The organism is Haloarcula onubensis, assembly GCF_031624605.1.
Lineage (GTDB): Archaea > Halobacteriota > Halobacteria > Halobacteriales > Haloarculaceae > Haloarcula > Haloarcula onubensis.
Window position 1 is genome coordinate 222,305 of record NZ_JAMQOS010000003.1, and the last position, 54,008, is coordinate 276,312.

60 protein-coding genes and 1 tRNA gene (2 of these 61 running past the window's edge) are annotated in these 54,008 nt (G+C 66.7%); 37 read left to right on the plus strand and 24 right to left on the minus strand.

Going from position 1 to position 54,008, the window contains the following annotated elements; all coding sequences use genetic code 11:
- Together serA and NDI86_RS10565 are read right to left on the minus strand one after the other, a co-directional pair.
- On the minus strand, positions 1–615 hold the 5' end (the start) of the coding sequence (gene serA, locus NDI86_RS10560) for a phosphoglycerate dehydrogenase (RefSeq protein WP_310900387.1). It extends 972 nt beyond the left edge of the window; only the first 615 of its 1,587 coding nucleotides appear in the window; it begins with the start codon at positions 613–615; its stop codon lies beyond the left edge, outside the window.
- 93 nt (positions 616–708) lie between these two features.
- A complete protein-coding gene (locus tag NDI86_RS10565) occupies positions 709–876 on the minus strand; it encodes a DUF7556 family protein (RefSeq protein WP_310900388.1) in 168 nt (55 codons plus the stop codon).
- Positions 877–1,257: 381 nt separating this feature from the next.
- Between NDI86_RS10565 and NDI86_RS10570 the strand changes: the two genes are divergently transcribed.
- The 3 genes from NDI86_RS10570 to NDI86_RS10580 are packed head-to-tail and all read left to right on the plus strand — an operon-like array spanning position 1,258 to position 4,455.
- The gene (locus NDI86_RS10570) at positions 1,258–2,103 is read left to right on the plus strand and encodes a CBS domain-containing protein (RefSeq protein ID WP_310900389.1); all 846 of its coding nucleotides are present in this window, start codon (positions 1,258–1,260) and stop codon (positions 2,101–2,103) included.
- Complete coding sequence (glyS, locus tag NDI86_RS10575; RefSeq protein WP_310900390.1) at positions 2,100–3,872, plus strand: glycine--tRNA ligase; 1,773 nt, start codon at positions 2,100–2,102, stop codon at positions 3,870–3,872. Before NDI86_RS10570 ends, glyS begins: the two co-directional genes overlap by 4 nt.
- A 1-nt stretch (position 3,873) precedes the next feature.
- Positions 3,874–4,455 (plus strand): dolichol kinase, encoded by a 582-nt coding sequence (locus NDI86_RS10580; protein WP_310900391.1) that lies wholly within the window; start codon positions 3,874–3,876, stop codon positions 4,453–4,455.
- Here the strand turns inward: NDI86_RS10580 and NDI86_RS10585 are convergent.
- The gene (locus tag NDI86_RS10585) at positions 4,452–5,327 is read right to left on the minus strand and encodes a UbiA family prenyltransferase (protein WP_310900392.1); all 876 of its coding nucleotides are present in this window, start codon (positions 5,325–5,327) and stop codon (positions 4,452–4,454) included. The two genes, NDI86_RS10580 and NDI86_RS10585, sit on opposite strands and share 4 nt — an antisense overlap.
- A 41-nt stretch (positions 5,328–5,368) precedes the next feature.
- Complete coding sequence (locus NDI86_RS10590; RefSeq protein WP_310900393.1) at positions 5,369–7,057, minus strand: histidine kinase N-terminal 7TM domain-containing protein; 1,689 nt, start codon at positions 7,055–7,057, stop codon at positions 5,369–5,371.
- A gap of 135 nt (positions 7,058–7,192) precedes the next feature.
- Here NDI86_RS10590 and NDI86_RS10595 point away from each other — a divergent pair, with 135 nt between their 5' ends.
- Positions 7,193–9,709, plus strand: a complete 2,517-nt coding sequence (locus NDI86_RS10595) for a DEAD/DEAH box helicase (RefSeq protein WP_310900394.1) — start codon at positions 7,193–7,195, stop codon at positions 9,707–9,709.
- 87 nt (positions 9,710–9,796) lie between these two features.
- A complete protein-coding gene (locus tag NDI86_RS10600; RefSeq protein WP_310900395.1) occupies positions 9,797–10,342 on the plus strand; it encodes a redoxin domain-containing protein in 546 nt (181 codons plus the stop codon).
- On the opposite strand, the gene NDI86_RS10605 is transcribed toward NDI86_RS10600, so the two are convergent.
- Positions 10,339–11,205, minus strand: a complete 867-nt coding sequence (locus NDI86_RS10605; protein WP_310900396.1) for an Sjogren's syndrome/scleroderma autoantigen 1 family protein — start codon at positions 11,203–11,205, stop codon at positions 10,339–10,341. The genes NDI86_RS10600 and NDI86_RS10605 overlap by 4 nt on opposite strands.
- Positions 11,206–11,364: 159 nt before the next feature.
- Between NDI86_RS10605 and mdh the strand changes: the two genes are divergently transcribed.
- Positions 11,365–12,279, plus strand: coding sequence for a malate dehydrogenase (mdh, locus tag NDI86_RS10610; protein ID WP_310900397.1), 915 nt, complete (start codon positions 11,365–11,367; stop codon positions 12,277–12,279).
- Positions 12,280–12,340: 61 nt separating this feature from the next.
- On the opposite strand, the gene NDI86_RS10615 is transcribed toward mdh, so the two are convergent.
- From NDI86_RS10615 to NDI86_RS10625, 3 genes are read right to left on the minus strand one after another with little or no spacing between them, the layout of a single operon-like run.
- Positions 12,341–12,961 (minus strand): OapC/ArvC family zinc-ribbon domain-containing protein, encoded by a 621-nt coding sequence (locus tag NDI86_RS10615; protein ID WP_310900398.1) that lies wholly within the window; start codon positions 12,959–12,961, stop codon positions 12,341–12,343.
- Positions 12,961–13,344 carry a DUF2073 domain-containing protein gene (locus NDI86_RS10620; protein ID WP_310900399.1) on the minus strand — a complete coding sequence of 128 codons (384 nt, stop codon included), beginning with the start codon at positions 13,342–13,344 and terminating at the stop codon, positions 12,961–12,963. The genes NDI86_RS10615 and NDI86_RS10620 overlap by 1 nt, the downstream gene beginning before the upstream one ends.
- A 4-nt stretch (positions 13,345–13,348) precedes the next feature.
- Positions 13,349–13,990 carry an Era-like GTP-binding protein gene (locus NDI86_RS10625; RefSeq protein ID WP_310900400.1) on the minus strand — a complete coding sequence of 214 codons (642 nt, stop codon included), beginning with the start codon at positions 13,988–13,990 and terminating at the stop codon, positions 13,349–13,351.
- 1,262 nt (positions 13,991–15,252) lie between these two features.
- On the opposite strand from NDI86_RS10625, the gene NDI86_RS10630 reads away from it, so the two are divergent.
- On the plus strand, positions 15,253–16,794 hold the full coding sequence (locus NDI86_RS10630; protein ID WP_310900401.1) for a Cdc6/Cdc18 family protein: 1,542 nt from the start codon (positions 15,253–15,255) through the stop codon (positions 16,792–16,794).
- An 80-nt stretch (positions 16,795–16,874) separates the two neighbouring features.
- Here NDI86_RS10630 and NDI86_RS10635 read toward each other — a convergent pair whose 3' ends face one another.
- Together NDI86_RS10635 and NDI86_RS10640 are read right to left on the minus strand one after the other, a co-directional pair.
- A complete protein-coding gene (locus NDI86_RS10635) occupies positions 16,875–18,368 on the minus strand; it encodes a M61 metallopeptidase family protein (RefSeq protein WP_310900402.1) in 1,494 nt (497 codons plus the stop codon).
- A 110-nt stretch (positions 18,369–18,478) separates the two neighbouring features.
- On the minus strand, positions 18,479–19,123 hold the full coding sequence (locus NDI86_RS10640; RefSeq protein WP_310900403.1) for a S26 family signal peptidase: 645 nt from the start codon (positions 19,121–19,123) through the stop codon (positions 18,479–18,481).
- A gap of 103 nt (positions 19,124–19,226) precedes the next feature.
- Here NDI86_RS10640 and NDI86_RS10645 point away from each other — a divergent pair, with 103 nt between their 5' ends.
- The 5 genes from NDI86_RS10645 (at position 19,227) to NDI86_RS10665 (ending at position 24,444) form a co-directional block, all read left to right on the plus strand.
- Positions 19,227–20,795 carry a DNA-directed DNA polymerase II small subunit gene (locus tag NDI86_RS10645; RefSeq protein ID WP_310900404.1) on the plus strand — a complete coding sequence of 523 codons (1,569 nt, stop codon included), beginning with the start codon at positions 19,227–19,229 and terminating at the stop codon, positions 20,793–20,795.
- A gap of 343 nt (positions 20,796–21,138) precedes the next feature.
- The gene (locus tag NDI86_RS10650) at positions 21,139–21,495 is read left to right on the plus strand and encodes a YbjQ family protein (RefSeq protein ID WP_310900405.1); all 357 of its coding nucleotides are present in this window, start codon (positions 21,139–21,141) and stop codon (positions 21,493–21,495) included.
- Positions 21,496–21,766: 271 nt separating this feature from the next.
- Entirely contained in the window at positions 21,767–22,444 is a 678-nt protein-coding gene (locus NDI86_RS10655; RefSeq protein WP_310900406.1) for a helix-turn-helix domain-containing protein, read from the plus strand.
- A gap of 175 nt (positions 22,445–22,619) precedes the next feature.
- Entirely contained in the window at positions 22,620–23,051 is a 432-nt protein-coding gene (locus NDI86_RS10660; RefSeq protein ID WP_310900407.1) for a HalOD1 output domain-containing protein, read from the plus strand.
- A gap of 100 nt (positions 23,052–23,151) precedes the next feature.
- On the plus strand, positions 23,152–24,444 hold the full coding sequence (locus NDI86_RS10665) for an O-acetylhomoserine aminocarboxypropyltransferase/cysteine synthase family protein (RefSeq protein ID WP_310900408.1): 1,293 nt from the start codon (positions 23,152–23,154) through the stop codon (positions 24,442–24,444).
- 310 nt (positions 24,445–24,754) lie between these two features.
- Here the strand turns inward: NDI86_RS10665 and serB are convergent, their stop codons facing one another.
- Positions 24,755–25,387 carry a phosphoserine phosphatase SerB gene (gene serB / locus NDI86_RS10670; protein WP_310900409.1) on the minus strand — a complete coding sequence of 211 codons (633 nt, stop codon included), beginning with the start codon at positions 25,385–25,387 and terminating at the stop codon, positions 24,755–24,757.
- A 128-nt stretch (positions 25,388–25,515) separates the two neighbouring features.
- Between serB and NDI86_RS10675 the strand changes: the two genes are divergently transcribed.
- Positions 25,516–25,995 carry a cupin domain-containing protein gene (locus tag NDI86_RS10675; RefSeq protein ID WP_310900410.1) on the plus strand — a complete coding sequence of 160 codons (480 nt, stop codon included), beginning with the start codon at positions 25,516–25,518 and terminating at the stop codon, positions 25,993–25,995.
- A 19-nt stretch (positions 25,996–26,014) separates the two neighbouring features.
- Here NDI86_RS10675 and NDI86_RS10680 read toward each other — a convergent pair whose 3' ends face one another.
- On the minus strand, positions 26,015–28,216 hold the full coding sequence (locus NDI86_RS10680) for an ATP-dependent DNA helicase (protein WP_310900411.1): 2,202 nt from the start codon (positions 28,214–28,216) through the stop codon (positions 26,015–26,017).
- Between the two features lie 199 nt (positions 28,217–28,415).
- Here NDI86_RS10680 and NDI86_RS10685 point away from each other — a divergent pair, with 199 nt between their 5' ends.
- Complete coding sequence (locus NDI86_RS10685) at positions 28,416–29,144, plus strand: hypothetical protein (RefSeq protein ID WP_310900412.1); 729 nt, start codon at positions 28,416–28,418, stop codon at positions 29,142–29,144.
- Between the two features lie 16 nt (positions 29,145–29,160).
- On the opposite strand, the gene NDI86_RS10690 is transcribed toward NDI86_RS10685, so the two are convergent.
- Positions 29,161–29,532 (minus strand): SHOCT domain-containing protein, encoded by a 372-nt coding sequence (locus tag NDI86_RS10690; protein ID WP_310900413.1) that lies wholly within the window; start codon positions 29,530–29,532, stop codon positions 29,161–29,163.
- A gap of 101 nt (positions 29,533–29,633) precedes the next feature.
- On the minus strand, positions 29,634–30,611 hold the full coding sequence (locus NDI86_RS10695; protein ID WP_310900414.1) for a cation diffusion facilitator family transporter: 978 nt from the start codon (positions 30,609–30,611) through the stop codon (positions 29,634–29,636).
- Positions 30,612–30,677: 66 nt separating this feature from the next.
- Here NDI86_RS10695 and NDI86_RS10700 point away from each other — a divergent pair, with 66 nt between their 5' ends.
- The 6 genes from NDI86_RS10700 (at position 30,678) to NDI86_RS10725 (ending at position 35,220) form a co-directional block, all read left to right on the plus strand.
- Positions 30,678–31,187 carry a metallophosphoesterase gene (locus NDI86_RS10700; RefSeq protein WP_310900415.1) on the plus strand — a complete coding sequence of 170 codons (510 nt, stop codon included), beginning with the start codon at positions 30,678–30,680 and terminating at the stop codon, positions 31,185–31,187.
- Positions 31,188–31,265: 78 nt separating this feature from the next.
- Positions 31,266–31,397 (plus strand): DUF7859 family protein, encoded by a 132-nt coding sequence (locus NDI86_RS10705; RefSeq protein ID WP_310900416.1) that lies wholly within the window; start codon positions 31,266–31,268, stop codon positions 31,395–31,397.
- Between the two features lie 71 nt (positions 31,398–31,468).
- Positions 31,469–32,548, plus strand: a complete 1,080-nt coding sequence (locus NDI86_RS10710; RefSeq protein ID WP_310900417.1) for an aminopeptidase — start codon at positions 31,469–31,471, stop codon at positions 32,546–32,548.
- A gap of 480 nt (positions 32,549–33,028) precedes the next feature.
- Positions 33,029–34,423 (plus strand): S1C family serine protease, encoded by a 1,395-nt coding sequence (locus NDI86_RS10715; protein ID WP_310900418.1) that lies wholly within the window; start codon positions 33,029–33,031, stop codon positions 34,421–34,423.
- Between the two features lie 75 nt (positions 34,424–34,498).
- Positions 34,499–34,873, plus strand: a complete 375-nt coding sequence (locus tag NDI86_RS10720) for a YccF domain-containing protein (RefSeq protein WP_310900419.1) — start codon at positions 34,499–34,501, stop codon at positions 34,871–34,873.
- 83 nt (positions 34,874–34,956) lie between these two features.
- A complete protein-coding gene (locus NDI86_RS10725) occupies positions 34,957–35,220 on the plus strand; it encodes a DUF7577 domain-containing protein (RefSeq protein WP_310900420.1) in 264 nt (87 codons plus the stop codon).
- Here NDI86_RS10725 and NDI86_RS10730 read toward each other — a convergent pair.
- Positions 35,217–36,053, minus strand: a complete 837-nt coding sequence (locus tag NDI86_RS10730; protein WP_310900421.1) for a DUF1109 domain-containing protein — start codon at positions 36,051–36,053, stop codon at positions 35,217–35,219. The genes NDI86_RS10725 and NDI86_RS10730 overlap by 4 nt on opposite strands.
- A gap of 83 nt (positions 36,054–36,136) precedes the next feature.
- Positions 36,137–37,165, minus strand: a complete 1,029-nt coding sequence (locus tag NDI86_RS10735; protein WP_310900422.1) for a radical SAM protein — start codon at positions 37,163–37,165, stop codon at positions 36,137–36,139.
- A gap of 148 nt (positions 37,166–37,313) precedes the next feature.
- Here NDI86_RS10735 and NDI86_RS10740 point away from each other — a divergent pair, with 148 nt between their 5' ends.
- From NDI86_RS10740 to NDI86_RS10770, 7 genes are all read left to right on the plus strand, one after another.
- Complete coding sequence (locus tag NDI86_RS10740; RefSeq protein WP_310900423.1) at positions 37,314–38,636, plus strand: MFS transporter; 1,323 nt, start codon at positions 37,314–37,316, stop codon at positions 38,634–38,636.
- Positions 38,637–38,673: 37 nt separating this feature from the next.
- A complete protein-coding gene (locus NDI86_RS10745; protein ID WP_310900424.1) occupies positions 38,674–39,168 on the plus strand; it encodes a phosphate-starvation-inducible PsiE family protein in 495 nt (164 codons plus the stop codon).
- Positions 39,169–39,211: 43 nt separating this feature from the next.
- Complete coding sequence (locus NDI86_RS10750) at positions 39,212–40,312, plus strand: DUF373 family protein (RefSeq protein ID WP_310900425.1); 1,101 nt, start codon at positions 39,212–39,214, stop codon at positions 40,310–40,312.
- On the plus strand, positions 40,312–40,608 hold the full coding sequence (locus tag NDI86_RS10755; protein ID WP_310900426.1) for a hypothetical protein: 297 nt from the start codon (positions 40,312–40,314) through the stop codon (positions 40,606–40,608). The genes NDI86_RS10750 and NDI86_RS10755 overlap by 1 nt, the downstream gene beginning before the upstream one ends.
- A gap of 119 nt (positions 40,609–40,727) precedes the next feature.
- On the plus strand, positions 40,728–42,494 hold the full coding sequence (locus NDI86_RS10760) for a sensor histidine kinase (RefSeq protein ID WP_310900427.1): 1,767 nt from the start codon (positions 40,728–40,730) through the stop codon (positions 42,492–42,494).
- A 253-nt stretch (positions 42,495–42,747) separates the two neighbouring features.
- A tRNA-Arg gene (locus NDI86_RS10765) sits at positions 42,748–42,822 on the plus strand.
- Between the two features lie 183 nt (positions 42,823–43,005).
- Positions 43,006–43,209 carry a hypothetical protein gene (locus NDI86_RS10770; RefSeq protein WP_310900428.1) on the plus strand — a complete coding sequence of 68 codons (204 nt, stop codon included), beginning with the start codon at positions 43,006–43,008 and terminating at the stop codon, positions 43,207–43,209.
- Between the two features lie 13 nt (positions 43,210–43,222).
- Here NDI86_RS10770 and NDI86_RS10775 read toward each other — a convergent pair whose 3' ends face one another.
- From NDI86_RS10775 to NDI86_RS10785, 3 genes are all read right to left on the minus strand, one after another.
- Positions 43,223–43,474, minus strand: a complete 252-nt coding sequence (locus NDI86_RS10775; protein ID WP_310900429.1) for a type II toxin-antitoxin system RelE family toxin — start codon at positions 43,472–43,474, stop codon at positions 43,223–43,225.
- Positions 43,464–43,661, minus strand: a complete 198-nt coding sequence (locus tag NDI86_RS10780) for a hypothetical protein (RefSeq protein WP_310900430.1) — start codon at positions 43,659–43,661, stop codon at positions 43,464–43,466. The genes NDI86_RS10775 and NDI86_RS10780 overlap by 11 nt, the downstream gene beginning before the upstream one ends.
- Before the next feature lie 66 nt (positions 43,662–43,727).
- A complete protein-coding gene (locus NDI86_RS10785) occupies positions 43,728–45,290 on the minus strand; it encodes a globin-coupled sensor protein (RefSeq protein WP_310900431.1) in 1,563 nt (520 codons plus the stop codon).
- Between the two features lie 182 nt (positions 45,291–45,472).
- Here NDI86_RS10785 and NDI86_RS10790 point away from each other — a divergent pair, with 182 nt between their 5' ends.
- Together NDI86_RS10790 and NDI86_RS10795 are read left to right on the plus strand one after the other, a co-directional pair.
- Positions 45,473–45,913 carry a TRAM domain-containing protein gene (locus tag NDI86_RS10790; RefSeq protein ID WP_310900432.1) on the plus strand — a complete coding sequence of 147 codons (441 nt, stop codon included), beginning with the start codon at positions 45,473–45,475 and terminating at the stop codon, positions 45,911–45,913.
- Between the two features lie 39 nt (positions 45,914–45,952).
- Positions 45,953–46,735: an SDR family oxidoreductase gene (locus NDI86_RS10795; protein WP_310900433.1), complete on the plus strand. Its 783-nt coding sequence runs from the start codon at positions 45,953–45,955 to the stop codon at positions 46,733–46,735.
- 214 nt (positions 46,736–46,949) lie between these two features.
- On the opposite strand, the gene NDI86_RS10800 is transcribed toward NDI86_RS10795, so the two are convergent.
- Both NDI86_RS10800 and NDI86_RS10805 read right to left on the minus strand, forming a co-directional pair.
- Positions 46,950–47,177, minus strand: coding sequence for a hypothetical protein (locus NDI86_RS10800; protein WP_310900434.1), 228 nt, complete (start codon positions 47,175–47,177; stop codon positions 46,950–46,952).
- Between the two features lie 48 nt (positions 47,178–47,225).
- Positions 47,226–47,513 carry a DUF7091 family protein gene (locus NDI86_RS10805; protein ID WP_310900667.1) on the minus strand — a complete coding sequence of 96 codons (288 nt, stop codon included), beginning with the start codon at positions 47,511–47,513 and terminating at the stop codon, positions 47,226–47,228.
- Between the two features lie 180 nt (positions 47,514–47,693).
- On the opposite strand from NDI86_RS10805, the gene NDI86_RS10810 reads away from it, so the two are divergent.
- The 3 genes from NDI86_RS10810 (at position 47,694) to NDI86_RS10820 (ending at position 49,571) form a co-directional block, all read left to right on the plus strand.
- On the plus strand, positions 47,694–48,638 hold the full coding sequence (locus tag NDI86_RS10810; RefSeq protein WP_310900435.1) for a replication factor A: 945 nt from the start codon (positions 47,694–47,696) through the stop codon (positions 48,636–48,638).
- The gene (locus tag NDI86_RS10815) at positions 48,639–49,247 is read left to right on the plus strand and encodes an RPA family protein (RefSeq protein ID WP_310900436.1); all 609 of its coding nucleotides are present in this window, start codon (positions 48,639–48,641) and stop codon (positions 49,245–49,247) included. It abuts the gene before it with no gap.
- Positions 49,248–49,367: 120 nt separating this feature from the next.
- Positions 49,368–49,571: a hypothetical protein gene (locus NDI86_RS10820; RefSeq protein ID WP_310900437.1), complete on the plus strand. Its 204-nt coding sequence runs from the start codon at positions 49,368–49,370 to the stop codon at positions 49,569–49,571.
- A gap of 8 nt (positions 49,572–49,579) precedes the next feature.
- Here NDI86_RS10820 and NDI86_RS10825 read toward each other — a convergent pair whose 3' ends face one another.
- The gene (locus NDI86_RS10825) at positions 49,580–49,996 is read right to left on the minus strand and encodes a VOC family protein (RefSeq protein ID WP_310900438.1); all 417 of its coding nucleotides are present in this window, start codon (positions 49,994–49,996) and stop codon (positions 49,580–49,582) included.
- A 102-nt stretch (positions 49,997–50,098) separates the two neighbouring features.
- Here NDI86_RS10825 and NDI86_RS10830 point away from each other — a divergent pair, with 102 nt between their 5' ends.
- On the plus strand, positions 50,099–50,536 hold the full coding sequence (locus NDI86_RS10830; RefSeq protein ID WP_310900439.1) for a DUF8146 domain-containing protein: 438 nt from the start codon (positions 50,099–50,101) through the stop codon (positions 50,534–50,536).
- Positions 50,537–50,558: 22 nt separating this feature from the next.
- On the opposite strand, the gene NDI86_RS10835 is transcribed toward NDI86_RS10830, so the two are convergent.
- Entirely contained in the window at positions 50,559–51,014 is a 456-nt protein-coding gene (locus tag NDI86_RS10835) for a DUF5814 domain-containing protein (RefSeq protein WP_310900440.1), read from the minus strand.
- 160 nt (positions 51,015–51,174) lie between these two features.
- Between NDI86_RS10835 and NDI86_RS10840 the strand changes: the two genes are divergently transcribed.
- Positions 51,175–51,828, plus strand: coding sequence for a hypothetical protein (locus tag NDI86_RS10840; RefSeq protein ID WP_310900441.1), 654 nt, complete (start codon positions 51,175–51,177; stop codon positions 51,826–51,828).
- A gap of 140 nt (positions 51,829–51,968) precedes the next feature.
- A complete protein-coding gene (locus NDI86_RS10845) occupies positions 51,969–53,063 on the plus strand; it encodes a saccharopine dehydrogenase family protein (RefSeq protein WP_310900442.1) in 1,095 nt (364 codons plus the stop codon).
- A 159-nt stretch (positions 53,064–53,222) separates the two neighbouring features.
- On the opposite strand, the gene NDI86_RS10850 is transcribed toward NDI86_RS10845, so the two are convergent.
- The gene (locus NDI86_RS10850; protein WP_310900443.1) at positions 53,223–53,357 is read right to left on the minus strand and encodes a hypothetical protein; all 135 of its coding nucleotides are present in this window, start codon (positions 53,355–53,357) and stop codon (positions 53,223–53,225) included.
- A gap of 62 nt (positions 53,358–53,419) precedes the next feature.
- On the opposite strand from NDI86_RS10850, the gene NDI86_RS10855 reads away from it, so the two are divergent.
- Together NDI86_RS10855 and NDI86_RS10860 are read left to right on the plus strand one after the other, a co-directional pair.
- Positions 53,420–53,581: a hypothetical protein gene (locus tag NDI86_RS10855; RefSeq protein ID WP_310900444.1), complete on the plus strand. Its 162-nt coding sequence runs from the start codon at positions 53,420–53,422 to the stop codon at positions 53,579–53,581.
- 192 nt (positions 53,582–53,773) lie between these two features.
- On the plus strand, positions 53,774–54,008 hold the 5' end (the start) of the coding sequence (locus NDI86_RS10860; protein WP_310900445.1) for a choice-of-anchor D domain-containing protein. It continues 4,832 nt past the right edge of the window; only the first 235 of its 5,067 coding nucleotides appear in the window; it begins with the start codon at positions 53,774–53,776; its stop codon lies beyond the right edge, outside the window.

Genomic DNA, 54,008 nt, shown 5'->3' on the forward strand with positions numbered 1-54,008 from the left:
GGTCAGGGGCGTGTGGATGGTGACGAAGTCGGCGGCGTCGAGACACTCCTCGAGCGTGTCGGCGAGGTCCGCGCCGAACTGCTTTGCGCGCTCCTCGCTGATGTAGGGGTCGAAGGTGACGATGTCCATCCCCAGGTTGCCGAGTCGCTTGGCGACCTGCTGGCCGACGCGGCCGAAGCCGACGACGCCCAGCGTCTTGTTGTTGACCTCGGTGCCGAGGAACTCGCCTTTGGCCCACTCGCCGTCCTTGAGGCGGTCGTGGGCCTGCGGGATGGAGCGGGCGGTGGCGAAGGCCATCGCGACGCTGTGTTCCGCGGCGGCGCGGACGTTGCCGTCCGGGGCGTTGGCGACGATGACGCCGTGTTCCGTGGCGGCGTCGATGTCGATGTTGTCGACGCCGATGCCGGCGCGGCCGACGATGATGAGGTCGGGCGCCGCCGAGAACACCTCGTCGGTGACCTCGGTGCCCGAGCGGACGATGAGCGCGTTGGCGTCAGACACCGCATCGAGCAGTGCCGCACCTTCGACGTCGTAGGCTGTGACAACCTCGTGGCCCGCCTCGCGCAACCTGTCGAGGCCGGGGTCGGCGATGGGGTCCGTGACGAGTACCTTCATACCGGACCGAACTTACCGGGACGGCATAACGCTTGTTTTCTGCAATCGGCGGTACCACCGGTGTCGGCGGGGAAACGACAGAAGACGGGCGAGCTATCGCCACTCGGGGAGCGACGCGGCGTCTACGAGCGGGAGTGTCATGTACGCGTCGTCGGTCGAGACATCCGCGATGATGAAGGTGTCCGTAGGGCCTTCTTCGACGGACGCCATGACCTCGGCGTCCGCAGCAACCGTCGCTTTGGCAACCGTATCCGGCTCCATGCATGAGAATATGTAACACCCATATATAAAAACTGCGGAATCCGTGTGTAATATATCGTTATTATCAGGGTCTTGAATCGTAGCGGGAGAAAATCAGTCGCTGAAATGGGAAGCGACCTCGATTGTACCGGCCCGTTATCGGGCCTCAGCGTCCGATGTTCCGTTCTTAGTAGTGGTATCTGGAGTCTGCTGTCGGCGTCCCCTCGGTCGGCCCGACAGGTCACGCGGTCGTCCAGAGCGAGCGGCAAGAAGCGGGCGGCGGGGCCGTGTCGCTGCCACCGGGCGTCCGAGTGTACGCCGTCGGCGTCTGGGGGACGGTGGGTCGGTGACACGCGGCCGATGTTAACTACTTAGTAGGTGCGGGGCGGACCTTGTGCCAGTATGAACGTCGCAGACGCTATGACGCCACGCTCGGCGGTCGTCACGGTCGAAATTCCGGGCACCCGTGACGACGTGCTGGAGTACCTCCAGGAGCGGGCTTTCTCCTCGGTTCCCGTCATCAAGGAGACCGACGACGGCGAACAGTTCCGCGGACTCGTCTCTCGGGACGCGCTCATCGACCAGCCCGACGAGGACCAGCTCGCGCTGCTGGTCGAGGAGGTCCCGACCATCACCGGCGACGCCACCATCGAAGCGGCGGCCGAACTGATGGTCGCCGAAGGGGAGCGGCGAATCCCGGTCGTCGACGGGCGACTGGAGGGTATCATCACGGTGACGGACGTCGTCCACGCCATCGCCAACGGGGACGCCGACGGCGACAGCGAGGTCGGTGACCTGGCCCGCAGCGACATCAACTGCCTCTACGTCGGGACGCCCCTGACGGTCGCCGAGCGGGAGCTCTCCCACGCGGAGGTGCCCTACGGCGTCGTGCTGGACGACGACGGCGACATGACGGGGATGCTCACCGTGGTCGACATCATCGAGGTCGCCCGCGTCGTCGAGGGCGAGGACGACACCGGCGAGTCCATCGCCAACGAGGACGACGACTGGGCCTGGGAGGGTATCAAGGCCGTCGGCGGGCGCTACATGCCCACGCGCAACGTCGAGATTCCGGCCGAGCCGGTCAGCGAGTTCATGACGAGCGACGTCGTCACCGTCAGCAAGCGCCGCACGGCGACGGAGGCCGCCCAGCTGATGATAGAGCACGACATCGAGCAGATTCCGCTCGTTTCGGGCGACGAGCTGGCCGGTATCGTGCGTGACGTCGACCTCCTGGAGGGGCTATGAACGAGGGCGAGCGCCTGACCGAACTGGCCAAACGTCGGGGCTTTTACTTCCCCGCGGCGGGCGCCTACGGCGGCGCCGCCGGCTTCTGGACCTACGGCCCGCAGGGCGCGGCCCTGAAGGACAACATCGAGGACGCCTGGCGGGACCGCTTCGTCGTCCAGGCCGGTCACCAGGAGATATCCGCGCCGGACGTGATGCCCGAGCCAGTCTTCGAGGCGTCGGGCCATCTGGACGGCTTCGACGACATGATAATCGAGTGCGCCGAGTGTGGCGCGACCCACCGCGCCGACCACCTCGTCGAGGACAACACCGATATCGAGGAGGCCGAATCGCTGCCGAACGAGGAGGTGATGGACATCATCGCCGAACACGACATCGAGTGTCCGTCCTGTTCGGCCTCGCTGGCCGACGAACCCGTCGACAACTTCAACCTGATGTTCGAGACGAACATCGGCCCCGGCACCTCCTCGCCGGGCTACCTGCGCCCCGAGACCGCACAGGGCATCTTCGTCGAGTTCCCACAGCTCGCCGAGTACGCCCGCAACCAGTTGCCCTTCGGCGTCGCCCAGATAGGCAAGGCGTACCGCAACGAAATCTCGCCGCGGAAATCCCTCGTGCGCGTGCGCGAGTTCACACAGGCCGAACTCGAACACTTCGTCGACCCCGAGGAAGACGAACCGCCCCTGGAGCGGGTCGCCGACGTGACGCTGCCACTCTACTCGGGCGAGTCCCAGCAGGCCGACGACGGCGGTGTCGAACACCTGACCGTCGGCGAGGCCGTCGAGACCGGCGTCGTCACCAGCGACTGGGTCGCCTACTACCTGGGTATCGCCAGGGACTGGTACGAGCGCATCGGCGTCGACATGGACCGGTTCCGCTTCCGACAGCACCTCCCCGGCGAACTCGCCCACTACGCCTCCGACTGCTGGGACGCCGAGGCCGAGATAGACGGCGACTGGATAGAGATAACCGGCTTCGCCTACCGGGGCGACTACGACCTCAAGAAACACGCCGAACACTCGGGCCAGGACTACACGGTCTTCAAGCAGTACGACGAGCCCGTCACCGTCGAACGCCCCACTGTCGACCCCGAGATGAGCTATCTCGGGCCGGAGTTCGGCGGCGACGCACAGGCCGTGGCCGAGGCGCTCGAACGGCTGGCCGAGACGGACCCCGACGCCTTCGAGAGCGACGAAGTCAGTGTGGAGGTCGACGGTGAGACCGCCACCGTTCCAGTCGAAAAGACAGGGTTCAGCGTCGAGGAGATAACCGAGAACGGCGAGCACGTCACGCCCCACGTCGTCGAGCCCTCCTTCGGCGTCGGCCGGCTCATCTACACCGTGCTCGCACACGCCTACCGCGAGGACGAGGTCGACGGCGAGGCCCGGACGTACCTCGCGCTCCCGCCCGAGCAGGCCCCGACGACGGTGGGCGTCTTCCCGCTGATGGACCGCGACGGCCTGGGCGAGTACGCCCGCGAACTGGCCGCGGCGCTCCGGCAGGCGGGCCACGCGGTCACCTACGACGACTCGGGCGCCATCGGGCGCCGGTACCGCCGACAGGACGAAATCGGTACGCCCTACTGCGTGACTGTGGACTACGAATCGTTGGGTGAGCCGGAGGGCGACGCCGACCCGGCGGACCTGCAGGCGGACACCGTGACGCTGCGCGAGCGCGACTCGACGGCACAGAAGCGGGTGCCCATCGACGGGCTGGCCGAGACGCTCGGACGACTCGTCGACGGCGAGGTCGCGTTCGACGACCTGTAGCATGACCGACGAGGTCGCCAGACGGCTGGTCCACGTCACGGGCGCAGCGGTGCCACTTTCCTATCTGCTCGGTGGCGACCTCGTGACCTGGGGGCTCGTGCAGGCGTTTCTCGCCGTCGCGCTGGTCGTCGTCGTCGTCCTGGAGTTCCTGCGGCTCTCCGTGGGACTGGACTGGGCCATCTACGACCGGCTCACCCGCGAGTACGAGCAGGACAACCCCGCCGGGTACGCGCTGTACATCGTCGGGATGGCCGTGGTGGCCGGCGCCGTCAGCGTCGGGCTGCCGATTCCGGTCGCGCTCGCGGCGATGCTGATGCTCGCCATCGGAGACCCTATCAGCGGGCTGCTCGGCTCGGCGGAGGCCAGCAGCGTCAAACAGGTGTGGGTGCTGCTAGCGATGTTCGGGGTGTGTACGCTGCTGGCGGCGCCGTTCGTCCCGACGGCGGCGGCGGTGCTTGGCGGGGTCGCCGCCACCTTCGCCGACGGCGTGAAACCCACCGTTGCCGGCTACGTCGTCGACGACAACCTCTCGATTCCGGTGCTGGGCGCGGTCGCGATGTGGGTCGGCCTCGTCGCCGCCTAGACGACCAGCGCCGCCAGCCCGAGCAGGAGGTACTCGCCGTCCTTTGCCAGACAGAACGCCTTCATCCGGCCGGTCTCACCCAGGAACCACGTCAGCCCGAGCGAGTACCCCAGGACGGGCAGGGCAGAGAGCGCGACCAGCGCGACGGACGGAACGGTCATCAGCGCGACGACCAGCGCCAGCGAGCAGCCCTCGAACAGCGCCAGCAGCTGTCTGGTCCGGGGGACGCCCAGCACCACCGGGATAGTGTCGACGCCGGTGGCGGCGTCGCCGGTGACGTCCCGCACGTTGAACACCTCGACGGAGATGAACGTGCGCAGGTAGACGAACAGGCAGACAGCGACGGCGACCGGGCCGACCGGTGCCCCGGCGACGGCCAGGGGGACGCCGGTGACGGTCACGGCCCACGCGAGCGCGACGAGCGTCGTGTTGGCGCCGAGGACGTCCTTCAGCCGCCGGCCGCCGGGCGTGACGGGGAGGCTGTACAGCAGCGAGGCCGCGAGCGGGACGCAGGCGACGGCGGCCGCGACCGTACCCCCGCCCCACCACGCGAGGGCGGCGCCGAGCGCGAACGTGCCGACGGCGAGGGCGGCGACGACCACCGGGTGGTCGGCGACGAACGACGAGTGCTCGGGGTTGTTGATGGCGTCCTCTTCGAGGTCAGCGAGGTCGTTGGCGGTGTAGACGGCAAAGGAGACCAGACCGACGACGACCGCCGGTAGCGCCGTCTCGACGCCCAGCAGCGCCATCGCGAAGGTGGTCTTGGCCGCCGCGACGACCCCCTGTACCAGACTAAACTCCTGTGTCCACCGGACGAGCGCCGCGAGTTGGTCCCAGTCCTGGCCGGTACGGTAGTCCCTGTGCGTTTCCATGACAGGTCCGGCTACGCGTCCCAGTACCGTGATACCCGGGCCTATGCGTTGGGGTCGGTCTCGAACGACGAGCGAGCCCGGTCGAGGGCGAACGCGACCACGCTGCCGCCCGCGTCGGAGCGCTCGAAGGAGAGTTCGTGGCCCGCCTGCTCGACGAAGCAGTAGACGAGCCAGAGCCCGACGCCGGCGCTGTGCCGGAGCGGGGTCTCACCGTCTTCGAGGATGCGGCGTTCGGTCTCCGGGATACCGGCGCCGTCGTCGGCGACGGAGACGTGGACCAGCGTCCCGCTGACGGTGACGGTGACGCTGACCGACGGCGAGGGGTCGGGGTTGTGCTCGATGCCGTTCTCGACGAGGTTCGAGAGCGCCGCCTGGAACCCCGTCGGGCACTGGGCGAAGACGCCGTCGGGACAGTCGGTCGTCACCGAGGCCTCGGGATAGCGGTCGGCGTATCTGTCCGCGACGGCCGCGACTGTTCGGGAGACGTCGGTCGGCCGGGCGGGTCGCCCGCCGGTGACGATGTCCTGGATGGTCCGGAGCTTCCCGCTCGTCTCGATGATGGAGGTCGCGCTGGCGTCGATGGCGTCGAGGTGGGGCTGGTCCCGGTCGTCGGCGCGTCTGTCCAGCAGTTCGACGTGGCCCATGATGGTGTTGATGCGGTTGGCCATGTTGTGCCGGAGGACCCGCGAGACGAGTTGCAGGTGGCGCTCGCGTCGCTGTTGCTCGGTGACGTCCGAGAGGACCATCGTCCAGCCCAGGTGGTGTGGGCCGTCGGTTATCGGCGAGAGCTGCACGGAGAGATAGGTCGTCTCCTCGCCGTCGGCGGCCGCGATGGTCGTCTGCGTACTGGTGTCGAAGAGATCGGCGACGTCGTCGACGACGGTGTCGACGTGGGCGCCGCGGTGGCTCGACAGCGCCGGGAGCAGGGCCGCGGCCGTCGGATTGTAGTCCCGGACGCGCCGCTTCGAGTCGAGGATGACCATCCCCTCGCTGCTCTGTTCGACCGCGGTGTCGCGGGCCACGGGGATGATGTCGAACAGGTCCAGTTGCATCGAGACGGTGGTCGCGGCGCCGAAGACGGCCAGCCCGACGGGAGTGTAGTCGAGCCCCGGTATCGGCGCCCGGTCGAACACCGAGACGAGGTTGACGAGCAGCGGGACAGACGCCCCGGTGGTGACGAGCATCATCGGCGTGGTGTTGTAGCGGCTCCGCAGGTGGAGGTTCACCAGCGCGTAGACGCCCGCCGCGAAGTGACAGTACGCCAGCCCGACGTAGAAGAAGTACAGCGGGCCGAGCCCCTCGTGGACGTAGTGGGAGAAGACGGCCGTCGAGAGCGTGATGCGCTCCCAGAACAGCCCGTGGACCGGGTTCGTCAGCAGTCCGATAGAAAGCGCCAGCAGCGAGACGACGACGTAGGCGGTAAAGGCCTGCTGGCGGTGCCAGCGCCGCCCCGTGTACTGGGAGGCAAACACCAGGAAGAGGAACGCGAAGACGACGCCCATCGGCAGTTCCAGCGCGACCAGAAACCGCTCGACGAACGGGGGCAGTGTCAGCTTCGCGACGGCGCTGAACGACCACACCGCCATCAACACGAGCAGGGAGAGAAACGAGCGGATACCACGGTTGGGCAGCTGAGAGGCCCGGAGATACAGCGCTAGTCCGGCGAGGGCGAGCCCCGAGACGAAGAAGAACGCGACGAGCGCGGCCTCGACCGGGGTTACCGAAACCATGCGAAGTACTAGTCGCATGCGGGCAAAACTCTTTCCGACCGGGCGAATGGCCGACGAGTATCCGTCGACATCGGCGGTTTTACTTCCACCGCGCTACCTGAACCCTTAACCCCGGCCGGAGTCAACGCCACGCCAATGGCGACCACCGCCGACGGCGAGTTCCTCGACCACCCGCTGGTCACCGACGGGTTCCTGGAGAACCGTCGGTATCAGGTCGAACTCGCCGACACCGCGAGCGGGGACCACGCGCTCGTCTGTCTCCCGACCGGGCTGGGCAAGACGACCGTCTCCCTGCTGGTGACCGCCCGGCGCCTGCACGAGGTGGGCGGGAAATCGCTGCTGCTCGCGCCGACCAAGCCCCTGGTCCAGCAACACGCGGAGTTCTACCGCGAGGCCCTGCGGATTCCCGACGACGAAATCGTCGTCTTCACCGGCGAAGTGCGGCCCGACGACCGCGCCGAACTGTTCGAGGACGCGACGATAGTCATCGCGACCCCGCAGGTCGTCGAGAACGACCTCGTGGGCAACCGCATCGACCTGTCGCGGGTCACCCACTGCACCTTCGACGAGTGCCACCGCGCGACCGGCGACTACGCCTACAACTACATCGCGGACCGCTACCACGCCGACGCCGCCGACCCGCTGGTGACGGCGATGAGCGCCTCCCCCGGCGACGACGAGGAGGCCATCCTGGGAGTGTGTGAGAACCTCGGGCTCTCCGAGGTGGCGGTCATGACCGAGGACGACGCCGACGTGGCCGAGTACACCCACGACACGGACGTCGACTGGAAGCGCATCGACCTCCCGGAGGTGGTCATCGAAATCCGGGACGCCATCAACGAGGTCGTCTCCGACCGGCTGGCGCAGTTGAAAGAGCTCGGCGTGACGAACAAGACCTCGCCGGACCTCTCCGAGCGCGAGATTCAGGGGATGCAAGCCGAACTGCGCAAGCTGATGAACAACGACCAGAGCGAGGGCTACCAGGGGATGAGCCTGCTCGCCGAGATTCGCAAGCTCCGCACGGCGGTGACCTACGTCGAGACCCAGAGCGTCGAGTCCCTGCGGCGGTACTTCGAGCGCCTGAAGGAGGCCGCCCGCTCCTCCGGTGCCTCGAAGGCCGACCAGCGACTGGTCAGCGAGCCCAAGATACGCGAGGCGATGCGGAAAGCCGACACGTACGACGATTTGCACCCGAAGTTCCGGCGCACCCGGATGTTGCTGGCCGAGACGCTCGGCATCGACGGCGGCGAGCGCGTCATCGTCTTCACCGAGTCCCGTGACACGGCCGAGACCCTCGTCGACTTCCTCTCGAACCACTTTACGACCCAGAAGTTCGTCGGCCAGTCAGACACCGACGGCAGCGAGGGGATGACACAGACCGAACAGCAGGAGACCCTGGAACGGTTCCGCGGCGGCGAGTTCGAGGTGCTGGTGTCGACGTCGGTCGCCGAGGAGGGGCTGGACGTCCCCGAGGTCGACCTCGTCCTCTTTTACGAGCCGGTGCCAACGGCGATTCGGGCCATCCAGCGCAAGGGCCGGACCGGCCGCCAGGCCGAGGGGCGCGTCGTCGTCCTGCTCGCGAACGACACCCGCGACGAGGCCTACTTCTGGAAGGCCCGCAACGACCAGAAGCGGATGCAAAACGAGCTGAACTCGCTCAAGAGCGTGGCTGGCGAACTCTCCGCGGAACTGGACCAGACCGGGCTGGACGACTACGAGGGCGCGGAGAGCGGCGAGAGTGACGGCGAGGGGGCGACGACGGGCGCCGGCGAACCCGAAGCCCCAGCCACCAACGGCGGTGTCAGCGACGGCGGCCAGGCCGGGCTCGACGCCTTCGCCGGGCAGGACATGGCGAGCGAGACCGACCAGCAGGCGGCCTCGGAGACGGCGAGCGGTGGCGCCGCGGGCCCGGCGGCCGACGAGGGCGATTCGGAGGGGAGCGACGACCCGACCGACGGCGAGACAGACGACGCCGTCGTCGCGAAGGCCGGCGGCGACGAGGCCGTCGAAATCGTCGCGGACCAGCGCGAACTCGATTCGACCATCGCCCGTGACCTCTCGACGCGGGCGGGCGTCGAGACCCGCCTGGAGACGCTCGCCGTGGGCGACTACGTCCTCTCGGACCGCGTCGTCGTCGAGCGCAAGACCGTCTCGGACTTCCTCGATACGCTGACCGGCGGGGACCGGTCGATGTTCGAGCAGGTCGGCGACGCCGCCCGCAACTACGCGCGGCCGGTAGTCGTCGTCGAGGGCGGCGACCTCTACGGCGAGCGCAACGTCCACGCCAAATCCATCAACGGCGCGCTGGCCTCGTTGGCGGTCGATTTCGGCGCGAGCGTCCTCCGGACCGACGACGAGGGCGAGACGGCCGACCTGCTGGAGACCATCGCCACCCGCGAACAGGACGACGGCGACCGCGAGGTCAGCGTCCACGGGGAGAAACAGTCCAAGACGGTCGCCGAGCAACAGGAGTACGTCGTCGCCTCCGTCGCGGAGGTCGGGCCGGTGACCGCCCGCAGCCTGCTCGACCACTTTGGCAGCGTCGAGGCCGTGATGACCGCCACCCACGACGAGTTGCGTGAGGTCGACGGCATCGGCGACGTGACCGCCGACCGAATCCGGGCGGTCGTCGGGAGCGCGTACGAACCCTGAAATCTCAGGACAGCGACTGGAAACGCCGGTAAACCGGGGGGAAGTTTCATCTGTGAGTGTGCCACAGTCCCGCCCAGGGGTCGACACGTGACCGGACACGAGCGTCAGCGACTCGACTTCGAGCTCCCGAACGTGGGTCAGGGGAGCGAGACGGTACAGGCCGCCGACATCGTCGCCGACGGCGAGTCCCTGCTCGCGGTGTTGCTGGGCAGTCACTACTGCTCGCGGTCCAGGGAACTGGTCCGGCGGCTGTGTGCGCGCCACGAGGCGTTCCGGCGGCGGGAGACGACAGTCGTGCCGGTGTTGCCGGACATCCGCGAGCGAGCGAGGGTCTGGGACCGGCAGTACGGGCTGCCGTTCCCGATGCTCGCCGACCCGGCCGAGGACTACGGCGACGCCGACAGCGGCGCGGTCTGTGGGCGCGGCGCGTTCGGGGCCTTCGAACCGCTCGAAGCGTCGCTGTCTTCGCTACCGGCGGTCGCGCTCTGTCGGTCCGACGAGGCCGAACTCGCCGTCGTCGCGACCGAGACCGAAGCGGCGCTCGACGTGCCCGTCGTCGAGTCGCTGCTGGGCTTTCTCGACTGTCACGCCACCGACGCCGCGCCGACCGGCGACGCGCCGGTCGACGGCTAGAACCGGACGGCGTCGAGCGCCTCGGCCGCCTCGCGGGCCGCCTTGAGGTGTTCGCGAGCCGTGCGCGGGTCGTCGGTGTCGGCGGCCCGCTGTGCGAACCGGTTGACCGTCTCGGCCAGCAGGGACTCGGCCGCGGACAGCTCCGCCGTCACCGGGTCGCCGGTTCCGCGGCCACTCGTCGGGGCCGGCGCTGGCGCGCGGTCGGTCGTCGGGTCCGTCGCCGTGTCGCCCGAGTGCGCGTCGGCTTCCCGCCCCCCGGCGTCGCCCGAGTGCGCGTCGGCCTCCCGCACTCCGGCGTCGCCCGAGTGCGCGTCGGCTTCCCGCACGCCGGCGTCGCCCGAGTGCGCGTCGGCTTCCCGCACGCCGGCGTCGCCCGAGTGCGCATCGGCTTCCCGCACGCCGGCGTCGCCCGACGCCCGTGTCCGGTCGGGGTCGGCCGAGGGGATGTCCGCCGTGGCCGCGCTCGCCGACTGGTCGCTGGTGGGCTGCTGACCGGCGGTCGGCTGCTGGTCGTCCGCCGCGGCCGCGCTCGCGTCCGCAGCGTGTTCGGTGCCCCCCTCGTCGGCGCCGTCCTGCCCGTCGCCGAACTGGACTTTCGCCTCGTCGCTCGGGTCGGCCACCTCGATGTGGTCCTCGCCCTCCGAGGGGTCGTCGCGGGCGACCGGCTTCTGGCAGGTGGGACAGAACTCCTGGCCGTCGTATCGGAAGATAGGGTCGCCACAGTCCGTGCAGTGGGCGTTGGTCATCGTCGCGCCTTTCAACAGCAGTTCGCTCATCTGTTCGGTCGCTTTGCGCTTTTCCTCCTCCTCGCCGTACTTCTCGCGGAGCTTCTCGCGCTCGGCTTCCTTGTCGAAGTCGCTCATGTACGTGGACAGACGGGGCGGCGGATTAGGCGTTACGGGCCAGCGGGCAAGCGCGGGGGCGGTCCCGGCCGAGCGCGCCCCCGACTGGTACGTCGGGGGAGAGTCACCACGCGAGAAAAAGAAGCGTTTACCTCCCCGCGGTGACGATTCGTACCCGTCATGACAAAGGTAAGCATTGTCGGTGCGGCCGGAACCGTCGGGGCCGCCGCAGGCTACAGCATCGCCCTTCGGGACATCGCCGACGAACTCGTCTTCGTCGACATCCCCGACAAGGAAGAAGACACCATCGGACAGGCCGCGGACACGAACCACGGCGTCGCCTACGACTCCAACACGAGGGTCCGACAGGGCGACTACGCCGACACCGCCGGCTCCGACGTCGTCGTCATCACCGCAGGCATCCCCCGCCAGCCGGGCCAGACCCGCATCGACCTCGCGGGCGACAACGCTCCCATCATGGCGGACATCCAGTCGTCGCTGGACGAGCACAACGACGACTACGTCTCCCTGACGACGTCGAACCCCGTCGACCTGCTCAACCGCCACCTCTACGAGGCGGGGTCCCGTCCGCGCGAGCAGGTCATCGGCTTTGGCGGCCGGCTTGACTCCGCGCGCTTTCGGTACGTGCTGGCCGAGCGCTTCGACGCGCCGACGACCAACGTCGAGGCGACGATTCTGGGCGAACACGGCGACGCGCAGGTCCCCGTGTTCTCGAAGGTCCGCGTCGACGGCCGCGACCCCACCTTCACCGCCGACGAGCGCGAGGAGATTCTGGGCGACCTCCAGGAATCCGCGATGGACGTCATCGAGCGCAAGGGCGCGACCCAGTGGGGACCGGCCCGCGGCGTCGCCCACATGGTCGAGGCCATCCTCCGGGACACCGGCGCCGTCTTCCCCGCGTCGGTGAAGCTACAGGGCGAGTTCGGCCACGAGGACACCGCCTTCGGCGTCCCGGTCCGCCTTGGCTCGAACGGGGTCGAGGAGATAGTCGAGTGGGAACTGGACGACTACGAGCAGGAGCTGATGGCCGAGGCCGCCGAGAAGTTAGAAGAGCAGTACGAGAAGATAGCCTGAGAGATCCCCCCGTTTTCGGGTGGAGCCGGTCACAGACCGGAACACAGCAGTCGCGGTCGAGCTACTCTTTGATGGGCTCGGGCACCTGGATGGAGTAGCGGCCGTCCTCCTGCAGGGCGACGATGTACTCCTCGCGGTCGTACAGCTCCATCAGGTTCAGCTCGTACTGGCCCGGAGCGACGACCTTGACCGACTCGAACTGGTTGTTCAGCTCCTCGCGCAGTTCCTTGAGGTCCGGCCGGTCGCGGTCCTCGTCGGCGTCACCGGCGACCGCGTCGCCCGCGACAGACTCGGCCTGGCGGCCGCTCTCGGCGTCGTGGTCCGGGAGTTCGTCCGGCGAGACGACCTCGCCGCGGGCGCTCGCCTGCGCGGCGTCCTCGGTGTCGGTGGGGCCCGCGCTGATGGGGTCGGACGAGTCGGCCGGTTCGGCGCCGACCGATGGCTCGTCGCTCCCGACGATGTCTCGGACCGTCGCGGCCGTCTTGCCGACCGTCTTCGCGACGGTGCTGTTTCCGCCCGGCGGTTCGGGCGGCTCCGGTGGTTCCGCGTCCGTGGGGGCCGAGTCGTCGGCCCCCTCCGGCCGGAACTGGAACTTGTTGCCGCCGCAGTTCGGACAGCCCGACAGCATCTCCTGGGAGCCGTCCTCGAACCCGCGGCCGCAGTTCGTACACTGGTGTGGCATTATTTCCGTGAGACGAGCGCGCTGATGAGGTTCTTGTCCTTGTGGAGCGTCTCTATCTGGTTGGCCGGGCCGATGACGGTGAGCTTCTTCGTCGACTCCTTGCCCATGATTCGGTCGAGCAAGCTCGCGTCGGCGGCCTCGGACTTGGGGTAGGTCTCGATTTCGATGCCGTTGAACTCGTCGGGGCTTATCTCGGTCATCGTGACCTCGATGAGCTTCGACTCCTCGTCCGGCGAGAGACCCTCTTCGAGGATGACGATGTTGCCGTCGCGGACGCCGTCGAGGATGAGTCGCACCTTCTCCATGGACGCGAGCCCGTCCATGCGCTCCCCGCTGATGAGGTCTATCTGCACGCCGTCGGCTGGGTCTTTCACTTCTGCCATTGTATCACCCGAAGTACTCCGCTATCTTGTCGTAGACCTCGTCCATGTTGTCCCCCTCGAGGGCGGACAGCGGGATGGTCTCGTGCTGTGGGTAGGCGTTGCGGATGCGCTGGACCGACGAGTCCTCCAGGTCTATCTTGTTCGCCAGAATCAGGACCGGGAGGTCCTGGCTCTCGATGATACCGATGAGCATCGTGTTGACCTGGGTAAAGGGGTCCGTCGCGGAGTCGAGCACGTAGATGACGCCGTCGACGTCCTCGCGGAGCCAGTGCATCGCCTCTGCGACCCCCTCCGTCGCCTCGCGGGAGCGACGCACCGCGTCGTCTTTCTCCATGTCGTGTTCGAGGAACTCGGTGTAGTCGACTTTCGTCGTCACGCCCGGCGTGTCGACGATGTCGATGGTCACCTTCTTGCCGTCGCGCTCGATTTCGACGTTCTCCTTCCGGCGAGCGCGTCGGGTCTCGTGGGGCACGTGGCTCTCCGGGCCGACGGCGTCGCCGGTCCAGTCGCGTGCGATGCGGTTCGCGAGCGTCGTCTTGCCCGCGTTGGGCGGGCCGTAGATGCCGATACGCTTCGGGTCTTCCTCCGAGAACAGCGACGCCGCCGCCCTCGAAATGCTGTCTTTGAGATTTGTGAGCAGTCCCATCCTATCCTCCCGCCGCCCGGACGTGCCGGTATGGCGGCTTCTACCACCAACAGATGCGGGAATTCACTTAAGACTACGTCAGACAAACAAAACGTTTTTGACACGATTGTTGCTGGGTGTCGGCGGACCGGTCGAACGGGCAGCGGGGCGTCGCTCCAGGCGAAACGGAGGGTGAATTGGTACGTAAACGAAGCCGCAGCCGCGCTACAGCGCGTCGAGGACAGTCCGGTACAGCGCGACGATGACGAACGAGCCGGCGAGCAACGGACACAGACACCGAGAACGAGACACTCGACGACATCGTAATCGAACGGGACCGACGAGTCAGCGGGGACCACCGCGAGTCAGTTGTCAGCGAGCCGGTCCCGGGAGCCAGCTCGGACGGCGAGCAGTTCGAACGGAAGAGTCAGTCGAGCGGGGGACGGTCGGACTGGAAACGACGGTCGGACTGGAAACAGTCCCCGCGGGCGCGAGGATAGCGCGAGAGGTGTCGAGTGGCCTACAGGAGGATGTCGCTGGCGGAGATGGGGAAGCCCCCCACCCCTTCGTTTCAGGTGGAACGGGAGGCGGGACGGGGAGGGACCCCGGTGAGAGGGGTCGTCGAGGGGGCTGGAGGTCGGGGCGGACGCGAGCCGAACTAGGGATTCCACAGCGGAGAATCCCTCTAGAGACTATCTAGGACTGCAGAAGAGAGCTGAGATTTCCTTTTTCTCTAGTGCGGATTTGGTTGTATAGATAGTAGTATAAATCTTTCCTAGTCTAGACGGACACTTCAGTTTCCGCTGACCCCCACCCACCCTTCTTGGCCGTTCCACCTGAAACGAAGGGGTGGGGGGGGTCTAGTCGATATCGTGGTACACTATCGCATACTCTCGCTGGGAGTACCGCTATCGACCCGTACCGACACTCCCGGCTCGGCCCCAGTTGCTCGCCGCCCGCTCCGACCCGCCCCGACTTCCCGTGCAACCCGCCACCTGGCTACATCGAACCGAAACACACCGGTCCCGTGACGGCCTCCGTTCCGGCCGCTCGGTGCCGGTACACCCACTTCTCCCGTCGAACGACCCTCGCTTCCCGTCCAGCGCTGACGCCCGTTGGACCGAAATATTTAATATGCAATCAGCCACGGGTTCATGTGGTTCAACTGGACGCTCCTGTGCGTGGGGAAACTCCCGGAGGGTGGCCGAAACACGCTCCTCACGCCCGAACTAGCGGTCCGCAAGCCAGACTCCACCTGAAATGGTGGGGTTCCTCTCCCCAGAATGACTGACGCAAACGACGACCCGGAGGCGGCTATCGACCCGGACGAGGACGCCGGTGACTCGACAGCGCTGGGTTCGACGGCGGACCCGGCGCCGGACCTCGACGACGTGGTTCTCGACAACCTCGAGACGAGCACGGACGACGACTCCGACGAGGCCTCCCGGGGTCTGTTCGACGATTTGCTGGAGGGCGAGCCCATCTTCGAGAACAAGGAGGTCCTGCGACCCTCCTACACGCCCCACAAGCTCCCCCACCGCGAGGAGCAGATAAACAACATGGCGACCATCCTCGTCACCGCCCTGCGCGGGGACACGCCGTCGAATATCCTCATCTACGGGAAGACCGGGACCGGCAAGACGGCGAGCGCGAAGTTCGTCAGCGAGGAACTGGAGACCACCTCCCAGAAGTACGAGGTGCCCTGCGAGGTCGAGTACATCAACTGCGAGGTGACCGACACCCAGTACCGCGTCCTCGCCCAGCTCGCGAACAAGTTCATCGACAAGAACGTCGACGTCATCGACGAGCGCATCGACGAACTGGAACAGCTACAGTCGAGCGCACGCGAAGACCCGAGCGAACTCGCCGACAGCGACTACGACTCTCTCGGGGCCGTCGAGGACGCCATCGACGACCTCGAAGCCGAAAAGGACGAGTTCGAGGAGGTCCCCATGACCGGGTGGCCGACCGACCGCGTCTACAGCTCCTTCTTCGACGCCGTCGACTACCACGAACGGGTCGTCGTCATCATGCTCGACGAGATAGACAAACTCGTCGAGAAGTCCGGTGACGACACCCTGTACAACCTCTCCCGGATGAACTCCGAACTGGAGAACTCGCGGGTCTCCATCATGGGCATCTCGAACGACCTGAAGTTCACCGACTTCCTGGACCCCCGCGTCAAGTCGAGCCTGGGCGAGGAGGAGATCGTCTTCCCGCCCTACGACGCGAACCAACTGCGGGACATCCTCCAGGCCCGCGCGGACGTGGCGTTCAAGGGCAACGCCCTCACCGACGACGTCATCCCGCTGTGTGCGGCCTTCGCCGCACAGGAACACGGGGACGCTCGCCGGGCGCTCGACCTCCTGCGAACGGCGGGCGAACTCGCCGAGCGCGACCAGACGGACGACGTAGAGGAGGACCACGTCCGGCAGGCCCAGGAGAAGATAGAACTCGACCGCGTGGTCGAGGTGGTCCGCACCCTGCCCACGCAGTCGAAGATAGTCCTCTTTGCCATCATCCTGCTGGAGAAAAACGGCGTCCACAACATCAACACCGGCGAGGTGTTCAACATCTACAAGAATCTCTGTGCGGAGATAGACGCCGACGTGTTGACCCAGCGACGGGTCACCGACCTCATCTCCGAACTCGACATGCTGGGCATCGTCAACGCCGTCGTCGTCTCGAAGGGCCGCTACGGCCGGACCAAGGAGATTTCGCTGTCGGTGCCGACCGAGGAGACCGAGGCCGTCCTCCTCAGTGACTCGCGACTCGGCGACATCGACGACGTCCAGCCGTTCGTCCAGGCCCGCTTCGACAACTGATTCGCTGTCGAACTAGCCCAACGGTCCGGACGTGGCGTGCTGGATGCAGCGGGTGAGTGCAGCACGTGACTCTGTCTCTCTCAGGATGATCGATGATCCTCGTAGAGTTTCGCAATCACGGCCAACAGTGACATCCCGGCCGAACCGAGTAACACACCGGATTCAGCGTCCACCCCACCCGTGATTTCGTCAAGAGCGTCCTGTGAATCAGCCGGTGGGGACTCTCCCTGAGCGGTAGATTGACCCTGGCTGCGTGTTTCACTATCCGACCTCGCCACGACAAATGTATCCGGGCTAGCAGTGCCGAGTGTGTATTGCTCGGGCTCGACTGGAATCGTCGGTAGTGCCGTGGTCTGCGTGTACCTGTCTATCCAGTCACTCAGTGACTCGTCACCAGCGGCTTCTGTGACAGCGTTGACGAACCCATCGTAGGTGCTGAGGTCGTACTCCGCTGTTGGAATCACGTCGTCGAGGCTGTTCTCACCCGAGGAGCGAGCCCGAATTTGCCCATCGAGGGCGGCGAGCACATGGGCTCCTTTGTAATAGGTCGATGCCCTGTTGTTGTCGGGGCCAGTTTCGGCCAGTACTATATCTCGATACCTGTCGGTCCGGACGGTCTCTACGAACCTGTCGAACGTCCCGTGATTCAGGTGTAGTGCCAGCAGGTATCCGTAGTACTCGGCAGCAGCCTCTCTGAGCCAGAACATCTCCTCTGTGCCGAAGATTCCGTATATCGTGTGGATGTACTCGTGTGTCGGCACGTTGGAAATACCGTCGACAGACGTAGCCGACTTCGTGAATCTGATATCTCGTCCGACAACTTGCGCAGACGAGTCCGAACCTGTTCGCCAGTTGTTCATGATGAACGCAGTCACACCGTTGTTTGTCGTGAGCCTGGGCTCGAGATATCGACCGCCAGCCTCGAAGACGTCGAGCAGGCTCTCAGTATCAATCGTACCTTCGATATCGTCGGGAACAACAACCGTGTGTGTCATCTTCCCGACATCACGCTGTGCGATTTGATGTGGGCCGATAAAGAGCCAGTCTGTGCCGGCATACCCGTCCTGCTCGAACAGTACACTCCTTTCTACGTCGCTCCCGTCCGCTCCGTCTTCTGTCACCCAGTACGGGTATGGATTAATCTGACTTCCAAATACACTGGTCTCTGAGGAGTATCCCCCTAAACCGTTGGGAAGCAGTTCCTCGCCGTAGTCCATCGAGAGTTCGAACGAGGGAGTCCCGTCCTGCGTCCAGCGATACCCTGTCACTTCCGTTGAATACAGCTCGAAACTGTCCTCTACAAACTCGTCCGTTTCTATGACAGTGACTTCGTCAAGGTCAAACCAGCCACTCCTGACTATCAGCGCGCTTACCGAGTCGGGGAGCCGATACTCGTACCGCTGCAGGAGTCGGGACCGCTCGGCATCAAACCGAAAATGCCGGTGTTCCCGGATACTATCTGGACTCGCCGCTACCGAGCGGGCACTAGCAGTGGCAACCGAGAACTCGCCAAAACCTTGCACTCCGACAGTAGATACGCCAAGAGAACGTAACACCGTTCGACGTGAAACCATACCCTGACTAGCAATAATATACTTCTTATAAATGTGGTATAATTTCGAGATTTTCAGAGATGACACAACACCTACCGGATATGTAAGCTCGCTCGGTACGGTGTCAAAAACTATCCGGCAACGACCGCTCCGGGCGTCCCGGCCCGATTCCATCCCAGCCGAATCTCGCCCAGCAGCGGGACGCGGTACTCGGCGGTACCGATGACCCACTGGGGCTCGACCGGTTCGCTGATTGGCGTGGCGCCGACCTGGTCGTACTGGTTGTTGTTATCACCCATCGTGATGAACCCCCGGTGGTCGGCGGGGCAGTTCGACAGTTCCGTGCAGTTCTCGGCGCTGCCGACGTGGTCCGGGTCGGCCCGGCTGTACCAGTTCTCGCCGTCCTCGACGTAGAACATCGCCCGGTGGATGATGGGCGTTCGACTGGCGTCCCCGTCGGGCTCGTAGACGATGACGTCGCCGGGCTGCTGGAACTTGACGTAGCCGTCGGCCGCGGCCGCCGTGACGACGCCGCCCTCGTCGTTCGGTCCCGCGAAGCGCTCTTCCTCCATGACGAACACGAGGTCGCCTTTCTCGATGTGGGGGTCCATACTCGGGCTCTCGATGGCCACCAGCGGCGGCCAGACGCCGCTGACGGTAAAGAGCAGGAGTCCGACGAGGATGACGGCGCCGGCGCTGCCGACGATATCCATCCCGTACTGGACGAACGCTGGCGGTTCGTCGTCGCTCGAAGACGGCCCGTCGTCACCGGACATACTGACTACGAGTACCGGGAGGCGAGCAATCAACGTTCCGTTGTGGTAATCGGTTCCGGGGTTGTCCGCTAGCCTTTTGCGGACCCACGCGCAGAGAGATAGTGTGCCGCTCTCGACGCCGGCCCGCATCGTCAGCGAACTGGCCAGTCGCGGCTACAACGCGGAACCGGCAGCGGTGACCCGGCTGGCCGGCGCGCCGGAGTCGGAGACCGCGCTCGAACGCGCACTCGAAACGATGCCCGACGACGCGCTGAAGCTCACCGTCGACCACGTCGACGCGGTGCTCGACCGGTCGGAATCGCGGGCCGAAGCGAGGGCGACGCCCGAGGCGGAGGCCGGGACGGGCGCCGAGACGACCGACACCGGAGACCCCCCTGTTTCGACTGGAACAGAGGCGCCGGACCCGCCGGACGGCGGGGGTGCCGTTCCACTCGAAACGAAGGGGTCTCGCGACGTTGACCTGTCAGCGCGCGCCATCGAGGTCGCAAACGACATGACCGGCGACTCGACGGGGACCGGGGAGTACAACGACTTCGTCCAGGTGTTCCGGGACCGGTACGAGAAGCTCGCGAGCAAGCTCCGTGGCCGGGTGAACCACCGGCCGACCGACGCCATCGAGAACATGGGCGGGGGGAGCGAGGCCGCCCTCATCGGGATGGTCTCGGACATCCGCTCGACCGCCAGCGGCCACTGGCTGGTCGAACTCGAAGACACGAACGGAACCTTCCCCTGTCTCGTGATGAAAGACCGGCCCATCGCCGACCTCGTCCAGCAGTTGCTGCTCGACGAGGTCATCGCCGTCGACGGGACGCTGGCCGACGACGCCGGCATCCTCTTCGTCGACTCGCTGCACTTCCCCGACGTTCCGCGGACGCACAAGCCCTCCACCGCAGACAGACACGTCCAGGCGGCGCTCATCTCGGACGTCCACGTCGGCAGCCAGGAGTTCATGGAAGACGCCTGGCACCGCTTTACCGACTGGCTCCATTCCGCCGAAGCCGAACACGTCGAGTATCTCCTCGTCGCCGGCGACATGGTCGAGGGCGTCGGCATCTACCCCGAGCAGGACAAAGAGCTGGACATCATCGACATCTACGAGCAGTACGAGGCCTTCAGCGAGTACCTCAAGGAGGTCCCCGGCGACATGGAGATTCGGATGATTCCGGGCAACCACGACGCCGTCCGCCTCGCGGAACCACAGCCCGGCTTCGACGAGGAACTGCGCGACATCATGTCGGCCCACGACGCCAGCGTCCACTCGAACCCCTCGCTCGTGACCGTCGAGGGCGTCACCGTCCTGATGTACCACGGCGTCTCGCTGGACGAGGTCATCGCCGAACTCCCCGACGAGGAAGCCAGCTACGAAGAACCGCACAAGGCGATGTACCAGCTCCTGAAGAAGCGCCACGTCGCCCCACAGTACGGCGGCCACACCCGACTGGCCCCCGAGGACCGCGACTACCTCGTGATGGAAGAGGTGCCCGACGTGTTCCACACGGGCCACGTCCACAAACTCGGCTGGGGGAAGTACCACAACGTGCTGGCGCTCAATTCGGGCTGTTGGCAGGCCCAGACGGAGTTCCAGAAGTCCGTCAACATCGACCCCGACTCGGGGTACGCGCCCATCCTCGACCTCGATACGCTGGATATGACGGTCCGCAAATTCACGTAACCACACTTTTTGCACCGTCGCTCGCGCCGCGCCGCGGCGCTCGCTCGGGCAAAAACGTGGGGACAAATCGCGGCGTCGACTCCCGTCGCGTGCCTCCGGCACGCGGTGGTCGCCTCGCCGCGGTCGAACCGGCTCGCTTCGCTCGCCGGATACGTACTGCTGGTTGACCTTTCAAAATACTGCTGACAGCCTGCCCTCCCCCGTCTTCGCGCGACGGAGCGCGCTCACGGCCCCGGCGAGGGGTAGCCCGTTCCGGTTATCACCCGACCAGGACTGCCGAGCGCCAGACAGTGCGAGCACGGCTCACGACTGGTTTAAGCCGTCTTCGAGCCATTATACTGGTATGTCCGTACAGAATCACACCCAAGACGTACAGTCCTCGCTCGTCGCCAGCGTGACGACCGATACCGTGCCGGGACGCGACATCGTCGAGGTCCTCGGTATCGCCCGCGGCAACACCGTCAGGGCCCGCAACGTCGGCCGCGACTTCACACAGGGGCTCCGGAACCTCGCCGGCGGGGAACTGAAGGCCTACTCGACGCTGCTCACGGAGGCCCGCGACGAAGCCATCAGTCGGATGGAGGCCGACGCCGTCGAGATGGGCGCCGACGCCGTCGTCAACGTCCGGATGGAGACCTCCGCCGTCGCCAACGGGGCCTCGGAGGTCATCGCCTACGGGACCGCCGTACGGCTCGACTAGTCCGCCCTGAGTTCACCGTGGCGCCGGCTCTTTCTGAACACGTCTCTCGGCCTCGCCACGCCCGCGTTCCGTCACACCCGGAAACGTCGCTTCCACACGGCGCTCCAGGGGTCGAGGCCGTCTCGGTCAGCCGCCTGTGACCGGCACATAAGTCCCATGACCGCTCCTGCCGTCGAGTGATACGTGTCGACGGCGAACTGCAGACACCGTCGGCGGGCGGTCGGCCACGGGCGACCCGCCCGTGGCCGACTGTCCACGGCGCCATCAGTTCATGGCTCCGACCATCACCGACATCCGCGTGCCGGCCGACGCGTTCCCGCTCGGGCGACTCCTGCAGGCGTACCCCGACATCGAGATCGAACTCGAACGGCTCGTCCCGACCGAGGAGGAGATTATCCCGCTGTTCTGGGTCGAGTCGGAGTACGTGGACGACATCCGGCAGACGCTGGGGGAGGACCCGCTGGTCGAGGAGGTCATCGAGTTGACCCGCCTGCCCGACCGGGCGCTGTACTCGGTCAACTGGAGCCCCGACATCGACGCGCTGGTCGGCACGCTCGTCGAACTGAAGATTCACGTCTTAGGCGCCGAGGGAACGGCCAGTTCCTGGGAGTTTCGGCTCCAGTTTCCCGACCGGGAACTGCTGGCGACGTTCCGGCGCGCGTGTCGGGCCCACGACGTGCCCATAGAGCTGTTGCGGCTGTACAACCCGACGATGCCGGCCGAATCGGGGCCGCTGACCCCGGAGCAGCGGGACGCGCTGGTGACCGCGTACGAGCACGGGTACTGGGGCGTCCCACGGGGCATCACGCAGACCGAACTGGCCGACCTCGTCGGTATCAGCGACAACTCGATGTCACAGCGGCTGCGACGCGGCGTCGAGGTGGCCGTCGCGGAACTGCTGTACGACGCGGAGGAGATGGGCCAGAGCCCTGACGACCCGGAGCGCTGACGGCCCGAGTCGCCACTCGGCGCAGACTCCGAGTTCGATACGGGACCCGTGATACGGTCTCTCGGTATCGAGAGTAGCACACTTGTTCTGCTGCTGACTCCTAGCAACTGGATGACAGTATCCGCCGTAATCGAACCTCCCGGTTCCGGTAGCCACTCACCTTCCCCAGACTCCTATGACCGACGAGAGACACCCCCGAGATACCGATTCGACGCGCTTGCATCACGACTGGGAGGCCGGTTCGCGGCTCTCCCTCACGGTCGTCGACGCCGTCGCCGCCCACCGGGCCGAAGCGCCGACCGAACTCGCCCCGCTATACGGTAGCATCGACCTGGAGGCCCTGGAGGGGCTCGTCGACTCCCTCGACCGCGGCGACGGTCGCGTCACGTTCACGCACGATGGATACGATGTCACCGTCAGTGCCGACGGCGAGGTGGTCGTTCGCGACGCCGTGGTCGACACCGACCCCGACGCGGCCTTCGAGGCCGAACTCACGCGGCTCGTCCTGCGGGCGGCGGCCGACGGCGTCGCTCTCGACGGTGGCTGGACCTGCACCGACGGGACCGACGGGCCGAGCTGGGTCGTCGATATCGCCCGGCGGCGGTGACTGTCACCGACCGACCCAAAATTCGCCGCCACCCCGGAGCACCAGCCGATGTCGCCGTTCAGGGGACAGTTAAGGGGGTCGCCGTTCAGTATTCCCCTGTATGAGCGACGACGACCGCGGATTCGAGACAGACGCCCTGCACGTCGGCCAGGAAGCGCCGGACAGCGAAGCCCGAGCCCGGGCCCCGCCGATCTATCAGACCACCTCCTACGTCTTCGAGGACGCCGAGGACGCCGCCGGCCAGTTCGCCCTGGAGAAGCCGGGCCACATCTACTCCCGGCTGATGAACCCCACCGTCTCCATGCTCCAGGAGCGACTGGCCGCACTCGAAGGCGGGGTCGGCGCCGTCGCCACCGCGTCGGGGATGGCCGCCCTGAACCTCGCTACTTTCCTGCTCGCCGACGTCGGCGACAACGTCGTCACCGCCTCGTCGCTCTACGGCGGGACCTACACCTACTACAGCCACACCGCGCCCAGAAACGGCGTCGAGACGCGCTTCGTCGACACGCTCGACTACGACGCCTACGCCGAGGCCATCGACGACGACACCGCCTACGTCCACTGCGAGACCATCGGCAACCCCTCGCTGGTGACGCCGGACCTCCAGCGGCTGGCCGACATCGCCCACGACCACGGCGCCCCCTTCTTCGTCGACAACACCTTCGCGACGCCGTATCTCTGCAACCCACTCGAACACGGCGCCGACCTCGTCTGGAACTCCACGACGAAGTGGATTCACGGCCACGGGACGACCGTCGGCGGCGTCCTCGTCGACGGCGGTTCGTTCCCCTGGGACGAGTACGCCGAGAAGTACCCCGAAATCGGCGGCGACAACCCCGCCTACCACGGCGTCAACTTCCAGGAGCGCTTTGGCGACGCCGCGTTCACCTACGCCGCCATCGCCCGCGGCCTGCGTGACCTGGGCTGCCAGCAGTCCCCCTTCGACGCCTGGCAGACGATGCAGGGCTTAGAGACCCTTCCCACCAGGATGGACCGCCACTGCGACAACGCGATGGCCGTCGCGGAGTTCCTCGCCGACCACCCCGAGGTATCGTGGGTCACCTACCCCGGTCTCTCCGACCACGAGACCCACGAGGCCGCCAGCGAATACCTCGACGGCGGCTACGGCGGCATGATTACCTTCGGGCTAGAAGCGGGCTACGACGCCGCCCGCAGCACCGTCGAGTCGACCGAAATCGCCAGCCTGCTCGCCAACGTCGGCGACGCGAAGACGCTCATCATCCACCCGGCCAGCACGACCCACCAGCAACTCACCGACGAGGAGCAGGCCGCCGCCGGGGTCAGTGACGATATGGTCCGCCTCTCCGTCGGGACGGAGGCCGTCGACGACATCGTCGCGGACCTCGACCAGGCCATCTCGCAGTCGTCGTAGTCGACGGCCGCGTCCGGTGCGCCGTCACGACTGACCAAATATCCGAACCGCGGCCCTATCCCGGGGTATCTAATCCGCTTTTCCGAATATACTGGCTGTGAGTACCACAATAACGCATATTCTGTGACAAAAAGGAGAAACAAGCCCGCCAGGCCACAACGCTGGCACGCTCACGGTGCTGTCGGTCATACTCGAACGACTCACGAACGTGTTGCCGGGCCGCGGCGAGTCCTCCGTCTGTCGGCTCACGTTCGAGCGAGAGACGCAACTCCGCCTGTGGCTGCGGGCCGATAGAACCCCGCTGACGGCGCTACAGCACGTTTCGCTCGACCAGCAGCTCCTGTAACTCCGCCATCGTCGAGACGGTCACGTCACACGCGGGCTCGACGGCTGGCTTGGGCTCGAAGCCGATAGCCAGTCCCGCCACTTCCAGCATCGGGAGGTCGTTCGCGCCGTCGCCGACGGCGATGGTGTCGTCGCGACCCTCGCCGACGATGGCCGTCGCCACCTCCAGGGCGTCGTCTTTCGTCCCCTCGATGAGCGGCCCCCGGACGTTGCCGGTGAGTTTCCCGTCGACGACGGGCAGGCGGTTGGCGACGATAGCGTCGACCTCGACCCCCTCCGTTTCCAGTGCTGCTTCGACGCCGCGTTCGAACCCGCCGGTGAGGATGGCGACGTAGTGGCCCGCCTCGCGCAGCGCCGCGATGACGTCGGCCGCACCGGGGCGCAGTTTCACCGCGTCGAAGGCCGCCTGGGCGTCGGCCTCGGGCAGGTCTTCCAGCAGGGCACACCGCTGGCGCAGGCTCTGGGCGTACGCTATCTCGTCGTTCATCGCCCGCTCGGTGATGTCGGCCATGTCCTGGGCGGTGCCGTTTCGCTCGCCCAGCAGGACCGTCATCTCCGAGTCCGATAGGGTGCCGTCGAAGTCGAAGGCGACTAGCATTGCCCGGTGATTGCGCCGCGGGGGTTTCAAACCAACCGATTTCGGGCCGCTGGTGTAGCCGACGCCGTCGACGCGCCAGCGCCGTTCGGTATCACGTTTTTACCGTCGTGCGCCGTAGCCGCCCCCGCATGGAGAAAGTCTCCGTTTCGGACATCGAACCGCAGGCGATGGGTAGTGACGTCGACCGACGCGGGCTCACCGAGCCGCTGGGCACCTCGGACGTGGCGATAAACCGGTACGCGCTCGAACCCGGCGAGGCGTTCTCGCCCGGCCTCCACACGCACCTCGACCAGGAGGAGTTGTTCTACGTCGTCTCCGGCACGGCGACGTTCGAGTTCCGCTCGGACCCGGCCGGCGAGAGCGAGACGGTCGACGTCGGGCCCGGGGAGGTGATTCGCTTCGCCCCCGGCGACTTCCAGCAGGGGCGCAACGAGAGCGACGAGGACGTGGTCGCGCTGGCGCTCGGTGGACCGAAAGAGACCACCGAGGGGCGACTCGCACACCCCTGTCCCGAGTGTGACAGCGACGTGCTGGCGCTGGCCGCCGGCGACGACGGGCCGGTACTGCGCTGTCCGGACTGCGGCGCGGAGATGCCCGCGGAGCTCTGAACCCGGTTCGCACCGAGACTCACGGCTTGGGTGGCGGCCCGTCGTACGCGTCCATGTCCTGATAGAAGTTCAACAGCGCGAACTTCAGCTTCTCGGGGCCGATGTCGACCATCTCCGAGCGTTCCTCGGGCGGGAACCGCCCCCGCACCGCGTAGTCGTGCATCTCCATCTCGGCGGCCTGGGTGTAGCGCTTATCGAGCAGGATGCGCGCGCCGAAATCGTCGGGCGAGCGGACGACCCGGCCGACGGCCTGTCTGGTCTTGCGGACGGTGGGAATCTCGACGGCGTAGCGCCAGCCGGCCTCGTCGTCGTTCGAGGGCTCCCGCTGGTCGCCCTCGCTCTCCCCGAACGCCGACTGGTAGGCGTCCTGCACCGCCTCCATCCGGTCGTCCAGATGGGGGTAGGGCACCCCGAGCACGACGACCGTTCGTGCGTCGTCGCCGTCGTAGCTCACCCCCTCGCCCAGCGTGCCCCACAGCGACGTAAAGAGGACGGCGCCGTCGTCGTCGGTAAAGGCCTCCCGGAGGTCCCGGGCCTGTTTGCCCGGTTCGTCCAGGTATCGCGTTCCGCTGACCGCGACCATCTGGTGGTAGCGCTCTGCCTCGCTGTAGGACGGACAGAACACGAGGGTGTTGCCCGGCGTGAAGCGGATGATGTCCTCCAGCGTGCGGGCGATGGTCCGCTGGGTCTCGGGGTCGTCGCGCTGGCTGGCAAACAGCGCCGGCCCGGAGACGGCGTAGGTCCGCCGGCGCTCCTCGGGGAACTGGTCGCCGTAGGCCATCGTCACCGGGTCGTCCAGGCCGACGACGTCCTCGGTCACGTCGAACGGGCGGACGGTGGCGCTCATCAACACGGCGGCGTGCAAATCGTCGAACAGTTCGCGGGTCACCCGCTCGGGGATGCAGGTGTACAGTTCGGCGCGGCCGTACACCTCGTTCGTGGACTCGTCCCGGCGGACGCTCGCGACGGGATACTGGCCGGCGGCGTCGGACTCGGCGAACCAGTCGGCGAGGAAGCCGGCGGCCTGCAGCGTCTGGCACTCCTTGCGGGTGTCGAGTTTCCCCTCCTTGAACTGCTCCTCGTAGCGCTCGTCGAGTTCGCGGCCCAGGTCCAGCGCGTGGTCGATTTCCTCGTGAAAGCCCGGCCCGCTGTAGGCCTGGAAGAACGCGAGGGTCAACTCGTCCTTCCGGTCGTCGTTGGCGATGGTGATATCGTCCCAGTGCTCGTCGACCGCTTCCCTATCACCGAAGCCAAAGGAGTCCTCGTAGGTCTCGACTAACGCCGACCGGAAGGTCGTGAGGACGTTCCCGGCGTTCTCGGCCCGCGCGTCCTCGACGCCCGACAGCTCCTCGATGGCCTGGTCGAGCGTGTTCTCGGTCAGCGTGCGGCGGGCGTGGTCCCGGGCCGCCGACTCGACGTTGTGGGCCTCGTCGAAGACGGCGATGATGTCCTCGGGGTCCCGGCCCAGCCAGCGGAAGAACTGCTCGCGGATGGTCGGGTCCAGCAGGTGGTGGTAGTTACAGACGACGAGGTCGACCCCCTCCATCCCCTCTTTGAGCAGTTCGTAGCCACACATCCCCCGCTCGCCGGCGTACTCGTAGACGTCGTCGGGCGTGCGCACGTCGTCGTAGAGCCAGGCGTAGAAGTCGGTGGTGTCGACGGTGAGATTGCGGTAGTAGTGGTCACACGTCGAGCGCTCGCTCTCCAGTTCGGCCCGCTCGTCCTGTAGGTCCCGCAGCTCTTCGACGACGGCGTTTCTGGCCTCCATGGCCTCGCTGTCGCCCTCCTGGCCCGCCTGCAGGAGCTCCCCTTCGCGGCCTTCGAGCTGGGCGATGTCGGTCTCCACGTCGACGAGTTCCCGGGTCGTATCGCGCAGCGCCTGACACTCCTCGTAGTCCACGTCGATGTGACACATCGACCCCTTCCCGCGGAAGACGACCGCGCGCAGCCGTTCCTGCTCGGTGATGGCGCGGGCGTCCTCGACGAACTGGCGCATCTGCTGGTGGACGTTGGTCGTGATGACGACGGTCTTGCCCGTCTCGCGGGCGTGTTCCAGCGCCGGCACCAGCGACGCCAGCGTCTTGCCCGTCCCGCAGGCCCCCTCGAAGAGGACGTCGTCGCCCGCCGAAAGGGCCTCGTAGATAGTGGCCATCGCCTCCCGCTGGTGGTCGTAGGGCTCCTCGAACGGGAAGAATCGCAGGTAGCCGTCGTCGGTCGTCACTGGGGGTGGGTTGGCCGCTCTCGGGCAAAAGGGTTCGGCCCTAGTAACGGTCACATACCTGTATAGCAGTGTCGCGGACACCTTGCACTGCCAGAAAGCCCCCGCCCGTGGTGGTTGCTCAATCAGCTACGGCCCCCATCCTGGTCGTTCGGGCGCCTATCCCCGGCAGGCACTTATCGCCGTGGCCCGTCCTCCGGGTATGTTCCGCCCGCTCGTCGTCGTCACGCTCGTCGCGCTGGCGGGCTGTAGCGGGCTGGGATTCGGGCCGAGCGCCGACACGCCGTCGGTGACGCCGGTGCCCGTCGAGACGCCGGACGCCGCGGCCGTCGCGGTGGTACGGACGAACGGGAGCGTCGACGTCGACCGACTCATCGCGCGCCACGACGCGGCGATGGCCGACCGGAGCTTCCACCGCACGGTCGTGCGCGAGGGGCCACAGAACACGCGGGACGTGTGGGTCGACCGGGAGCGCAACGTCGTCCGCGTCCGGCGGACGTTCGGTCCGGTCGTCGACGACGCTATCCTGGCCGACGGCCGCCTCTACCGGGCGGCCAGCGACGACCCGGACCGGGCCTACACCAGCGAGCAGAGCAACGCAACGGTCCCGTACGTCCCCACCCAGTCCGGGGCGGCCCGTCTGGGGCAGGTCCTGCTCGCGGACGGCTACCGGCGGGTCGATACGGTGCGCCGGGGCGGTCGAACCCTGGCGGTCGTCGCCGTCAACGCCACGGGCCGGGCCGAGGGGTCGGACCCCTCTATCGCGGTGCAGTCGCGGCTCTACGTCGACAGCGAGGGCGTCGTCAGGGAAGTCGACCACTGGGAGCGCCGGCCCGACGGGACCGTCGTCGACTTCAGAATGACCGTCACCACGGACACGGACCGCGTGCCGATTCCGTGGTGGGCCGAGGACCTCGAACTGTACGGCTGACGCTCACGCCCCGCGCTCAGGACCGCTCCGTCCGCAGGCGGTCCCGCCGGCGCTCGAACTCCTCCTCGTCGATGTCACCGCGGGCGTACCGTTCCCGGAGCGTCTCCAGGGCGTCGTCGCCGCCACCGCCGCCCGTGTCGGCGCCACTGAGCAGGTAGTACGCAGCGCCGCCGGCGACGAGCAACAGGAGCGCGGGCCAGAGGAACCAGAGGCCCCAGCCCATGCCCCACCCCATCCCGCCGTGGCCCCCCATCCAGCCGTCGTGGTGGTGGGCGCCGCCGTCACCGGTGTGTGCGGCGGCCGGACCCGTCGCCGCGAGCGCGACGAGAAGCGCCAGGAGTGCGAGGCGGACGATACGACCGACCGCGGCTGTCGAACTGTCGTCCATACCGGAAGATACGCCCCTCTGGTTCACGTCTCTTACCCCTCAGAAGCCAAGGCGAGCGGGCGCTCGAACTGTGGATTCGAAACCCTCGGCTCCGGCGCAGCCTACTCGGCCGCCTCGGGCTCGATGTACACCGTCCGCACGTCGCTGTTGGCCGCCTGCAGGTCGGCCTCGATGGCCGTGATGGCGTCGTCGAGTTCCTCCGTGTCGAGGTTGTCGGCGAAGACGACATCCGCGGAGACGATGACCTCGTTGGGGCCGAAGTACACCGTCCGGAAGTCGACGATGGACTCGACGTACTCGCTGGCCAGCACGGTGTCACGGAGCCGTTGCCCCTCGTCGGCCGGGAGGCTCTCGCCCAGCAGGAGCCGCTTGTTCTCCCAGGCCAGCGCCAGCGCGAACACCATCAGCATGATACCGATGAACAGCGCCGACAGCTGGTCGTAGAACGGGTTGTCGGTCACCTGCGAGAGCGCGAGCCCGGTGAGCGCGATGACGATGCCGGCGAGCGCGATGGTGTCCTCGGTCAGCGCGGTCAGCGTGGTGACGTCGCTGGTCTTGCGGAACGCCTCTCTGTAACTCCCCCAGTCGTTGCGCTGCATCTGGCGTCGCATCTCCGCGCGCGCTTTCACGAGCGCGTAGCTCTCGAAGGCGAAGGCGCCCAGGAGGACGACGTAGTTGACCATCAGCGGGTCGAGCCACGCCGGCGGTGTGAAGCTGATAAAGAGGAACTCGACGGCCTGGCCCGCTTCCACACCGCCGTGGCCGCCGTGGCTCGTCAGCTCGTTGTACCCGTGTTTCGCGCTCTCCCAGCCGGCGATGCCAAAGAGGAACACGGAGACGAGGAAGCTGTAGAAGAACTGTGACTTCCCGTAGCCGAAGGGGTGTTGACGGTCCGCTTCCCGACCGGAGTAGCGGATGCCGATGAGGAGGAACACCTGGTTGCCGGTGTCGGAGATGGAGTGGTATGTCTCGGATAGCATCGCGGCGCTCCCCGTCAGGAGGAAGCCGAAGAACTTCAGGACGGCGATGGCTGCGTTCGCGATGAGCGCGGCGATGACGACTGATTTGCTGCCTGCCATTACCGTCCACTCACGAGGGTGGCTGAAAGTGGTTCTGGATTTATATCTGGAACCACCAGTGGGCGTATGCTCACCGTCATCTCGGATACGCACGGTACCGACTCCCACCGACTGACCGGCCGGACGCTGGACGCAGTCCGGGCCGCCGACCACGTGGTCCACGCCGGCGACTTCACGACTGAGGCGGTCTACGACGCAATCGCGGCCGAGGCCGCCGAACTCACCGCCGTCACCGGCAACAACGAGCGGCGGGCCCTGCGCGAGCGTCTGCCCGCCGAGGCGACCGTCGAGTGGGGCGGCTACCGACTCCTGGTCGTCCACGGCCACCGCCACTCAGACACCGCACTCGGGATGCTCGCCCGCCAGGAGGGCGCCGACATCGTCGTCGTCGGCCACTCCCACCGCCCCGAAATCCGCGAGTTGGACGGCCGACTCCTCGTGAATCCGGGCAGCTACGCCGACCCGCGCCGGTATCGCCCGGCCCACGCCGAACTCGACGTCGACGACGGGGCGCTCAGAGTCCGCCTGCGCTCGCCCGACGGCGACACCTTCGAGACGGTCACGCGGCCGCGGTGAGGCCGTGGCCGCGGGGCGTTTCCAGTCGAGCCCCAGCGCCCCGAAACCTCTATGTCCGGTGGCCGACAAGCGCCGGCTATGCTCGAAGTCGGTCTGCTCACGTGGGTGCTTCTCGCGCTCGTGCTCGGCTTCTTCTTCTTCATGTACCTGATGGTCCGCCGGTCCATCCTCGGCTTCAAAGAGGGCATGCAGGGCGGTCGAGATAAGTAGGCCCGCCGCCGTCGGGGCCGGATGACTGCCGCCGGCGAAAAGGGTTTGGCCGCGACGCCGGACGCATAGATATGGACCCGCGCATCCGCGAACACGCAGCCGTCGTCGTCGACCACTCCATCGACCTCTCCGAGGGCGACGACCTCGTCATCGACGCCCACCCCGTCGCCGAGGACCTCGTCGTCGCGCTCCACGAACTCGCCGCCGACCGCGGCGCGAACCCCCTCGTGGTGCAGGACCGCCTGGGCGAGCGCTATCGACGGGCCTTCCTGCGCAACCGCGAGGAGTTCGAGACCCCGGACCACACGGCGGCCCTCTACGAGGCGATGGACAAGTACATCGCCGTCCGAGGGTCGGCCAACGTCACCGAGACCAGCGACGTCGACCCCGAGACCACGGCCGCCTACCAGCAGGCGATGCAACCCCTCCTTTCCGAGCGCCTCTCGAAGCCGTGGTGTCTCACGCAGTTCCCCGCCGCCGCCAACGCCCAGCTGGCGGGGATGTCCACCGAGGCCTACGAGGACTTCGTCTGGGACGCCGTCAACAAGGACTGGGACGCCGTTCGCGAACACCAGTCCCAGATGGTCGACATCCTCGACCCGGCCCAGCAAGTCCGCATCGTCTCGGGCGACACCACGGACGTGACCATGTCCGTCGCCGGCAACCCGACGCTCAACGACTACGGCGAGAAGAACCTCCCCGGCGGCGAGGTCTTCACTGCGCCAGTGGCCGACAGCGTCGAGGGCGAAGTCCTGTTTGACAAGCCCCTCTACCACCAGGGCCGGGAGATTACCGACGTCTCCCTGCGCTTCGAGGGCGGCGAGGTCGTCGCCCACAGCGCCGGCAAGAACGAAGACCTGCTCTCGGAGGTGCTCTCGACCGACGAGGGCGCGAGCCGTCTGGGCGAACTCGGTATCGGCATGAACCGCGACATCGACCGGTTCACGTACAACATGCTGTTCGACGAGAAGATGGGCGACACGGTCCACATGGCCGTCGGCCGCGCCTACGAGGACACCGTCGGCGAGGAGAACGAACAGAACGAGTCCGCGGTCCACGTGGACATGATTGTGGATATGTCGGAGGACAGTTTCATCGAGGTGGACGGTGAGCGCGTCCAGGAGGACGGGACGTTCGTCTTTGAGGAGTAGGAGATGCCGACCGACGGGTGGCATCTCCGAACGAGCGAGCGGGGAACGGAGTGACCCGCGAGCAGTAGCGAGGGTTATCGGACCGTAGTGACGGACCTTCGAACCCGAGTAACCCGCGATGGCAGACCCGGTCGACCGAACCACCAGTATATTCAACTAATAACGTATATTACACTCTCGGTTTATGTAAACAAAGGGGGAAAGCGAACAGATTCTATATCTGCCGGGCAAGAAGGCCGAATTGAACCTCGATTCAAGCTTTCTCACTCCGACAATTATTTACAGAATAATGATAAAAAGGTGCGAAACATGGACCGGACTAACGCTGACATCTCCCGCCGGAAAGCGCTTGGGGTGCTTTCGGGTGCATTGACTGTCGGATTGAGCGGCTGTAGCGGCGGTTCGGACGACGACCAGACGACTACAGCGGGAGCGACGCCGACGGAAACTGCAGCATCGACTCCGACACCGACCGCGCCGATGGACCCGCCAAACATCGAGCGCCAGACCGTCCTCCGAGATAAGGCTGCTATTCCGCACATCCGCCGAACAGTTTCGGGGACGATAGAGTGGCCCGAAGGCGATACCTACAATCTCGTCGATACGTCACTGCTCGGACGATGGGAGCGAGACAGCCAAGCGCTCGAATTATATGACGACCTGACCTTCTCGACCAGTCAATCCGGTACGGTGTACAGCGGCACATACTATACAGTCCCACCCCGACAGTATCTCCGTCTTGAGTACGACGACGGTACTGCTTACGAGTACTTTTATCGATTCAATAGCGGCCAGAGTCCACCTACGCTAGACATCTACACTACCGAAAACGAGTACCTCTCGACATACGAGCAGACGAGCGACCGGCAGGACAACCGTACTGTCGCTGAGGCCGCCAGGCAGCAAGTGATGTACGAACTCGATAACGGTCAGACGAAGTCGAGGGACCTTACCACAGGGTCGGCTGGAACGGGGTTCATTGTCGATCCAGATGGCTACGTCGTAACGAACGCCCACGTAGTCGGTGTCCACAACGACCCCGAAGACCAACTTTACTTCCAGCTCGCAAACAACAATGAACAGGAGTTGCGAGAAGCGTTTCAGGAGTCCAACCTCAGCGAGAACGAACTACAGGTGGTTGTCGATATCCTGCTGGAGAAGCTCTTTGATTACTACGCCGAGAAATCCACCGTCAGGTCGGTGTCGACGGATATCGGTGTCCTCAGCGGCACTGCGACGCCGGACGAGGAGTTCAGTGCCGAGAGCTGGGCAGCGACCGTCGAGACGACCGGCTCGGTCTACGACGACGTCGGTGGTGAACCGTCGTGGGGCCGGGACATCGCAGTCCTCAAAGTCGACGAGCAGCAGCCGCTTCCGACCGTTCGGCTCGGTAGTTCCACCGACCTCGGGACCGGTGCAGAGGTGTTCGTCATCGGCTACCCCGACATCGGCCTCCAAGAGATGTTCGAGGAACGGGACACCACGCTCGAACCTTCCCTGACCTCTGGCGTCGTCAGTGCTCGGCGGACACTGAACTCGGGTGTGGAGACTATCCAGACCGACGCTGGCATCAACCCCGGCAACAGCGGCGGCCCGATGTACAACAGTGACGGGGAAGTTGTCGGCATCGCGACGTTCAGGCCGGCCGACGTCGATCTCGAAGAGATAGCCTTTGCCCTCCCCATCGAAATCGCCACGGGGTTCATGGGCGAACTCGGTGTCGAGAATAAACAGAGTACGCTCAGCACGACCTATCAGGAGGGACTGAACGCGCTCTGGCGCGACGATTGCGAGACAGTCGACGAAAAGATGGACGCTGTTTTAGATATGTGGTCCGGCCACCCGTACGCCGAAGATATCAAAGAACAGTGCTGAGTCGGCGTCACTGAATAGTTCCGTCGTGTGATATCCGGCGTATTGCTTATGCTGACCTGTATCCTAAATTTCAGTATGAGCGACCAACCGTCCCTCCTCGTCCGCACCGTCTGGTTCCTCTTCGTGGGCTGGTGGCTCACCGGCCTGTGGCTCTCGATAGCCTGGCTGTTGAACGTCACCATCATCGGCATCCCGCTGGGCATCAAGATGATAAACCGGGTCCCGTTCGTCCTCTCGCTGAAGAAACGCGAGCCGTACGTCGAGCCCGGCGAGGGCAGGTCGCAGTACTCGATTCCCGTGCGGGCGCTGTGGTTCGTCTTCGTCGGCTGGTGGGCCAGCGGCGTCTGGACCGGCGTCGCCTACACGCTGACCCTCTCTATCGTCGGCATCCCGATTGCGGTGTGGATGTACGGCAAGCTCCCGTTCGTGGTGTCGCTGTACAACTACTGAGACGCTCGCCTGTGGCCCCACCGGCCGCTCGTCCCGGCCAGTACAGGCGAAGGATTCTCCACGCTCCGGTCCGTTGACAGGCTATGGCCCTCGGCCAGCTCGAACTCGCGGCCCGTGTGGCCGCCGGACTGTTCGTCATCGTCGCGCCCACGCTCCTGTTTCTCGCGCTGTGGCACGGGCTACAGGCGATGCAGGACGACGCGCTCGTCGAGCGGGTGCGCCAGCGGGCGACGGAGCAGTCAGGGAGCGCCGTCTCGGTCAGTTCGCCCGCCGTCTCCTGTCCGGCGTGTGGCGCGGGCAACCGCGACGGCGTCGCCTACTGCCAGCAGTGTCTCTCGCGGCTCTAATCGGCTCGGCGCTCGTCGCCCACGGCGACCAGTAGCGTCGGCGCCGACCGGTCGGCGCCGCAGTCGCCGCCGCGTTCGACGGCGTAGGTCACCGGCTCGGTCCGGTTGCGGTCGACCGCGAAGTCGGCCACGACGGGGAACTCGCGGGTCGCGCCGCCGCCGATGGTGTCGGGCCGGTCGTAGCCCGGATAGTCGTAGGAGAGATAGACGTCCGCACGCTCGGTGCCGGGCCCGACCAGACAACCGCGGACGTCCGGCAGGTCGAGCGCGCGGGTGAAGACGAAGCCGTTGCTCGCGGTGACCGTCCCGACCCGTCGCTCGTCCCGGCTGTACGGCGTCGGGCCGTCGCCCGGCGGGTCGACGGTGACCGACGACTCGGTCGCTACGTCGTAGGTGACGCCGCCGCCGACGGCGTCGAGTCCGACGAGCGCGACGCCGACGAGCAGCAGGCCCGCGACGATGGTGGTGGCCTGCCGCCGCGGGACCGTAACCGCCCCCTCGCGCAGGAGATAGCCCAGGGCGACGAACAGCGCCGCTGACACCGAGAGCAGGAGGAACGTGCCCGTCTCGCTGGGGCCGTACCGGAGGACGACGTAGCCCACGAAGACGACGTACGTGACGCCCGCCAGCGCGAACGCGACCACGTCAAGCACGTCGCGCCGGGTCGTGAGCCCGGCGAGAAAGAGCGCGACGAACGCCAGGAACAGCAGCGCGGCCTTGACGGTAATCGAGAGCCCGAACACCACGTCACGCGAGAAGTACAGCAGCGCGGCCGCGGCGAAGGCCACGCCGAGCGCGTACAGCAGTTTCCCGCTGTCGATTGCGAATCGCATGGAGGGTCAGGAGAGACAACGACGGGCGCACACATCAAGGGCCGGGGCGAGACAGCTATCGTCCGCGGTCGCCCGCCGTAGAGTCAGTCGTCCGCCGTCGCTCGACTGCCACCGCTGCCGCCAGACAGCGGCGTCCGTTCGACGACGGTCCCGTCGTAGGTCGGGTACTGCTCGACGATTTCGCCTTTGGGCACGTCGCCCTCCTCGACCATCTCCTCCAGGAGCCACCAGGCGAGTTCGACGTGGTCGGTCTTGACGGCGTAGAACTCCTCGGGGACGCCGAGTTCCTCGAGTCGCGCTTCCGAGACCCACGCCTTCCCGTAGACGAGCGTGCCATCCTCGGTCACGTCGTCGAACTCCCGACGGATGTTGCGGGCCATCCGTTTGAGTCGGGAGCGGTGCTGGGCGGCGTCCTTGAAGACGCTGGTACAGAAGTACACCTTCTCGTGGTCGCCCATCCGGTCGAGGATGTCGTGAGAGCCCTCGACGGCGCTCATGTGGTCCTCTTTGAGTTCGAAGCCCTCCTTTTGCATCCGGCGGTAGTTGCCGTCGGACATCTCGAACTCGTTGATGTTACAGAAGTCCGCGGCGCCCTCGTCTAAGAATTCGAGGAACTCCTCCTCGGCGCGGATACCCGGAATCTCGAAGGCGGGGGTGAGCCCCTCCTCGCGGGCGATGTAGAGGATGTCCTCCCACTCCGTGCCGTGTAAGTCGCCCCACAGCTCCAGGGGCGGGTGGAAGCGAATCTCGTCCAGCCCCGCCTCCGAGAGTCGTCGCATGTTCTCGCGCCCGCCGGGAATCCCGGTGTAGAGATGGGTGTGGTGGTCCTCGCCGAACTCGTCTTTCAGTAGCTCCAGATAGTGGCAGGTCCGGTCGAGCACCTCCTGGGGTTCGCCGCCCGTGATGGAGGTCCCCAGCGCGCTCATGCGCTTTGCCTCCTCGATGACGTCGCTGTCGTCCTCGACGGGGCGCTCGTTGGCGTACATCTGGGTGACGTTCTTTCGGTTCTCGCCGAGGGGGCAGTAAAAACAGTCCCGCTGGTCGCAGTAGCCGTAGACAAAGAGTACCATCTTGCCGCCTTTGGCGCACTGCTCGCAGCCCTCGGAGATCATCGTATGCGGCTAGAACCGCTCCCAGCGGGAAAAAGCGTGCGCATCTGCGTCGGTGTGGTGTGGGAGCGCATGGGTCGACACGCCACCAGCCTTCGTTCGGTTGTTCCCGTCCGGCCCCCTTATCACGCCGGCACTCTCACCCCACTCCATGGACGGAGCCGCCCGCAGACGCGGGCTCGCAATCGTGCTGGCCGTGGTCTTTCTGGACCTGCTGGGCTTTGGCATCATCATCCCCATCCTGCCCTACTACACCCGCTCGTTTCCCGGCGGGACCGAGTTCGTCATCGGCCTGCTGGCGGCGTCGTACTCCCTGACCCAGTTCGTCTTCGCCCCGCTGCTGGGGTCGCTGTCGGACCGGGTCGGCCGCCGCCCGGTGCTGGTGCTCTCGCTGTCGGGGTCGGTCCTCGCCTGGACGCTCTTCGGACTGGCCGACGCGCTGTGGCTGCTCTTCGTCGCCCGACTGCTGGCCGGCGCGATGGGTGGGAACCTCTCGACGGCCCAGGCCTACGTCGCCGACGTAACCCCGCCGGAGCGCCGGGCCGCGGCGCTTGGCTACATCGGCGCCGCCTTCGGCCTCGGGTTCATCTTCGGCCCGGGCATCGGCGCCGTGTTGAGCTTCGACGCGACCATCGCCGGCGTCGACGCGGTCGCACCCGCCGGGGTTCCTATCACCCGGTTCTCGCTGCCGAGCTTCGCGGCCGCGTTGTTCAGTCTCTGTGGCGTCGTCGTCGCGCTCGCCTTCCTGCCCGAGTCGCGCACGCCGGGTCCCGACACCGACCGCTCCGAGCGGCCGTCGCCCGTCGGCCAGCTCCGGGCCGCCGTCGTCACGCCCGACCTCCGGGAGCTGCTGGCCGCCTTCTTTCTCGTCTCGTTTGCCTTCTCCGGCGTCACGGTCATGTTCATCCCCTACGTCGCCGACGTCTACGGCTACACGGCGACCCAGAGCGCACTCTTGCTGACCTACATCGGACTGCTCGCCGTCCTCACCCAGGGCGTGCTCATCGGTCGCCTGACCGCCCGGTACGGCTCGGTGGCGCTCTCGCTGGGCGGGGCGGCGCTGCTCGCGGCCGCCGTCGGGGCGCTCCCGTTCTCCAGCGCGCTCGGCGGTGCGTTCCCGGACCTCACCGGCGTCGCGCCCTTCCTCACCGGGGACGCCCTCGGACTGCTGGCGATACTCACGCTGTTGCCGGTCGGCAACGGCGTCCTCTCGGTGACGCTGACCGCGCTGGTCTCCCAGCGGGCCAGCGCGGACCTCCAGGGGAGCGCCTTCGGCGTCACGCAGGGCGCGGGCAGCCTCGCCCGCACCGTCGGCCCGCCGGTGATGGGCGGGCTCTACGCCGCCGTCGGCTTCTGGGCGCCGTTTGTCGCCGGGAGCCTCCTCCTGCTCCCGGTCATCGCGCTGGTCGCCCGGCTGGGCCGGGACGGGGACGCCGCGGCCGCCCGGCCGGCCGACCCGGGCCACGTCAGATAGGTATCGGATTAATGACAGTAGGGCCGTAAGTCCAGCTATGGACGACGAGGAGTCGGACTCGGTCGGCGGGTCGCTCCCCTCGCCGGACTCGGCCGACGAGCGAATCCTGGTGCTCAGCGGCGACCTGATGCGGTACGTCGAGGTCATCGCCGCGCTCGTCCTCGTGGTCCTCTTTGCTATCGGCGTCTTCGACCTCGGGTTGCAGATACTTCGGAGCGCTCTCGACGGCTCGATTACGAAGCCCCTCGTCGTCGTCGGCTTCATCGACACCGCCCTCCTCCTCTTTATCATCGTCGAGGTGTACCACACCGTCGTCGCCTACACCAGGGAGAGCGACACGCGACGCATCGTCCAACTGGTCATCTACACCGGCGTCATCGCCATGGTCCGCAAGGCGATTATCTTCCGGACCGGGGAGTATCCGGACGAACGGGCGGCGATACTGGCGGCCGGTTCGTACACGCTCATCATCCTCGGGCTGGCCGCCTTGCTGGTCGTCGAACGCCGTACTCGCGAGCGTGGGAGTGAGTGACGCGCCCGAAGACAGTTAAACGACGCTGGCATACCACCGACCAATGCTGCTGGTGCTGTGCGTGGACCTGGACGACGACCTCGGGCGCAAGACCGACATCGAGACGCCCGTGGTCGGCCGCGACAACGTCGTCGACGCAGCCGTCGCGCTGGCCAGCGCCGACCCCGAGGACTCGGACGTGAACGTCCTCTTCGAGGGGGTCCACATCGCCGACGAGATAACCGACGAACCCGTCGAAGTGGCCGCAGTCACCGGCGTCGACGCCGGCGACGTGGCCGCCAACCGCGCCGTCGGCGAGGAGGTCGACACGGTGCTTGCCTCCCTGACGGCGAGCGAGGACGTCCGGGCGCTGGTCGTCACCGACGGCGCACAGGACGAGTCCGTCGTCCCGGTCATCCGCTCGCGCATCCGCATCGACGGGGTCCGCCGCGTCGTCGTCCGGCAGGCACAGGACTTAGAATCGATGTACTACACCATCAAGCAGGTGTTAAACGACCCCGAGACGCGGGGGACGATACTCGTCCCGCTGGGTATCCTGTTGCTCATCTACCCGATGACCATCGCCGTCGAGTCGCTGGGCTATCCGGGGTCGGCGCTGGGCGTCATCTCCGGCCTCCTGGGGCTGTACGTCCTCGCGCGTGGCCTGGGTGTCGAGCGCATCCTCGACGAGGCCGTCTCCCGGGCCACCTCTGGCTTTTACGGCGGGCGCATCACCATCATCACCTACGTCGTCGCCGCCGCCCTGCTCGCTATCGGCGGCGTCAGCGGCGTCGCCGTCTACGAGGCCCAGCCCAAACCCCTCTCGGCCGTCGAGGTGCTGGCGGCGCTGGTCAACGGTGCCGTCCAGTGGTTCGCCGCCGCCGGCATCACCTCCAGCCTGGGCCGGGTCACCGACGAGTACCTCAACGGCGAGTTCGAGTGGCGCTATCTGAACGCACCCTTCTACGTGCTGGCCATCGGCGGCGTGCTCCACGGCCTCTCCGCTTTCTTCCTCGGCAGCCGCACGCTGGAGTATCTCGCCGTCGTCCTCACCGGCGGCACGCTGCTGGGGCTGGCGAGCACGCTCGCCTTCGCCATCGCCGAGTCACGGCTGGAGAGCGCCGAGCGCCACAATCAAGGCCCCGGCGGGCCCTCCTCGGAGTGATGTACGTCTCCCGTGCGGTCAGGAGCATCCGCGAGGACCCCATCGAGGGCGCGTCGGTCGCGCTCGCGCTGACGACGGCCGACGACGCGGACCCCGACGCCGTCGCGGGCGCCGCCGAGGCCGTCGGCGGGACCGTCGAGCGCCGCCTCCAGTTCGACGACCTCGTCGTCTCCGTTCCCCACGAGCGGGTCGCCGACGTCTGTACCATAGAGGGGCTCGACGCCGTCGAGACGACCGACGCCATCGCCATCACGACCGCCGACGCTACCGACGAGGACGTCGACCTCGACGGCTGAGTCAAGGATACGCTTCGTCCCGGCCAGCGACGTGACCGACTGGCTCCCGGATGTGCTGTCGGCGCTCTCGATGTACGGTAATCCGTAACTAATTCATGACACTTGAGCAATAATGGTCTATGGGCGCGCTCACCCATCCCTTCGTGGTCCTCGGGATGCTCTCGACAGCGCTCGCGTTGCTCATCGCGGCGGTGACGTGGCAACAGCGAGCCACTCGAGGCGCGCGGAGCTACACGGTGTTGATGGTCACGCTGGCCCTGTGGTCGACGCTGTACGTCGGCCAGCTTCTCCTGCCCACGGTGGCCGGCAAGCAGTCGTGGTTCGTCGCCCGCCACGCGATGAGCCCGCTGTTCGCCATCGGATTCTGGGTGTTCGCCGCCCGCTACACCGACCGGCGTGACCTGCTCGAACGACGGCTGCTCGCCCCCATCGTCGCCGTCGGTCTCGGCTTCGTTGCACTGGTCCTCCTGAACCCCGGCGAGCTGTACTGGTCGGCGCTCTCGCTCGACCCCAGGGGGCCGCTCCTCCTGCTCGAACTCTCCTTGGGCCCGCTGTTCTGGCTCAACTGCGCCTACATCTTCGGCGTCGTCGCCACCGCCCACTTCGTCATCGTCGACACCTGGAAGCGGACCTTCGCCAGCTACCGCCCCCAGCTGCTCGTGATGACCGTCGTCGGCACTATCGAGTTCGTCCTCTCCCTGCTCTTTCTCTCGGAACAGACGGCGCTGGTCCCGGTCCTGAACCCCTGGCCCAACGTCCAGCTCATCACCTACGGGGCGACCATCGCCGCGCTCCCGATCGGCTGGTCGTACGTCAACGACTTCCTCTTCGACATCCAGCCGCTGGCCCATCAGGTCGTCATCGAGAGCATGGACGACGCCGTCTACATCGTCGACAGCGAGGGGACCATCCGCTACACGAACCCGTCGGGCAACCGACTGCTGGGTCGACCCCCCGACGCCGACGCCCCCGCAGAACCCGTCTCCGAGGCGTTCGACGCCCATCCGACGCTGCTTTCCTGCTACGAGCAGTCCGTCGCCGGCGACCCCGCCGACGACGACACCATCCTCACCTGCCGTATCGACGGCGAGCAGCGCTTCTACGACATCGGCGTCTCGACGATGACCAACTCCATCGGCGAGTTCGCCGGCGTCGTCGTCGTCGGCCGCGACATCACCGCCGAGCGCCGCCAGCGCGGCCAGCTCCAGGTCCGTACCGCCCAGCTCGAACGCCAGAACGAACGCTTAGACCAGTTCGGCCAGTACGTCTCCCACGACCTGCGCAACCCCATCCAGGTCGCCTCGGGCTACGTCGAACTCGCCCGCGAGACCGGGGACCTCTCCCGACTGGACGATATCGACCGCGCCATCCGCCGGATGAGCGAGATGGTCGCGGACCTCCGCGAACTGACCGCCGTCGACCGCGACAGCCTCGACCCGGAGCGGGTCAACGTCGCCCGCGCCGCCCACACCGCCTGGGCCCACGTCGACACCGCCGGCGCCACCCTCCGGGTCCCCGAGAACGACATCATCGTCGCCGACACCGACTACCTGCTGCACGTCTTCGAGAACCTCTTTCGCAACGCCGTGGAACACGGGTTGCCCGACGCGGACGGGGCCGCGATGGGCGACGGCGGCGGCCTCACCGTCACCGTCGGCCCGCTCGAGGACGGCTTCTTCGTCGCCGACGACGGCGTCGGCATCCCCGAGGCCGACCGTGACACCGTCCTCGACCACGGCTACACCACTACCGACGAGGGCACCGGCCTCGGGATGTCCATCGTCCGCACCATCGCCGACGCCCACGACTGGTCGGTTACTGTGACGGCGAGTGCGGACGGCGGTGCCCGCTTCGAGTTTCGGAACGTCGACTCGCCCGAGGACTGAGCGACCGGGGCCGGCCAGTTGCGGACTCGCCGGTCCGGACAGCCAGACCGCCGCGCTAGCAACAGCTGCAAACGGCACCCCGAACGGCCAACACCCCCCACCCCGCGCTGTTTGACCAACCGGCTACAATCAGGAGACTCGATACCGTCTGCGCCCGGCCTCGCCACCAACCGGAGGTCACCGGCCTCTCACTGCCCGCCGTAGCCGTCGGATTCGGACAGTTTTTGACGCTGCCGCCTTTTGGCCCCTGTGTGGGCACGTAGCTCAGCCCGGATAGAGCGTCGGACTTCTAATCCGACGGTCGTGGGTTCGAATCCCACCGTGCCCGCCTAAATTTTTACTTCGGGGGGTTTCCTCGCTCCCTGCGGTCGCTGCGGGAACCCCCGCTCGCAAAAATTTAGTACAAAAAGGCTGACTGCTCGGCTTCGCCTCGCAGTCAGTGAACCGCGCTCACTGCGTTCGCGCGGACATCCAACAACGGTGGGGATTCGGCTAACGTCGTGCGAGTCCTGTGCTCAGCGTACTCTGGAAAGCAGAGCAGGATGTCAGCAACTGGTTCGAGACAATCGACCCCGAAACCCGCGAACTGAGCGACCCAGTATTTCCCTCGCCACTCGTCGATATCGAGAAGATTCCTGATCGAGTCTACGACCCTGACGACATGAGCCCGTGGTCCTGGGACATGGACCGCGAACGGATCACCCAACTCTCCTAAGCGAGCTGCCACTCTACCTCCCCGCCCACCCACGGAGAAAGTCCAGAACGTTGTAAAACGCGGTGTACGTTCGGCCGATATGGTGCCGATACAGTTCCTCGCCGTCGACGACCAACTTCTCCCGGTCACCGGAGCCAGCATCCGGTCTGGGGTAGGGGTCGTCGGCCAGTTTCCGGAGATTGTCTTTGACGATTCGGGTGCTCTTCTCGTCTAACGCGGCGACGTACTCGCGGGCTTCCTCCGCGAGGACCACCTCATAGCTCATCGAGCGATGTCAGTTCGTCGCTGTCTGCCTCCCTGACCGCGTTCGCCCGTTCGGCTAGCTGTCGCCACTGGTGTTCCTGAATCAACTCCCCCAGCAGGTCGTCGTACGTCTCGCCGGCTTCTTTCAACTCGCTCAGCTCTTTCCAGCGTTCCTCCGTGACCGGAATTCGCTTGGTAGCGTTGGACATGGGTCTCTGTTGCCGTTGTCAGTCCTTACAATCAAAAACTTTCGCCGACGAGATTCGACTGCACCCTCACTCCGTCAACCGACTCACAGTCCGAGACACCTCGTCGATGGTCGCGGCCTGCTCCTCGTTGGCGGCGGCGATTTGCTCGGCTTCGGCGGCGACGGTGTCGGCCTGGACGACGAGTTCGTCGAGCATGCTCGCGACTTCCTCGGTGCTTGCGGCCTGTTCGTCCGTGGCGTCGGAGACCTCGCGGATGCCCTGGGCGGTCTCCTGGACGGCGTCGGCGATGTCGTCGAGCAGTTCCATGGCCTCGGAGACGCGCTCGATACCGGCCTCGATCTGCTCGGTCGTCTGGTCTAGGCTCTCGACGGTGTCCTCGGTGTCGGCCTCGATGGCGGAGACGAGGGTCTCTATCTCCTGGGCGCGCTCCTGTGAGTCGCCGGCCAGCGACTTCACTTCGTCGGCGACGACGGCGAAGCCGCTGCCGGCCTCGCCGGCGCGGGCGGCCTCGATGGAGGCGTTCAGCGCGAGGATGTTGGTCTGTTCGGCGATGTCGTTGATGACCTCGACGACGGCGTCTATCTCGCCGACGCGGTCCTGGAGTTCGTCGACGTCGTCGGAGACGTCGTCGACGGCGTCGCCCACGTCGTCCATCACGTCCACGGCGTCGTCGGCGGCCGTCTGTCCGTCCTCGGCGAGGTCGCGGGCGCGCTGGCTGTTGCCCTCGACCTGGCTAGCGCTGGCGGCGACCTCCTCGACGGTGGCGCTCATGTTCGACACTTCGCTGGCGATGGACTGGACCCGTTCCGACTGCTCGCCGGTCAGGTCGGAAATCTGCTGGGAGGAGTGGGCCACGTCGTCCGAGGACGCCTGTAGCTCGGCCATCGGCGTCTCGAGGTCCTCCTCGACCTCCGTGGCGAGCCGTTCGCGGCGTTCGATTTCCGCTTCGAGTTTCTGGCTGTAGGAGTGGATGTAGGTGTCGGCGACGACCTGCATGTCGAGGTTGATGATGCGCAGCACGGACGTGATGTCCTCGCGCAGGTCGGCTATCTCCTCGTCGACCACCCCCTGGACGGTGTCGAGTACGTCGTCTACGGCGTCTCCGGCGGTAATCCCGCCGTCCGTCGCCGTCTCCCCCAGCGTCGATGCGAACCGCTCCGCGATGCGCTCGCTCGCCCGCTCGGTCAGCAGGGGGAGGATGAGGTCGTAGTAGACCCCGTACTGGCCGATGTACTGCTTCATCGGCATCTCGAGGATGTCGTGGAGCTTGCCGATGCGGGCCCGGTTCTTGAAGTACGCCTCGTCGTACTCCCCGTCGGCGAGCGTGACGAAGTACGCCCGCTGGGTGTCTTTCAGCGCGTCGACGGCCTTGGGCGACCGGCTGATGACCTCGACCGTCTGGTCGTACTGCGTGAGGTTCTCGTAGAACGCGTCGGCGATGGAATCGGCGTTGTCCTCGAACAGGGGCCGGAGGCCTTCGAGGCGTCGCCTGTCTTCGGCGTCGAAGTTAACGTAGTCTTTCCGCCAGTCTATCTCGCTTCGGTCCAGCCCGATATCCCGGACGAGCGCGTCGACGTCGACCTGGTCGTTTAACCCTCCCTGTCCGAACATCCCCGCGTAGTCGGTCATGGGCTCACCGAGAGTATTCCACTACTTATACTTATACCGGCAATATTCAGGCTTGATACCGACACCGGCTGGTGGTTCGTCGCCGTCCGATTTTTCCATCAGGAACGCTGACAGATTGGCCGGCAATAGCGCCGGTCTGGCAGGTCGCAAGCGTTTTGCCGGCGGCCCCTGTACCCCGAGACATGCCCGACTGTCCGCTCGCCGACGACTGCCCCAGTTTCACCGAACGCATCGAGGGGATGGGCTGTACACACTACGGGGACCGGGGGGGTGCCGAGTGGTGTAACCACTACAACCAACCCATCTCGGACCTGAAGAGCCAGCCCGTCAAGCCGGGCCAGGAGGTCGTCGTCGAGGTCGACGACATCCACGAGAGCGGGGCCGGCGTCGGCCGGACCGACGACGGGTTCATCGTCATGGTCGACGGCGTCCTGCCGCCGGCCCGGTCGAAAGTCCAGATAACCAAGGTCCGGTCGAACCACGCGCGAGCGGACGAACTCGAACGGCTGGAACTCGAGGCGGACGACGAGGAGAGCGAGACGGACGACGAGGGCGGCTATCAGGGCGAGGACGACGAGGAAGACGAGCGGCTGGGCAGCCGCGACAACTTCTGGGGCTCGTAGGCACCGGACTTTTTGCGTGACTCGGCCGTCGAGTCGGGTATGGACCTCGAACTTGCCGGCGACGCGGTACTGTGTACGGCCGCGACCAGCGGTCTGGGACGGGCGAGCGCCGAGCGGTTCGCTCGCGAAGGGAGCGACGTGGCGGTCTGCGGGACGACACCGGACCACGTAGCCGAAACGCGCGAGGCGCTCGACGCCCTCGGCGACGGCGACGTGCTGGCCGTCGAGGCCGACATCACCGACCCCGACGAGGTCGAGGCGTTCGTCGAGGAGACCGTCGAGAGCTTCGGCGGGCTGGACCACGTCGTCACGAGCGCGGGCGGCCCAGCGCCCGGCCCCTTCGTGGAGACGACCGAGCGCGAGTGGTACACCGCCTACGACATGCTGGTGATGAGCGTCGTCTGGACGACCCGCCACGCCTACCCCTACCTCACGGCCTCCGACGCCGGCACTATCGTCAACATCACCTCCCGCTCCGTGCGGGAGGTCATCGACGACCTCGTCCTCTCGAACTCTGTCCGCCGGGCGGTCGTCGGCCTGATGAAGACCCAGGCTCGCGAGTTCGCTCCCGAGGTTCGGGTGAACGCCGTCCTTCCGGGCGCCCACGAGACGCCCCGCATCGAGGAACTCGTCGAGGCCGCCGTCGAGCGCGGCGAGTACGATTCCTACGAGGCGGGTATCGCGGCGTGGTCCGACGCGCCGCTGGAGCGGGTCGGCCAGCCCGAGGAACTGGGTGACGTGGTCGCGTATCTCTCTTCGGCCCGGTCGTCGTACGTCACCGGGACGGCGCTGCCGGTCGACGGCGGGTCGATGCGGAGTTAGGCCGGAACCGAACGGAGTGAGGTTCATCGGACAATGCAAGCGGCGTAGCCGCGAGCATAGCGAGACGTCGCCGAACGGCGATGACTCGAAGCGACGCGGTGAACGGGGTGAACCGCGGAGCTATCGGGAACGCTCTCCGGTCGATTCCTCGCTCACTCCACGGCTCCCTTCGGTCGCCGTTCCGTCGAGGTCGCTCACTCCGTTCGCGACCTCGCTATTCGGGCGGCTGGAACCTGTCTCGCGCCGACCCGCTGCCGGTCGCGAGTTGCCACACCAGCAGTCCGAGACAGACGAGCGCGACGGCGGCCGTCGCGATGTAGCCGGCGCTGTCGACGGCGAACAACTGCTCGGGAAAGAGCGCGGCCAGGACGAGCAGGCCGACCGCGGAGAAGCCCACGAGCAGCGGCACGACGGTGAGCCAGAACTGCCGGAGGACACCCATAGCCCGCCCAACGGCGCCGGGCGTAATGACGGTTTTGTCCGCCCGCTGTCACCACGTCTCGACGGTGCCGTCCTCGATGTCCTCGACGCAGCCCTGACAGTCGGGGTGGTTCGGGTCGAAACACTCGGGCCGGCCCGCCTCGTCCAGCGACACCGCGCGGCGGTCGGCGTGGCGGCGACAGACGAGTTTCGCGCGGCCGTCCCCGTCCCGTGGCAGGCCGGCCATCGCGGCCCGTTTCCCGTCGCTGTAGGCGCGTTTGGCCTCGGAGAGCTGGTTCCCGACCGACCGGAGGGTCCCGCTGATGAACCGTTCCAGCCGGGCGTCGTCGTCGCCCATACCCACGCTATCGGCCGGCGCCAAATCAATCTTCCCGACGGGCGCACCGTCGGCCGCCACCGCGGCCAGATAGCCGCCCGTTGTTTTCACTTTCACCACGCTAAACGAGAGTTTATAACCGAAGGCGACCAACTGTCGGTTGTCTCCCACCGAAAAACAAAGCGGAGACAGTGAAAGCCAATGTCAGCAACAGATTTGCGTACCCACGCCGAAGAGATTCACGACCAGTTCAGCGACCAGCTCGACATCGACGTCGACGACGTCGAAGAGCGGCTGGACACGCTGGTCAACGAGTACAAGGTGCCCGCGAGCGAGGCCCGTCGCAGCGTCGTCAACACGTACTTGGACGAGGCCGGGATGGACCGCGACCAGCTCGGCGGCACCGGCGGTAGCGGCAACGAGCAGGTGACCGTCTCGGACGTCGACGCCCCCGAGGAGTGGGTCGACATCCGCGGGACGGTCGTCGAACTGTGGGACCCCCGCGCCGACGCCGTGGCCCAGGTCGGGCTGCTGGGCGACGAGACGGGGACCATCAAGTTCACCAAGTGGTCCAAATCCGACCTCCCCGAACTGGAGGAGGGCAAGTCCTACGAGCTACGGAACGTCGTCACCGACGAGTACCAGGGCCGGTTCTCGGTGAAACTCAACCGGACCACGACCATCGAGGAACTGGACGAGGAGATCGAGGTCGGGTCGGACAGCGTCGAGGTCGCGGGCGCGCTGGTCGACATCCAGTCGGGCTCGGGCCTCATCAAGCGCTGCCCCGAGGAGGACTGTACCCGCGTCCTCCAGAACGGTCGCTGCAGCGAGCACGGCGAGGTCGAAGGGGAGTTCGACCTCCGAATCAAGGGCGTGCTCGACGACGGCGAGGAGGTCACCGAGGTCATCTTCGACGAGGAAGCGACCGAGAAGCTCACCGGCATCACCCTCGAAGAAGCGAAGGAGATGGCCATGGACGCGCTGGACACGACCGTCGTGGCCGACGAGATGCGCGCCGACATCCTCGGCCGGTACTACAGGGTGACGGGCCCGACCTTCGGTCGCTACGTCCTGGCCGACGACCAGGAGCGACTGACCGGGACCGTGGACGCGGACGAACTACTCATCAAAGCGAGGTCGATATAGATGGCTACTACCCCCACCCGCGAAGTCGCCCGACGCGTCTTCGCCCGCGAGTTCAACGATGCGAGTTATACGTTCAAGGAGTCCGACGACGAGCGAGCCCCGGTCTACTCGCTGTTGCCGACCGGCGAGCGCGCGAACCGCGTGTTCCTCGTCGGCACGCTGACCGAGACCGAAGACGTCGGCGAGGACAGCGAGTACTGGCAGGGACGGGTCGTCGACCCGAACGGCGACACGTTCTTCATGTACGCCGGGCAGTACCAGCCCGACGCGGCCTCGATGCTGCGCGAACTGGAGCCGCCGGCGTACGTCGCCGTCGTGGGCAAACCGCGGACCTACGAGACCGACGACGGTGACGTAAACGTCTCCATCCGACCGGAGTCCATCTCGGAGGTCGACGAGGCCACCCGCGACCGCTGGGTCGTCGAGGCGGCCGAGCGGACGCTGGAGCGCATCCGTCGGTTCACCGACGCCGACCCCGAGAGTCCGGACGTCGACGAGTACGTCGCGATGGCCCACGAGGAGTACGGCGACGACGTCGAACCGTACCGCCAGTCCGTGGTCGGTGCCCTGGAGAGCATGGAGGAGACGGCGGAAGCGAGCGCGGACTGACGCCCCGTCGCGGCGGCCGCGAGACCCGCTTCGCCGGTCGAACGGCCGTCGGGTATATCGCTGCCACGCGTTCGCAAGCCGTTCGGTTTTGCGTCTCCACTCGCTCTTCTAGCGTCGCCAATGAAACTGCAGGCAGTCACTATCGACGGCACGGTCATCGAGGCGGACGCGTTCGAGACCGACGAGCACGGACTCACGCTACAGCGAACGGACGAGGCGGTGACGGCCGAGTCGGTCGGGTTCGTCCCCTTCGAGCGCCTGATGTACGTCGTGCCCGAGGACGTCGAGCACAAGGTCGATAGCCTCGAAGACCTCCCGGCGTAAGGTCCGGCTCACGTCTCCAGCAGTTCCACCAGCGTCCCGTCGGGGTCCCGTAGAAAGCAGATTCGGGTCCCGCTCTCGGTCGTCTGGGGTTCGGCGATGGTCTCGCACTCCTCGGGCAGGCCGGCGTACGCCGAATCGAGGTCGTCGACTGCCAGCCCCAGGTGTGTCGCGCCGGGCTGATTGAGCCCGGTCTCGGCTGTCGCGTCGCCCTCCGGCGCGTACTCGACGAGTTCGACGCGGGCGTCGCCGGCGTCTAAGTGGACGAACTCGGCGCTCGCGCCCTCGACACCGACGCCGGTGGCGAACGCCTCGCCGCCCACGGAGAACCGGCTCAGTTCGTCGAGTCCGAGCGTGTCGCGGTAGAAGGCGACGGCGCGGTCGAGGTCGCTCACGGTGACGGCGAAGTGGTGTGCGGTGGGGTCCATACCGGACGGTCTTGGCCCGCTCGTAAACCGTTTGGCCCCCGCCGCGGCGTGCGGGCGTCTGACAAACGGTTAAATACGAGGAGTAACCATTACGAGGTAACTATGGGGAACAAAAACAAGACTATCTCGTTCCGGGTCAGCGAGGACAAGTTCGAGACGCTCCGCGAAATCGCGGAGGAGCGCGACATCTCCCTCTCTGCGGTCTTTCGTGACTACGTCGACACGCTCGTCGCCCACGACGGGCAGGTGACGGTCGCGCCGGACCACGAACTGGAGGCCGCAAACGCCGAGGAGACCAGCACCGAGAGCTTCCCGCCGAAAGTCGAGGTACCGAAGAGCTTCGTCCGCGAGCACGAGCGGCTCGAACTGGAGGCCGAACACCTCCGCGAGCAACTGGAGGAACACAAGCGCTACGTGACCAAGCTCCGGACGCAACTCGACGAGATGGACCAGGACGAGGTCATCCACCTCGAAGACCTAGACGAGGGCGAGGAGGAGGACGCCTCCTACCGCATCGGCAGTTTCGACGACGAGTTCTGAGGTCTCCGTCTGCGGCGCTGTCCTATCTGACGAGGTGGTTCCGTCGCTCGCCGGCTTCGCGTTCGACCTCGCGCTCGCCGTCGACGCCCGCGAGCGTCTCGATGGCCTCCAGGGTACGGACGCTGTCGTCCAGAAAGGAGAGGATGTCGCCGGGGTAGGCGTACAGCATGTAGTCGTCGGTCATCACGTCGACGATGGCGTCGGGACCGAGCCCCTGCTCGCGCAGTTCCAGCAGATAGCCGATGAACTTCCGCTCGGGACAGCCACAGTGGGGGGCGGCCTGGCAGTCACAGTCCATGAAGTCCTCGGCGAACTCCAGCACTCGGTCCCGGGAGGCGTCGTCCAGCTTGGCGAGACCCTCGCCCTGAAAGAGGATGTCCAGCGTCGCCCCCTTGAACGCGCCCTTGGGGAAGCTCGTCTCTAGCTGGGAGGCGAGCTGACGGTGGTTCTTGACGTATATCTTGTCCGTGATGGCCACGCGTGCCCCTCCGTAGTCGCCGGGCGAGTAAAAGCGTCCCGGGACGGCTCGGATTCCGCCGCGCCTGCCTCCCAACGCCGGGCTCGCGACCGTCGAGTAGGCTCAAAACACCGTTTGAGCGTAGACAACTTCCTTCTCCGCTCCCGGTCTCGTACCCGACGTGCACAGACGAACCTACCTCGCCGCCCTGGGTGCTGCCGCCAGCGCGACGCTGGCCGGCTGTGGCGCCAGCGACGCGTCGACGGACATCCCCGCCGGGACCCCACAGTCGAGCGAGACGCCCGCCAGCGACCCGACGGACACGCCCGCCGGCCCCGCTACGACGCTCGCGAACACCTCCTTCGAGAACGGGCTGGACGCCTGGCAGGTCGGCCGGGACCTGCCCGAGGACCCCGGCAATCCCGGCCAGCCCGTCGACGCCTCGGTGTCGACGACGACGGCTCGGGCCAACACGGGCGCGTCGAGCGTCGAGATGACCGTCGACGGGAGCGCCGACGACGGGGCGGTCTGGGTCGTCCAGGTCGTCGACTTCGCCGACGCGGCCCGCCTCGCCGTCCACTGTTACAGCCCGGAACAGACGTTCAACGCGCTGGCCGAACTCGCCGTCTACGCCGGGCCGATGCCGGAGGGCGGGCTCCGCGAGGCGGTGTTCGACCGGAGCGAGCAGACCGGCGACCACGCGGGGTGGAAACGCTACGAGTACCCGGTCGACTTTTCGGGGACGGGCGTCGTCGCCGTCGGGATGAACGTCGTCTGGGAGACCACGGTGACGCGGTGGTTCGACGACGTCGGGCTGCTCGGCGAGGAGGAGTGACTCCGATGGCGTCGGTAGCGGTCCGTTCGCCGCCGCTTCAGAAACGGAAGAACGACATATTCCTGTCTCATTGCAGGCGATATGAATCACTATCGTCGGCTGTCCGTGAGGACTGACTCCGCGGTGGGTCGGGCCGGCCGATGAGCGGGGCCGTGCTGGTCGTCGGCGGTTACGGGGTCGTCGGCCGCACCGTCTGCCGTCGACTGGCGGCCCGTACCGACCGTCGCGTCGTCGCCGCCGGACGCACGCGCAGGCGGGCGATGGCGTTCGCCGACGGCGTCGACGGCGTCGCACCCGGCGTGGTCGACGTAGCCGACGAATCGACGTACAACGCGGCCCTCGACGGCGTCGACTGCGCCGTCGTCTGTGTCACCGCACCCGACACCGTCTTCGCCCGCGCCTGTCTGGACCGGGGGGTCGACTACGTCGATATCTCCCCGTCGGACGCGTTTCTGCGGGCCGTCGAGGAACTCGACGGGACGGCGAGCGACCGCGGTTCGACGGCGGCCCTGAGCGTCGGGCTCGCGCCGGGGATGACGAACCTGCTCGCCGCGGCCGGCGCGGCCCAACTCGACCGCGTCGACTCGGTGCGACTCGCCGTCTTGCTCGGGACCGGCGAACAGGTGGGTGCGGACACCTACGACTGGGTCCTCGACCGGCTCCGGGGGTCGTTCCCGGTCCGCGATGCGGGCCGACAGCGGCCCGTGGCGGCGTTCTCGGAGCCGTGGTGCGTCTCGCTGCCCGGCCACGGACGGCGACGGTGCTACCGGTACGACCTCGCCGACCAGCACGTCCTCGCGCGAACGATGGATATCCCGTCGGTGGGGACCTGGCTCTGTTACGACTCCCGACTCGCCACGGCGCTCTCGGCGCTCGCGGCGCGGACCGGCACGGTCGACGCGCTCCTGGGGGCGGTCGACCGTCGGCGACTGGTCGAGACCCTCGCTTCGACCGCGGACCGGCTCCCCGTCGGCGGCGACCCGTTCGTCGCGCTGGCGGCCGTCACGGGACGGCGAGAGGGAGAGGCCCGCACCGTCCGCCGGTGGATCCGGGGCCACGACCAGGGGCGGGCGACGGCCGTGGTCGCGGCCGCGGTCACGGAGCGGCTACTCGCCGCCGACCACCCCGCGGGCGTAGCTCACAGCCACCAACTGTTCGAGGCCGCGCCGTTCGAGCGCGCCCTGGCAGCCCGCGGCTATGGCGTCGGTTCCGAGACCGTCGCGGGCGGCGAGTAGCCTCACCGCTCGTCGGTCAGAGCGCCACCGTCTCACGGGGGCGACGACCGGGGCCTCGCCGTCCCGTCCGGGCGGCCGTTGTTGGGTCCGTATCCGTCGCCTCGCCCGATTTCGGCGCAGACATACGCCGTTCGTATCTCTTCGAACGGCAGTCGGCCGTTACTGGATGACCTCGGCCGCGTCGCGGTAGACAATTGGCGTTCGGACCACGAACCCCGACAGCCGGTCGCCCCGGTGGATGACGTCGAACAGCATCGTCTCGATGCCGTCGACCGTGGTGTTCAGTTCGAGCACCCGGGCCTCCTCGATGTCCGGGGCGTTCGCCAGCGCGGTGTTTGGCGACGTAGGTTTCGCTCGTGCTGGGCGAGGACGTGCTGACCGTCCTCGACGTGACCCGTTTCGGCGGCCTCTACGACACGCTCGTCCGCTCCATCGCGGTGCTCGCCTCCCTGAACCGCCTCGCTGGCGCCGCCGCCGTCTGGGTCCTCCGTCGGGCCGGCAGTGTCGAGTCGGCCTGAGCGACCGGCGCTCGACACGGGTCGAACTCCCGGGTCACCCGCTTCGCTGACAAATCGAATTACGCAATACGAGGCTCTCTCACAGGGAGATAACGGTGGCACGAATTTATGTTTTGTTGGTACGTGGTCTATATTAATGGGGTACCTATCTCTGGGGCAGATTCGGGCTAGTTGCCGTGGTGGGGAGGCGTTATGCAACGAAGTGAGGCTGTAACCCTCTCTCGCTCGGCACGAGCGGTCGCGCTGTCGATACTGGTCGTCGTCGCTACGTTCGCGTGGGTGCCGATGACCGCCGGAGCAGCACAGGGAGGACTGGCTCTCGAACAGCAGGGCGACGACGCGATAACTGCCGGTGCGGAAATCGACCTCGAAGTCACGGGCAATCCGGGCAACAACGACGGCATCTTCGTCTGTGACATCGAGGGCG

What these genes read in the sequence shown, in the direction of transcription:
- NDI86_RS10660 (WP_310900407.1), top strand. Translation starts at nt 22,620, where the DNA reads ATGACCGACGAGAGACACCCCCGAGATACCGATTCGACGCGCTTGCAT.
- NDI86_RS10695 (WP_310900414.1), bottom strand. Translation starts at nt 30,611, where the DNA reads ATGGCAGGCAGCAAATCAGTCGTCATCGCCGCGCTCATCGCGAACGCA.
- NDI86_RS10630 (WP_310900401.1), top strand. Translation starts at nt 15,253, where the DNA reads ATGACTGACGCAAACGACGACCCGGAGGCGGCTATCGACCCGGACGAG.
- NDI86_RS10780 (WP_310900430.1), bottom strand. Translation starts at nt 43,661, where the DNA reads ATGTCCAACGCTACCAAGCGAATTCCGGTCACGGAGGAACGCTGGAAA.
- NDI86_RS10655 (WP_310900406.1), top strand. Translation starts at nt 21,767, where the DNA reads ATGGCTCCGACCATCACCGACATCCGCGTGCCGGCCGACGCGTTCCCG.
- NDI86_RS10750 (WP_310900425.1), top strand. Translation starts at nt 39,212, where the DNA reads ATGCTGCTGGTGCTGTGCGTGGACCTGGACGACGACCTCGGGCGCAAG.
- NDI86_RS10685 (WP_310900412.1), top strand. Translation starts at nt 28,416, where the DNA reads ATGTTCCGCCCGCTCGTCGTCGTCACGCTCGTCGCGCTGGCGGGCTGT.
- NDI86_RS10710 (WP_310900417.1), top strand. Translation starts at nt 31,469, where the DNA reads ATGGACCCGCGCATCCGCGAACACGCAGCCGTCGTCGTCGACCACTCC.
- glyS (WP_310900390.1), top strand. Translation starts at nt 2,100, where the DNA reads ATGAACGAGGGCGAGCGCCTGACCGAACTGGCCAAACGTCGGGGCTTT.
- NDI86_RS10815 (WP_310900436.1), top strand. Translation starts at nt 48,639, where the DNA reads ATGGCTACTACCCCCACCCGCGAAGTCGCCCGACGCGTCTTCGCCCGC.
- NDI86_RS10665 (WP_310900408.1), top strand. Translation starts at nt 23,152, where the DNA reads ATGAGCGACGACGACCGCGGATTCGAGACAGACGCCCTGCACGTCGGC.
- NDI86_RS10640 (WP_310900403.1), bottom strand. Translation starts at nt 19,123, where the DNA reads ATGTCCGGTGACGACGGGCCGTCTTCGAGCGACGACGAACCGCCAGCG.
- NDI86_RS10745 (WP_310900424.1), top strand. Translation starts at nt 38,674, where the DNA reads ATGGACGACGAGGAGTCGGACTCGGTCGGCGGGTCGCTCCCCTCGCCG.
- NDI86_RS10820 (WP_310900437.1), top strand. Translation starts at nt 49,368, where the DNA reads ATGAAACTGCAGGCAGTCACTATCGACGGCACGGTCATCGAGGCGGAC.
- NDI86_RS10800 (WP_310900434.1), bottom strand. Translation starts at nt 47,177, where the DNA reads ATGGGTGTCCTCCGGCAGTTCTGGCTCACCGTCGTGCCGCTGCTCGTG.
- NDI86_RS10845 (WP_310900442.1), top strand. Translation starts at nt 51,969, where the DNA reads ATGAGCGGGGCCGTGCTGGTCGTCGGCGGTTACGGGGTCGTCGGCCGC.
- NDI86_RS10790 (WP_310900432.1), top strand. Translation starts at nt 45,473, where the DNA reads ATGCCCGACTGTCCGCTCGCCGACGACTGCCCCAGTTTCACCGAACGC.
- NDI86_RS10805 (WP_310900667.1), bottom strand. Translation starts at nt 47,513, where the DNA reads ATGGGCGACGACGACGCCCGGCTGGAACGGTTCATCAGCGGGACCCTC.
- NDI86_RS10830 (WP_310900439.1), top strand. Translation starts at nt 50,099, where the DNA reads ATGGGGAACAAAAACAAGACTATCTCGTTCCGGGTCAGCGAGGACAAG.
- NDI86_RS10810 (WP_310900435.1), top strand. Translation starts at nt 47,694, where the DNA reads ATGTCAGCAACAGATTTGCGTACCCACGCCGAAGAGATTCACGACCAG.
- NDI86_RS10690 (WP_310900413.1), bottom strand. Translation starts at nt 29,532, where the DNA reads ATGGACGACAGTTCGACAGCCGCGGTCGGTCGTATCGTCCGCCTCGCA.
- NDI86_RS10705 (WP_310900416.1), top strand. Translation starts at nt 31,266, where the DNA reads ATGCTCGAAGTCGGTCTGCTCACGTGGGTGCTTCTCGCGCTCGTGCTC.
- NDI86_RS10725 (WP_310900420.1), top strand. Translation starts at nt 34,957, where the DNA reads ATGGCCCTCGGCCAGCTCGAACTCGCGGCCCGTGTGGCCGCCGGACTG.
- NDI86_RS10605 (WP_310900396.1), bottom strand. Translation starts at nt 11,205, where the DNA reads ATGAGCGACTTCGACAAGGAAGCCGAGCGCGAGAAGCTCCGCGAGAAG.
- NDI86_RS10590 (WP_310900393.1), bottom strand. Translation starts at nt 7,057, where the DNA reads ATGGTTTCGGTAACCCCGGTCGAGGCCGCGCTCGTCGCGTTCTTCTTC.
- NDI86_RS10675 (WP_310900410.1), top strand. Translation starts at nt 25,516, where the DNA reads ATGGAGAAAGTCTCCGTTTCGGACATCGAACCGCAGGCGATGGGTAGT.
- NDI86_RS10740 (WP_310900423.1), top strand. Translation starts at nt 37,314, where the DNA reads ATGGACGGAGCCGCCCGCAGACGCGGGCTCGCAATCGTGCTGGCCGTG.
- mdh (WP_310900397.1), top strand. Translation starts at nt 11,365, where the DNA reads ATGACAAAGGTAAGCATTGTCGGTGCGGCCGGAACCGTCGGGGCCGCC.
- NDI86_RS10775 (WP_310900429.1), bottom strand. Translation starts at nt 43,474, where the DNA reads ATGAGCTATGAGGTGGTCCTCGCGGAGGAAGCCCGCGAGTACGTCGCC.
- NDI86_RS10730 (WP_310900421.1), bottom strand. Translation starts at nt 36,053, where the DNA reads ATGCGATTCGCAATCGACAGCGGGAAACTGCTGTACGCGCTCGGCGTG.
- NDI86_RS10565 (WP_310900388.1), bottom strand. Translation starts at nt 876, where the DNA reads ATGGAGCCGGATACGGTTGCCAAAGCGACGGTTGCTGCGGACGCCGAG.
- NDI86_RS10760 (WP_310900427.1), top strand. Translation starts at nt 40,728, where the DNA reads ATGGGCGCGCTCACCCATCCCTTCGTGGTCCTCGGGATGCTCTCGACA.
- NDI86_RS10825 (WP_310900438.1), bottom strand. Translation starts at nt 49,996, where the DNA reads ATGGACCCCACCGCACACCACTTCGCCGTCACCGTGAGCGACCTCGAC.
- NDI86_RS10755 (WP_310900426.1), top strand. Translation starts at nt 40,312, where the DNA reads ATGTACGTCTCCCGTGCGGTCAGGAGCATCCGCGAGGACCCCATCGAG.
- NDI86_RS10580 (WP_310900391.1), top strand. Translation starts at nt 3,874, where the DNA reads ATGACCGACGAGGTCGCCAGACGGCTGGTCCACGTCACGGGCGCAGCG.
- NDI86_RS10620 (WP_310900399.1), bottom strand. Translation starts at nt 13,344, where the DNA reads ATGGCAGAAGTGAAAGACCCAGCCGACGGCGTGCAGATAGACCTCATC.
- NDI86_RS10700 (WP_310900415.1), top strand. Translation starts at nt 30,678, where the DNA reads ATGCTCACCGTCATCTCGGATACGCACGGTACCGACTCCCACCGACTG.
- NDI86_RS10785 (WP_310900431.1), bottom strand. Translation starts at nt 45,290, where the DNA reads ATGACCGACTACGCGGGGATGTTCGGACAGGGAGGGTTAAACGACCAG.
- NDI86_RS10735 (WP_310900422.1), bottom strand. Translation starts at nt 37,165, where the DNA reads ATGATCTCCGAGGGCTGCGAGCAGTGCGCCAAAGGCGGCAAGATGGTA.
- serB (WP_310900409.1), bottom strand. Translation starts at nt 25,387, where the DNA reads ATGCTAGTCGCCTTCGACTTCGACGGCACCCTATCGGACTCGGAGATG.
- NDI86_RS10570 (WP_310900389.1), top strand. Translation starts at nt 1,258, where the DNA reads ATGAACGTCGCAGACGCTATGACGCCACGCTCGGCGGTCGTCACGGTC.
- NDI86_RS10625 (WP_310900400.1), bottom strand. Translation starts at nt 13,990, where the DNA reads ATGGGACTGCTCACAAATCTCAAAGACAGCATTTCGAGGGCGGCGGCG.
- NDI86_RS10720 (WP_310900419.1), top strand. Translation starts at nt 34,499, where the DNA reads ATGAGCGACCAACCGTCCCTCCTCGTCCGCACCGTCTGGTTCCTCTTC.
- NDI86_RS10635 (WP_310900402.1), bottom strand. Translation starts at nt 18,368, where the DNA reads ATGGTTTCACGTCGAACGGTGTTACGTTCTCTTGGCGTATCTACTGTC.
- NDI86_RS10615 (WP_310900398.1), bottom strand. Translation starts at nt 12,961, where the DNA reads ATGCCACACCAGTGTACGAACTGCGGCCGCGGGTTCGAGGACGGCTCC.
- NDI86_RS10595 (WP_310900394.1), top strand. Translation starts at nt 7,193, where the DNA reads ATGGCGACCACCGCCGACGGCGAGTTCCTCGACCACCCGCTGGTCACC.
- NDI86_RS10715 (WP_310900418.1), top strand. Translation starts at nt 33,029, where the DNA reads ATGGACCCGCCAAACATCGAGCGCCAGACCGTCCTCCGAGATAAGGCT.
- NDI86_RS10650 (WP_310900405.1), top strand. Translation starts at nt 21,139, where the DNA reads ATGTCCGTACAGAATCACACCCAAGACGTACAGTCCTCGCTCGTCGCC.
- NDI86_RS10795 (WP_310900433.1), top strand. Translation starts at nt 45,953, where the DNA reads ATGGACCTCGAACTTGCCGGCGACGCGGTACTGTGTACGGCCGCGACC.
- NDI86_RS10585 (WP_310900392.1), bottom strand. Translation starts at nt 5,327, where the DNA reads ATGGAAACGCACAGGGACTACCGTACCGGCCAGGACTGGGACCAACTC.